Genomic DNA, 56,441 nt, shown 5'->3' on the forward strand with positions numbered 1-56,441 from the left:
GGCCGTGCTGTCCAACCTGAAGTCCCTCATCGAGACCGGCGGTCCGCTCCCGCAGGAGCCCTGGCTGGTGCCCGGCCGGTGAACACGCGGCGGGGGGGGGGGGGCGGTCCCCCCCCCCCCCCCCCCCCCCCCCCCCCCCCCAAACCCCCCCCCCCCCCCCCCCCCCCCCCCGCCGACGGGAGTGTCACGTCACGCGGTCAGCGGCCGACCGGGCGCGGCCGGGGCGGGCGCTTCCCTCGCGGGGGCTGCGGCGGAGGCACCGGGCGCCGCCGCGGAGGCCGGGGGACCGGAACTCGCATGCGCACGTTTTCCATGAGAACTCCTTCGCTGATGTGGACGGCTGTTTCTCCGTCCGTCACGGATATGTGTACGGGCGGACGGCTGCCATTGTTCAGCGCTTCGGAAAATTCATTCGTGCGGCATCGGACCGCATATCGCGATAAGAAATTCGCAGGACTGACCTGTGTCAGTTCTTTGAATTCCTTTCCGTGAGGATCCGCGGTCCCGCCTCGGTGATCGCCACCGTGTGCTCCACGTGCGCCGCGCGGGAGCCGTCGTTCGTGCGCAGGGTCCAGCCGTCGGGAGCCTCGTGGTAGCCGTCCCGGCCGCTGCCGATCAGCATGGGCTCGATCGCGAGGGCCATGCCGTGCCGGAGCGGGAGACCGCGGCCGGGGCGGCCCTCGTTCGGCACCTCCGGGTCCTCGTGCATACGGCGGCCCACGCCGTGCCCGCCGAAGCCCTGCGGGATGCCGTAGCCGGCCTCCCGGCACACGCTGCCGACGGCGTGCGCGATGTCGCCGATGCGGTTGCCGACGACCGCCGCCGCGATGCCCGCCGCCAGGGCCCGCTCGGCCGTCTCCACGAGCCGTACGTCCGCCGGGCGCGGCCTGCCGACCGTGAAGCTGATCGCCGAGTCGCCGACCCAGCCGTCGAGTTCGGCGCCGCAGTCGATGGAGACCAGGTCGCCGTCGCGCAGCCGGTAGGAGGTCGGGATGCCGTGCACGATCGCGTCGTTGACGGAGGCGCAGATGACGGCGGGGAACGGGGTGGCCGCGAAGGAGGGCCGGTAGCCGAGGAAGGGGGAGGAGGCCCCGGCCGCCCTCAGCACCTCCCGCGCCACCTCGTCCAGCTCAAGGAGGGAGACGCCGACGGCGGCGGCCTCCCGTACGGCCGTCAGGGCCTGGCCGAGGACCTGGCCGGCCCCGTACATCGCGTCGATCGATACGTCTGTCTTCAGTTCCACCATGCCAATTACTATACCGGTTTTCTAGACCGGATTAGAATGACGGCTTAGGATGGCTGCATGGTACGCACCCCCCTCACCCCGGAAGAGCGTGAACGCGGCGAGCGGCTCGGGCAGATGCTGCGCGAGGCGCGCGGCGGCCGGAGCATGACCGAGGTGGCGGCCGAGGCCGGCATCTCGGCCGAGACGCTCCGCAAGATCGAGACCGGCCGGGCGCCGACCCCCGCCTTCTTCACCGTCGCCGCGCTGGCCCGCGCGCTCGGCCTGTCGATGGACGAACTGGTGGCCCGCTGTGCCCTGGCCCCGGTGTGACGCGCATCGGTCAAGATCCCGTAATGAGGGCTCTGTGCGCACCCGCTGAAAACTCCCCGTAGCAGCCCCGTAACACAACTGGTGTTGCCTACGGAGCCGGAGTGTTCCGGTCGGGCGGGAGTCGAGCGATGACTGTGGATCAGCTCCCGGGCCGGGTGCGGGAGTTCGCGAACTACCTCAACGGCCTGCTGGCGCGCCTGGACCAGGGTGCCGGCTGGTGCGCGGTGTTCTGGCAGCGCGACCCCGACGGTATGCAGGCCTGCCTCGGCGGGCGGGAGGTCCCGCCCTGGGACGTCGTGGAGGCGCTGCTCCAGGACCTCGCGACCGCCTACGGTCCCGAGGCCGCCGCCGGTGCGGCCGGGCAGGCCCGGCAGCTGCACGCCGGCGCCCTCGCCGCGTACGACGCCCGGCCGGGCGCCCGGGAGGACCTGAGCGACCGCCTCGACGTCATGCTCCGCGAACAGCGCTACGCCGCTGAACGGCTGGCCCAGCTCGGCCGCGCGTACAGCTCCGCGCGCTCCCGCGAGGAGGCCGAGTCCCTCGACATCGACCTCGCCTGGGCCCGCGACGACCATGAACGGGCCTCCGCCCGGTGCGCCGAACTCCGTACCCGGATGGGACGACTGGAGCAGCGGGCCGAGCCGGGGCCGCCGTCTCCCGGCCCGGCCGCCGAACCGACCGCGGCCGCGCGGGCGTCCGCGACCGGTACGGCGATGCGCGGCCGCTCGGGCGGGGTCACACCCGACGGCGGCGCGGCCCCAGCGCCTGCCGTGCCCGAAACGCCCGAGGCCCCGGCGCCGGCTCCCGCCCCCGCCAAGCAGCGCAAGCGGCGACGGGGGAGTGCCCGTTTCGCCGGGATGGCCGAGGACGAGGCCGCGCCCGCCGTCGTACCGCAGGCAGCGGAGGCGACCGTGCCCACGGCCCCCGGTGCCCGTCGCACCCCGCGCGGGGCCCGGTTCGCCGGCGCCGCCGAGGCGCCGGCGCGGCCGGAGCCGGTGGTGGAGCAGGCCGACGAGGAGGCGGGCCAGGCCGTGGCGGAGGCCGTGACGCGACTCGAACGGCTGCGTGCCGAGGGCCGTACCGGCGAGGCGCACGCGCTGCTGGCCGAGGCCGCGCAGTGGCCCGCCGCCCGGTTCCCCCTGCTCGCGGACGCCCTTCAGCGGGCCGGGCTCGGCGCCGACTGGGCCACGCTGCTGTGGGAGACGGCCTCGCTGCCGCCCGCCCGGCTGGTGGCGGCCGCCGACGCCCTGACCGCCGCGGGCCGGAGCGCCGACGGCCGCCAGATCCTCCGCCAGGGCGTCGTCCGCCCCGCCGCCGAGATCGGCGAGGCCGTCCTCGCCCTGGACACGGCAGGCCGCCACCGCGAGGTCCGGGCCCTGCTGGACACCTACGTCCAGGTCCGCACCCCGGAGGAGGCGGCGCACAGCGCGGAACCCGACCCGCACCGACTGGTTCCGCTGCTCCTCCGCGCGGCCCAGGCGATCTCGGACCAGCGCCACTGGGACCTGCTGCACGCGCTCAGGGTGGCGGGCCTCACGTCCTGACGGACGTGCGCGTCGGCCCGTGCATCCGCCAGCCAGGTTAGAAACGAGATCGACTCGGCGGCTTAACGACGATGGTCTTGGCAAGGACTCCGAGGAGGCTTACTTTCGACCCTCTACGGGCGTAGAAGGAGCAGCTCATGGCCAACGTCGTACGCGCCGCTCTGGTCCAGGCCACCTGGACCGGCGACACCGAGTCCATGGTGGCGAAACACGAGGTGTTCGCCCGCGAGGCGGCCCGCCGGGGTGCGAAGATCATCGGATTTCAGGAAGTCTTCAACGCCCCCTACTTCTGCCAGGTCCAGGAACCCGAGCACTACCGCTGGGCCGAGCCGGTCCCGGACGGACCCACGGTCCGCCGTATGCAGGAGCTGGCCCGCGAGACGGGCATGGTCGTCGTCGTCCCGGTCTTCGAGGTCGAGCAGTCCGGGTTCTACTACAACACCGCCGTCGTGATCGACGCCGACGGCACCGTCCTCGGCAAGTACCGCAAGCACCACATCCCGCAGGTCAAGGGCTTCTGGGAGAAGTACTACTTCAAGCCCGGGAACGTCGGCTGGCCGGTCTTCGACACCGCCGTCGGCAAGATCGGCGTGTACATCTGCTACGACCGCCACTTCCCGGAGGGGTGGCGGCAACTCGGCCTCAACGGCGCCCAGTTGGTCTACAACCCGTCGGCCACCTCGCGCGGCCTGTCGGCCTACCTCTGGCAGCTGGAGCAGCCGGCCGCCGCCGTCGCCAACGAGTACTTCATCGCCGCCATCAACCGGGTGGGCCAGGAGGAGTACGGCGACAACGACTTCTACGGCACGAGCTATTTCGTCGATCCACGTGGGCAGTTCGTGGGGGAGGTGGCGAGCGACAAGAGCGAGGAACTCGTCGTCCGTGACCTCGACTTCGACCTGATCGAAGAAGTACGGCAGCAGTGGGCCTTCTACCGCGACCGCCGTCCCGACGCCTACGAAGGGCTGGTACAGCCGTGAACGACCTCTTCGCCCGCCACCGCCAGGTCCTGCCCGACTGGCTGGCCCTCTACTACGACGAGCCGCTGGAGATCACGCACGGCGAGGGACGGCACGTCTGGGACGCCGACGGCAACCGCTACCTCGACTTCTTCGGCGGCATCCTCACCACGATGACCGCGCACGCGCTTCCCGAGGTGACGAAGGCGGTGAGCGAGCAGGCCGGCCGGATCATCCACTCCTCCACGCTCTACCTCAACCGCCCCATGGTCGAACTGGCCGAACGCGTCGCACACTTGAGCGGCATCCCGGACGCCCGGGTCTTCTTCACCACCTCCGGCACCGAGGCCAACGACACCGCCCTGCTGCTCGCGACCACCTACCGCCGGACCAACACCATCCTGGCGATGCGCAACAGCTACCACGGCCGCTCCTTCAGCGCCGTCGGCATCACCGGCAACAAGGGCTGGTCCCCGACCTCCCTCTCGCCGCTCCAGACGCTGTACATCCACGGCGGCGTCCGCACCCGCGGCCCGTTCGCCGAGCTGAACGACCGTGACTTCATCGCGGCCTGCGTCGACGACCTGCGTGACCTCCTCGGCCACACCCGCCCGCCGGCCGCGCTGATCGCCGAGCCCATCCAGGGCGTCGGCGGCTTCACCTCCCCGCCCGACGGGCTGTACGCGGCCTTCCGCAAGGTCCTCCAGGAGCAGGGCATCCTCTGGATCGCCGACGAGGTGCAGACCGGCTGGGGCCGCACCGGCGAGCACTTCTGGGGCTGGCAGGCGCACGGCCAGAGCGGGCCGCCGGACATCGTCACCTTCGCCAAGGGCATCGGCAACGGCATGTCCATCGGCGGGGTGATCGCCCGCTCCGAGATCATGAACTGCCTGGACTCCAACAGCATCTCGACGTTCGGCGGCACCCAGATCACCATGGCGGCGGGCCTCGCCAACCTGTCGTACCTCCTGGACCACGACCTCCAGGGCAACGCCCGCCGGGTGGGCGGCCTGCTCATCGAACGTCTCCGCGCCGTCGCCGCCCAGCTGCCCGGCGTACGGGAGGTCCGGGGCCGCGGCCTGATGATCGGCGTCGAACTGGTCAAGCCCGGCACGGACGAGGCCGATCCCAAGTCAGCGTCGGCGGTCCTGGAAGCGGCGCGCGAGGCCGGCCTCCTGATCGGCAAGGGCGGCGGCCACAACACGAGCGCGTTGCGCATCGCCCCGCCGTTGTCGCTGACGGTGGCGGAGGCGGAAGAGGGGGCAGCAATCCTGGAGCAGGCGCTGAGGAGCGCTTACTAGAGAGTGCGCTTACGGCAAGGGGTCCCTTGCGAACGCCCCGCACTGGAGCGCCCCTTCAGGGGCGCGGGGAACTGCGCGATCAACCCCCACCGGCCGCAGCCTCCGAACGCACCGAAACCCCAACCAAGGGACCTGCAAGATGACCGCCACTTGGGATCCCCCGAACACCACAGACACCCCCATACTGTCGGTCCGTCAGATCCTCTCCCTGGAACGGGTCCTGGCCGGCGACCCCGAGGTGGTCGCCGGTGCCACCCACCTCGACCGCCCCGTCCGCTGGGTGCACGTGGCCGAGGCCCCCGACGTCGGCGTCATGCTCACCGGCGGCGAGATGGTCCTCACCACCGGCGTCCTGCTCGCAGGCGACGACCACAAACAGGCCGAGTACATCCAGTCCCTGCACCGGTCCGAGGCCGCCGCGGTCGTCCTCGGCCTCGGCCGCGCCTTCCCGTCCCCACCCGACGCCATGCGCCGCGCAGCGGACCGCTGCGGCCTCCCCCTGGTGGTCCTGCACCGCCCCTTCCCCTTCGCCGAACTGACGGAGGAGGTCCAATCCCGGCTGGTGCGGCGCAAGTTCGCCGCCGTCAGCCTCTCCGAGTCGGTCCGTACCGCCCTCACCGGCCTCATCACCGCCGGCGCCCCTCTGCAACGCCTCCTCGACGAGGTCGCCGTGCACAGCGCCTGCCCGGTCGTCGTCACCAACCTCGCCCACCGGGTGCTGGCCACCGCGGGGGAACGGTCGGCCGTGGACGACGTGCTGCGCGACTGGGAGCGCATCGCCCGGCAGGCGGGCGGCGGCGAGGGCGACGGCTGGATCCGCGCCGAGCTCGGCGGCCGCGGGGAGCGCTGGGGCCAGATCATGCTCTGCGGCTACCGCGGCGACACCGCCACCGGGCGCCTTCTCGCCGACCGCGGCGCCGAGGCCCTCGTCCTGCACCGCATGCTCGGCGGCGGCTCCGCCCACAGTTGGGAGGAGCAGTCCGCGCAGAGCCTGCTGACCGACCTGGTCTCCGGGGTCGTACCGGCCCGGCAACTGCTGCCCAGGGCGCGGGCGGCCGGACTGCCGGTCAACCGGCGGACCTTCGTCCCCCTCGTGGTACGGGACGCCGAACCGCCCCAGTTGGAGAGGACCCTCCGCCTGCTGGGGCTGCCCGGACTCGTCGCCGAGCTCACCGAACGTGTCACCGCCGTCCTGCTCAGCCTCGCCCGCGACCAGGACGCCGACGCCCTCGCCACGCACTTCGCCGTCCGGCTGCACGGCGAGGCGGCGGACCCGCAGGCGGTGGTCGCCGCCGCCGGCCCCCGCACCGCCTGGGACGACGTGCCCGCCGGCCTGCGCGAGGCCCAGCACGTGGCCGACGCCGTAGCCGACTCCTCGGACGCCCTCGACCTGCCACCCGTCGTACGGCTCAAGGACGTACACCTGCGGGGCCTGATCCGGCTGCTCCGCGACGACCCGCACGTCCAGTCCTTCGCCGAGCGCGAGCTGGACGGGCTGCTGTGCGGAAAGGGCGTCGACCAGGACCTGCTTGGCGTCCTGCGGACGTATCTCGCCACCGGCCGCAACAAGTCCCGCACCGCCCAGCTGCACCATGTCTCGCGGCCCGCGCTCTACCGCCGTCTGGAGGCGATTCAGGTCCGGCTCGGCGTCGACCTCGACGACTTCGAACAGGCGGCCTCCGTGCACATCGCACTCCTCGCACATGACGCGCAACAGGGGTGAAACATGCGACGAACTGGGAAAACGACGGTGAAACATGAGTCGACGACCGCGTGACACGGTGACACGCGGAACGCCCGCAGACGTGACACGGTGGCACTCAAAGCCCGCTTCGGGACTTCCTAGGCTCCTCGCACATCGAGCGACACACGCCCGAGCGACCGGAGGTCCCGATGAGCCGAGTGATTCGTGCCGCCCTGTTCCAGACCGCCTGGACCGGCGACAAGGAGTCGATGATCCAGGTCCACGAGCAGGCGGTCCGCGACGCGGCCGCGCAGGGCGCCCAGGTCCTGTGCTTCCAGGAACTGTTCTACGGACCCTACTTCTGCCAGGTCCAGGACAAGGCGTTCTACGAGTACGCCGAGCAGGTACCGGACGGCCCGGTCGTCCAGCGTTTCCAGGCCCTCGCACGGGAGCTCGGCATCGTCCTGATCCTGCCGGTGTACGAGGAGGAGCAGCCCGGCGTCCTCTACAACACCGCGGCCGTGATCGACGCGGACGGCTCGTACCTCGGCAAGTACCGCAAGCACCACATCCCCCAGGTCCCCGGCTTCTGGGAGAAGTTCTACTTCCGCCCGGGGAACGTAGGCTGGCCGGTCTTCGAGACCGCCGTCGGGAAGATCGGCGTCTACATCTGCTACGACCGGCACTTCCCGGAGGGCTGGCGGGCGCTGGGCCTCGGCGGTGCCGAGATCGTCTTCAACCCGTCGGCGACCTCGCGCGGACTCTCCCGCTACCTCTGGCAGTTGGAGCAGCCGGCGGCGGCCGTCGCCAACGAGTACTTCGTCGGCGCCATCAACCGGGTCGGCGTGGAGGACCTGGGCGACAACGACTTCTACGGGACCTCGTACTTCGTGGACCCGGAGGGCCAGTTCGCCGGCGAGGTGGCCTCCGACAAGGAGACCGAACTCGTCGTCCGCGACCTGGACCTGGCCAAGCTGCGCGAGGTCCGCGACCGCTGGCAGTTCTTCCGGGACCGCCGGCCGGACGCGTACAACCCGCTGACGGCGCCGTAATAGCGCCCCGTCGTGAAAGCGCCCCGTGAGGGGCGCTGGGGGTACCCCCAGCCGAAGGCTGGGGGAGGAACTGCGCGACCAGCCACCGTCGGACCCGCACATGACCACGAAGGAGAGGACCCCATGACCGGCCGGACAGTAATCCGTGGCGGACTCGTCATCACCGCGTCCGACGAGATCCACGCCGACGTCCTGATCGAGGACGGCCGTATCGCCGCCCTCGCGGCGACCGGCACCCCCGCCGCCGAGGCCTTCACCGCCGAACGCACCCTCGACGCCACCGGCAAGTACGTCATCCCGGGCGGTGTCGACGCCCACACCCACATGGAGCTGCCGTTCGGCGGCACCTTCGCCTCCGACACCTTCGAGACCGGCACCCGCGCCGCCGCCTGGGGCGGTACGACCACCATCGTCGACTTCGCCGTGCAGAGCGTGGGCCACAGCCTGCGCGAGGGCCTCGACGCCTGGCACGCCAAGGCCGAGGGCAACTGCGCCATCGACTACGGCTTCCACATGATCGTCTCCGACGTGAACCAGGAGACGCTCAAGGAGATGGACCTGCTGGTCGAGGAGGGGGTGACCTCCTTCAAGCAGTTCATGGCCTACCCGGGCGTCTTCTACTCCGACGACGGCCAGATCCTGCGCGCCATGCAGCGCTCCGCCGAGAACGGCGGCCTGATCATGATGCACGCCGAGAACGGCATCGCCATCGACGTGCTGGTGGAGCAGGCGCTGGCCCGCGGCGAGACCGACCCCCGCTACCACGGCGAGGTGCGCAAGGCGCTGCTGGAAGCCGAGGCCACGCACCGGGCCATCAAGCTCGCCCAGGTGGCCGGTGCCCCGCTGTACGTCGTGCACGTCTCGGCGATGGAGGCGGTGGCCGAGCTGGCGCGGGCCCGCGACGAGGGACTCCCCGTCTTCGGCGAGACCTGCCCGCAGTACCTGTTCCTGTCGACCGACAACCTCGCCGAGCCGGACTTCGAGGGCTCGAAGTACGTGTGCAGCACGCCCCTTCGCCCGAAGGAACACCAGGCCAAGCTCTGGCAGGGCCTGCGGACCAATGACCTCCAGGTGGTCTCCACCGACCACTGCCCCTTCTGCTTCGTGGGCCAGAAGGAGCTGGGGCGAGGCGACTTCTCCAAGATCCCCAACGGCCTGCCCGGCGTCGAGAACCGCATGGACCTGCTCCACCAGGCCGTCGTCGACGGGCACATCTCGCGCCGCCGCTGGATCGAGATCGCCTGCGCCGCCCCGGCCCGGATGTTCGGGATGTACCCGAAGAAGGGCACCATCACCCCGGGTGCCGACGCCGACGTCGTCATCTACGACCCGCACGCCGAGCAGGTCGTCTCCGCCGAGACCCACCACATGAACGTCGACTACTCGGCGTACGAGGGCAAACGGCTCACCGGCCGGGTCGAGACGGTCCTCTCGCGCGGCGAACTCGTCATCACCGAGCGGGAGTACACCGGACACGCCGGGCACGGCGTCTACACCCCGCGCTCCACCTGTCAGTACCTCAACTAGGAGTGGCGCCCATGGACTTCGGACTTGTCCTGCAGACCGACCCGCCGGCCTCCCGTGTCATCAGCCTGATGAAGCGGGCCGAACGCAACGGCTTCTCCTACGGCTGGACCTTCGACTCCGCCGTGCTCTGGCAGGAACCGTTCGTGATCTACAGCCAGATCCTCGCCAACACCACGAAACTGACGGTCGGGCCGATGGTCACCAACCCCGGCACCCGCACCTGGGAGGTCACCGCCTCCACCTTCGCCACCCTCAACGACATGTTCGGCAACCGCACGGTCTGCGGCATCGGCCGCGGCGACTCCGCGATGCGGGTGGCCGGGCGCAAGCCCAACACCCTCGCCCGGATCAGCGAGGCCATGAAGGTCATCCGGGCCCTGGGCCGGGGCGACGAGGCGGACCTGGGCGGCACGGTGATCCGCTTCCCGTGGATCAAGCCCGGTGCCGAACTCCCCGTCTGGATGGCCGCGTACGGCCCGAAGGCGCTCAAGATGACCGGTGAGGAGGCCGACGGCTTCATCCTCCAGCTCTCCGACCTCTACCTCACCGAGTACATGGTGAAGGCGGTGAAGGACGCGGCGGTGGCCGCCGGACGTGACCCGTCCGAGGTCAGGATCTGTGTCGCCGCCCCGGCGTACGTCACCGAGGACGACTCGCCCGAGGCCCTGGCGCACGCCCGCGAGCAGTGCCGCTGGTTCGGCGGGATGGTCGGCAACCACGTCGCCGACCTCGTCGCCAAGTATGGCGAGCACTCCGCCGCCGTACCCGACGAACTCACCGACTACATCAAGTCCCGCCAGGCCTACGACTACGCGCACCACGGGCGCAGCGGCAACCCCGACACCGAGTTCGTACCCGACGAGATCGTCGACCGGTTCTGCGTCATCGGACCGGCCGAGAAGCACATCGAGAAGCTGAACGCGCTGCGTGACCTGGGCGTCGACCAGTTCGCCGTCTACGACATGCACGACGCGCAGGAAGCCACCATCGACGCGTACGGGAGCAAGGTCATCCCGGCCGTCAACGGCTGATCCGCACCCACTGGTTGATCTCCCCCTTCCCGCCGTCCCGGGAAGGGGGTCCCCCACACCCCCGCCTCACCACCCCCCTCGACGCCACCCGCACGGCCTTTCTCCCGTCCCCTCTCCTCCCGATTGGCCTGCCCATGACCGACACCGCTCCCACGGCCATACCGCCGTCCGGCCAAGTCACCACCTCCGACGGGCGCGTCGAGCTCGCCCCGGGCTCCCCGCCGCCGACCGGTCCCTACGCCAACGAGGACCTGCTGCCGGTCCCCGTCGAAAAGCGCACGTGGACCACGTACAACTTCTCCGCGCTCTGGGTCGGCATGGCCCACAACACGGCCTCCTGGACCCTGGCCTCCGGGCTGATCGCGGTCGGCATGGACTGGAAACAGGCCGTGTTCACCATCGCCCTGGCCAACCTGATCGTCCTCGTCCCGATGCTGCTCACCGGGCACGCCGGACCGAAGTACGGCATCCCCTTCCCGGTCTTCGCCCGCGCCAGCTTCGGCGTACGCGGCGCCAACCTCCCCGCCGTCGTACGGGCGCTGGTGGCCTGCGGCTGGTTCGGCATCCAGACCTGGATCGGCGGCGAGGCCATCTACTTCCTCGCCGGCAAACTGATCGGCGACAGCTGGGCGAACGCCTCGCACGTCGGCGGCTACGCCTGGACCATGTGGCTGTCGTTCGCGCTCTTCTGGGTGCTCCAGGTCGCCATCATCTACCGGGGCATGGAGACCATCCGGCGCTTCGAGAACTGGGCCGCGCCCTTCGTGATCGTCGGCGCGATCGTGATGCTGGTCTGGATGAGCAACAAGGCCGGCGGTCTCGGCCCGCTCTTCGACCAGCCCTCCAAGCTCGGCTGGGGCGGCGACTTCTGGAAGCTGTTCTGGCCGTCGCTGATGGGCATGATCGGCTTCTGGTCCACCCTGAGCCTGAACATCCCGGACTTCACCCGGTACGGCAAGAGCCAGAAGGCGCAGACCTGGGGCCAGGCCCTCGGCCTTCCGACCACGATGACCCTGTTCGCGTTCCTGTCGGTCCTGGTGACCTCCGGTTCGCAGGCCGTGTACGGAGCGCCGATCTGGGACCCGGTCCAGCTGGCCGCCAAGACGGACAACGTGGTCGGGCTGCTCTACGCCCTGGTCACCGTCCTCGTCGCGACCCTGTCCGTGAACATCGCGGCCAACCTGGTGTCGCCGTCGTTCGACTTCTCCAACATCGCGCCCCGGAAGATCAGTTTCCGCACCGGCGCCCTGATCACCTGCGTGCTCGGTGTGGTGATCTTCCCGTGGAAGCTGTACTCCGACCCGCAGGGCTACATCTTCACCTGGCTCGGCCTGGTCGGCGGTCTGCTCGGCACGGTCGCCGGCATCCTCATCGCCGACTACTGGCTGCTGCGCCGCACCCGCCTCGACCTGACCGACCTGTACCGCACGGGCGGCCGTTACTGGTACGACGGCGGCTGGAACTGGCGGGCGGTCGTGGCCTTCCTCGTCGGCGGTGTCCTCGCCGTCGGCGGCGCCAGCTTCAAGCCGCTGTTCGACGGCCGCCCGATCCCGGCCCTGTCCTCGCTCGCCGACTACGGCTGGGCGGTCGGCCTCGGCACGTCCCTGGTGCTGTACGTGGGGCTGACCCTGCTGACCGGGCGCACCACCGAAGAGGCGTGAGCGCGAAGGGCGGCCAGTACGGTCACTGGCTGCCCTTCAGCGCGGTCACCGCGCTCTTCGCCGCCTTGATGGCGCCCTTGTTGATCACGTCGGTGTCCGGCGCCTTCTTGCTCTCGAAGTCGCTGCCGTTGTAGGTGACGACCACCAGCGCGTTGGAGACCTGGGCCATCACCACGCCCTCACGGGTCTGCTGCTTGTCCTCGGTGGTGAGGTTGACCACCGAGTAGCCGCTGTCGCCGAGCCCCGGCACGGCCCCGCCGCCGCTCTTCTCCGCGACCCGCTGCTTGTACTCCTTCACCGCCGCCGCGTCCGTGTCCATGATCTCGAAGGAGACGTCGAGCCAGCGGTAGTCGTACCCCTTGAGCGCGTTCCAGGAGCAGGTGCGGCGCAGCTTGGTGTCCGTGGAGGGGATCTCCTTGCCGGCCGTCTTCGCGCCCGGCACCAGCGACTTGATGGTGGCCACGGGGATGCTGCCGCAGGGCGCGGGCGCGGCGGCGTACGTCTTGGTGGCCGCCGTCGACGTCGTGGACGAGGACGGGCCGTCGCTCACCGACTGGCCGGCCGTCTGCTGGGTCGAGGTGTCACCGGAGGCGGTGGTGGACGTCTTGTCCGGACCCGACGCCATCGCCCAGCCCGCACAGGCGAGCACGGCGACCGGCGTCAGGCGCGCGGTGAGGGCGAGTGGCAGTGGTAGAGAACGCAAGTCGCACTTCTCGTGGGGGACGGTGTGCCGAGGTGTCCACGCTGCGGACGGGACGCCAGTGTCACACGAGTCCCTGTGGGGTGGAAGTGGAATCGGCGTCTTGCCTGCGCGGCAGGCACTTACGCCCTGTTGACAAGGTCCGCGGGCCCGTCCCCGTACATCCGGAATGTCGTGTGGCCACGGTCCCCGTACTTCCGGAATGTCGTGACTGGGCCCGCCTCTGGAAGGTGACCGGAGTCACCGCCGCGCGCGGTCGCGCGAGTTGCCGAACAACAGCCGGTAGCCGACGAGGAGGACCAGGGAGCCGGCTATCGCGGCGCCCCAGGTGTAGAGGTCGAAGAACTGCTTCTCCACCGGGCGGTCGAGGAAGCGGGCCGAGAGCCAGCCGCCCACGAAGGCGCCCGCGATGCCGATCAGGGTGGTGCCGATCAGGCCGCCCGGGTCACGGCCGGGCAGCAGGACCTTGGCGATGGCTCCGGCGAGGAGGCCGAGGATGATCCAGCTGATGATGCCCACGTTCGTTGTCCTCCCGGTACGGGGTGATGCCTTGCTCAGTTGCCTTGTTGCGCAAGCTTATGAACGGGGGAGACCACCCGGGGTGCCTGACGCCGAGCCGTCGATGATCTGTCACCCGCTCATGACAATGCGGAGAACACGTGGAGGACATTGCGGGGAGGCCCTGCGGGGGGCAGTGATCGAACGCCTACACTGAGTGCACTTCTGTGCGACGACTGTGAGGGAGGGAGCGGGCTGTGGGGGACGACATCGGTGGAGCCACGGACCCCTCCGGCGGGGTGCTGACGGAGGCGGCCGCGGTGTTCGGGCTGCTCGCCTCGCCGGCCCGGCTGCACCTCATGTGGGCGCTGTCCCAGGGCGAGAGCGACGTGACCTGCCTCGCCGACCGGGTCGGCGGCGCCCTGCCCGCGGTCAGTCAGCACCTGGCCAAGCTCAAGCTCGCCGGTCTGGTGCGGTCCCGCCGGGAGGGGCGCCGGCAGATCTACTATGTGGACGATCCGGACATCGTGACCGTGGTGCGGGTGACCGTCGGCCAGCTCACCGCCCGCTCGCACCAAGTTCCTGCGCCGGTGCGCCGGTTGCGCGAGGCCGGGGTCTGAGCGCGCCGGAGCGGACCTGACGGCACGGGCACTCCTGCGGTTCCACGGGGGTGCCCGGGCGTTTCCATGAGATCACTCACCTGTGAAATCGAGCGGGGTCCGTGCTGCTCGGGCTGTGGGTTTGTTAGATTGCGCAATCACGCAACCCAAGTGGGCCCATCTCACGCCTGCCCGTACACCGCCGCGTACGGGACGACCGTACTGTCCCTGGGCCCGACCCGTTCATGGGAGTGGAAGATGACCGACCCGTGGGACGGCCCGGGGGGGCAGGCCACGCGGAGCCGCACCGACCGGGTGCCCGGACAGCGTGGCCCCCTGCCCGACGGGGCGCGCCCGACCGGTGGCCGCGCCGCGGCCCGGCAGGCGGCCAGATCCCGCGGCGGCAGAGGGTCCCGACGGGCCAAGCCGCCGGGCCGCGGCAGGCGGGCGCTGAAGATCGTCGGCCTGGTCACCGCCGTCCTGGTCCTGGTCACGGCGGGCGCGGGCTGGTGGTTCTACCAGCACCTGAACGGCAACATCAACAGCGTCTCCCTCGACGGCAAGGGCGGCACCGAGAAGGCCGACGCGTTCGGCCGGACCCCGATCAACATCCTGGTGATCGGCTCGGACGGCCGTACCAGCACCGCGGACTGCAAGCTCGGCGGCGGCTGCAAGGAGACCGGCGTACAGACCGGCAACGGCAACGCGGACGTGGAGATGGTCGTCCACATATCCGCCGACCGCTCCAACGCCACGGTCATGAGCATCCCCCGCGACACCATGGTCAACGTGCCGGCCTGCAAGGACAGCGCGAGCGGCCAGTCCACGGCCGGCTACTACGGCCAGGTCAACAGCGCCCTCGAGTACGGGCCCGCCTGCCAGGTCGACACCATCCACCAGCTCACCGGCATCACCATCGACCACTTCGTCAAACTGGACTTCTCAGGCGTGGTCAAGATGTCCGACGCGGTCGGCGGTGTCTCCGTCTGCGTCAACTCCAACGTGTACGACACCTACTCGCACCTCAAGCTGTCCAAGGGCGCCCACACCCTCAAGGGCGAGGCCGCGCTGGAGTTCGTCCGCTCCCGGCACGGCTTCGGCGACGGCAGCGACCTCGGCCGTACCGTCTCCCAGCACATCTTCCTCAGCGCGATGATCCGCAAGTTCAAGAGCGCGGGCACCCTCACCGACCCCACCGCGGTCTACAAGCTCGCCGACGCCGCCACCAAGGCGCTCACCGTGGACGACGAACTCGGCAGCGTCAACAAGCTGATATCGCTGGCGGCGGACGTCAACAAGGTCCCCACCAAGCGGATGACCTTCACCACCATGCAGACCGCCCCGGACCCGGCCAACAGCAACCGCGTGGTGGTGGGCGACGGCGCCAAGGACCTGTTCGCCACCATGGCCAACGACCAGTCGCTGACCACCAGTTCCGGCAAGAAGTCGTCGGCCGCCGCGGCCACCGCGAAGCCGAAGGCCACCACCTCGACCGTGCCCGCCGCCCAGATCGCCGTGACCGTCGAGAACGGCACCGACATCACGGGCCGCGCCTCCGCGATCGCGAACTCGCTGATCTCGCAGGGCTTCAGCAGCGGTACGAGCACGGCCAACGCGCCCAGCTCCGCGACCACGACCACCGTGACCTACGGGAGCGGTGACAAGGCCGAGGCGCAGACCGTCGCCAAGGCCCTGGACGTGCCCAGCTCGCACATCAAGCAGGGCACCGGCACCGGCGTGACCCTCGTCATCGGCAGCGACTGGACGACCGGCACCAGCTACCCGGCCAGCTCCGGCGACACCAAGGCCGCCGTCTCCAACGCCAACGCCTCGACCGCCGACGACTCCAAGACCTGCGCCAAGGTCAGCCCCTACAAGACCGTCAGCCTCAACGGGGTCGCGATGACACCGGCCCAGGCGTACGCGGCGGCGAGCGGCAAGCCCGACTCGGACGAGGGATAGGGCAACAGGGACAGGACAAGGGGAGGGACGCGGTTCACCACCCGTCCCGCTCTCCGGGGCACCGCTGCTTCCCGCGCGGGGAAGGTCCCGGGAACTGAACGGCGCCCGCATCCGACTCGTAAGGAGAAGGCAGGTTGACCAGGTAGGACGCGGGCGGTGGTGACATGCGGGCGCAGGGCGGGAGGTCCTCGGACCGCGTGGCGGCATCGGCGGGCATGAGCGTGTCCCTCCCGGTGCGGAGCCTGCGCGCGGCGGTGTTCGCCGTGCTGTGCGTACTGCTCGCCGTCGGAGCCCATGTGCTGGCCATGGGCGCGGCACCGCCGGTGTGGACGCAGGTCGCCGGCGGTGTGCCGGTCTTCGTGACCGGCTGTCTGCTGGGCGGCCGGGAGCGGTCGCTGGCCGGCATCGGAGGCGGGACGCTGGCCGCGCAGGGCGGGCTGCACCTCGTGTTCGACGCGGTACGGCCGCACCTCGGGACGACCATGCACGGCATGCAGGGCATGCGTATGGCGCCGTACGCCCATACCCACGTCCATGCCCACGCCCACGCGCTCACCCCGCACTCGACCGCCGCTCACCTCGGAGCGGCCCTGCTGCTGACCTGGTGGCTGCGGCGCGGGGAGGCCGCGCTGTGGTCGCTGCTGCGGCGTGCGGTCGTCTTCGTGCCGGGGCTCGTCGCCTGGTGGCAGGGGGAACGCGGGCTGTGGGGCGGACAGCCGGCTCCGGTTCCGGTGACGGTCCGGGCCGCCCCCGACAGGACGCGGCCGACGCGGCTGCGGTACGCCGTGCACCGGCGCGGGCCGCCGACGGGGATGTCGTACGCCGTCCGACCCCGACATCCCTTCCTCAGCACGGAGATCACTCACTCATGTCCACGACACGCACCACCCTGCGCCGTGCCGGCGCCGTCACCGCCCTGACCGCCGCCGGGTTCCTTGCCGCCGCCGGTGTCGCCTCCGCGCATGTCACCGTCCATCCCGAGAGCTATGCCAAGGGGGCCACGGACGGTGTGCTGACCTTCCGGGTGCCCAACGAGGAGGATGCGGCCTCCACCACGAAGGTGCAGGTGTTCCTGCCCACCGACCATCCGGTTCTGGGTGTTCTGGTGTCCCCGCGGGACGGCTGGACCGCCAAGGTGACCACGACCAAGCTGAAGACGCCGGTGAAGACGGACGACGGGACCATCACCGAGGCCGCCTCCGAGATCACCTGGACGGGCGGGAAGATCGGGGCGGGTCAGTTCGAGGACTTCGACGTCGCCTTCGGGCAGCTTCCCGAGGACGCCGGTGAGCTGACGTTCAAGACGCTGCAGACGTACTCCGACGGCAAGGTCGTGCGCTGGATCGAGGAGGCCGGGAGCGGGGGCGAGGAGCCGGAGAACCCGGCCCCGACGATCAAGCTCACCGCGAAGGGCGCCGACGACGACAGCGCCACGGCCGCCGCGGCCGCGGCCCCGAAGACCACCGGCACCTCCACCCCGACCGCGGCCGGCAGTGACTCGACGGCCCGGAGCCTCGGCAGCGCCGGGCTGATCGTGGGCGTGCTGGGACTGGCCGCGGGGGGATACGCCGTCGTGCGCGGCCGGCCGGGCGCCGGGCCCCGCGGGGAGTGAGCGTCCACCCTGCCGGCGGGGGTTCCGGCCGGCAGGGCGACGCCCGCCCCGTCGACACGGCCCGGCACCCATGGGGTGCCCGTCACCCGCTTGCCCCGGAACCCGGGCGCCGTCCGCTCCGACTACTGAGGCGGCACGGCCCGATCCGGCCGGGCCGTACGACGCGATCTGGAGACCCGTGATGGACGAGTCCCTGCCTTCCTCCGCCGGCGCGGGCACGCCGGCACCGCGCACGCCGGCCCCGCCGCCCGCGCTCTGTGGCTTCCTTCTGTTGCTGGCCCTGATCTGCACGGTGTCGTACGCCGTCGGAGCCGCCACCGGGCCCGTCGCCCCCGGCATACACGGCACCGATGCCGACCCGGGCACGAACTCGGTCGGGGGCGGGTCGGGCGGTATGAGCGATATGGGTGACATGGGAAACCTGCACGGGGGTGGCAACTGATGGGCACCGACCCGGTGGTGGCCCTCGTGACCACCGACCTGACCGTCGAGGGCATGACCTGTGCGGCCTGCGTGACCCGCGTCGAGAAGCGACTCGGCAAGCTGGACGGGGTCACGGCGAGCGTCAATCTGGCCACCGGGCGGGCCCGGGTGAGCCATCCGTCGCACATCGGCCCCGGCGAACTCGTCGCCACCGTCGAGAAGGCCGGGTACACGGCCGCCCTCCCCGAGCCGCCGCAGGAGAACGAGCGGCGCGGGGAGGCGGCGCACGAGGAACCCGGGGCCGCCCGGCAGGAGCGTGAGCGGCTGGTGTTCACCGCCCTGCTCGCGCTGCCCGTCCTCGTCCTGTCGATGGTGCCCGCGCTGCAGTTCCGCGACTGGCAGTGGCTGTGCTTCGTGCTCGCGGCGCCGGTCGCCGCGTGGAGTGCCTGGCCGTTCCACACCAGGGCCGTACGGGGCCTCAGGCACTCCGCGGCCACCATGGACACGCTGGTCTCGCTGGGCGTGGTCGCGTCCTTCTCCTGGTCGGCGTACGCGCTCTTCCTCGGCGGCGCCGGTGATCCCGGGATGCGGATGCCGTTCGGCCCGGTGCCCTCCGCTTCGGACGGCGTGGCCCACATCTACCTCGAAGCGGCGGTCGGCGTACCGCTGTTCGTGCTCGCCGGACGGTACCTGGAGGGGCGCGCCCGGCGGGGGACCGGGGCGGCGCTGCGGTCGCTCGCCCGGCTCGCGGCCAAGGAGGTCGCCGTGCGGGACGGGGACGACGAACGGCTGGTCCCCATCGAGTACTTGACCACAGGACAGATCTTCGTCGTACGGCCCGGCGAGCGGATCGCCACCGACGGCGAGGTGGCACAGGGGAGTTCGGCGGTGGACCTGTCCCTGGTCACCGGGGAGACCGAACCCGTCGAGGTGGGGCCCGGCTCGGCGGTGGTCGGCGGGGCCGTCAACGCCGGTGGGCTGCTGCTCGTACGCGCCACCGCGGTGGGCGCGGAGACCCGGCTCGCCCGGATCACCCGCCTGGTGACCGAGGCGCAGGCCGGCAAGGCGACAGCGCAGCGGCTGGCCGACTCGGTCGCCGGCGTCTTCGTGCCCGTCGTCCTGGCGCTGGCCGTCACGGTGCTCGGGTTCTGGCTCGGCGCCGGGGCCGATCCGCAGGCGGCGGTCACCGCGTGCGTCGCCGTCCTGGTCGTGGCCTGCCCCTGCGCGCTGGGCCTCGCCACCCCGACCGCGCTGATGGCCGCCACCGGGCGCGGCGCCCAACTGGGCGTTCTCGTCACCGGTCCGCAGGCCCTGGAGGGGCTCCAGCACCTCGACGTCGTCGTCCTGGACAAGACCGGCACCCTCACCACGGGCCAGATGAGCGTCGCCCGGATCACCGTCGTACCGGACGGACTCGGCCGGGCGGCGGCGCTGCGGCTGGCGGGGGCCGTCGAGCAGGGTTCGGAGCATCCGCTGGGCCGTGCCGTCGCCGCGTACGCCCGGCGGGAACTGGGCGAACCGCTCCCCGGGGTGGCGGAGTTCCGCGCGCTGCCGGGACGGGGCGTGCGCGGCCGGGTCGAGGGCCGGCTGGTCGAAGTCCTGGCCCCGGAGGACGAGTTGCCCACCGGTCTGACGGTGGACGAGGCCGCCGCGCACACGCCGGTGCTGGTGTGGGTGGACGGGGTGGCCGAGGCCCTGGTCGAGGTCGGAGACGCCGTACGGCCCGGCGGCTACCGGGCCGTCGACCGGCTGCGGCGGCTCGGTGTCCGGCCCGTGCTCGCCACCGGCGACCGGGAGGCACCCGCCCGGGCCGTCGCGAAATCCCTCGGCATCGACGAGGCGCACGCCCGCTGCACCCCCGAGGACAAGGCCGGCCTCGTACGAGACCTCCAGGAGCAGGGCTACCGGGTCGCGTTCGTCGGCGACGGCGTGAACGACGCCGCCGCACTCGCCTCCGCCGACCTCGGCATCGCCATGGGCAGCGGCACCGACGTGGCCATCGGCGCCGCCGACGTGACCCTCGTCCGCGGTGACATCGAGGCCCTCGCGGACGCGGTACGGCTGGCCCGGCGCACCCTGGGCACGATCCGCGCCAACCTCGTCTGGGCCTTCGGCTACAACGTCGTCACCGTGCCGCTCGCCATGGTCGGCCTGCTCAACCCGATGGTGGCGGCCGCCGCGATGTCGGGCAGCTCGCTGCTGGTCGTCACCAACAGCCTGCGGCTGCGCGGCCGGCCGTCCTCGCCCGCTCCCGTCGCCCGGAGGCGTCCGCGATGACCACACCGCCCGCACCACCCCCACCGTCCCTCTGGCGGCCGACCCGCCGCCGGCTCGCCGACACCCTGTCGGCCGCCATCGCGCCGGTAGCCGCGGTCGGCCTCGCCCTCGGGGGCCTGACGGCATGGGTCACGGCCGGGAAGGCGGGCAGCCCGCCCCGGATCGCCGTGTCGAACGGGCGGGTCTTCCTGCCGTACGGGAACAACAGGAACACCGCCGCGTTCTTCGACGTCACCAATGGCGGCGGGGCCGACGACCGGCTGGTGAAGGCGACTTCCTCCGCCGCGAGCGGGGAACTCGCCCTCGGCCGCCCCCGCATGGTCGGCGGCTCCGCCGCTTCCAGGGCCGACGTGCCCTCGACGACCGTCCCCGCGGGCGGCACACTGGCCATGTCTCCCGGCGGCCTCGATGTCACGCTCACGGCCAAGGACCCCCTGCGGGCGGGCGACCTGGTGTCGTTCACACTGCACTTCGAGCACAGCGGAGCGGTCAGGACCCTCGCGGTGGTGGTCCGGCCGACGTCGTGACCGGCCGGGTCCGGGCGCCGACGTGGTCCAGATCACACTCCGTGGGGTGAGTGGGGTCCCCGTCGGACATCCGTACCCCCACATGACGACCCGAGGCCGGATGCGAGGATGAGGCGCCATGACAGCAGGGTGGTGTTCTCGCACGCTACGGACCGCGGTTTTCGCGGCCGTGTGCGTGCTGCTCGCCGCCCTGGGCCACGTCCTGATGTCCGGCAGCCACGTGCCCGCCTGGGCGCTGGCCGCCGGCCTGGCCGGAACGGGTGCCGCCGGCTGGTGTCTGGCGGGCCGGGAACGCGGGTCGCCCCTGATCGTGACGGTCGTGGTCGTCGCCCAGGCCGTACTGCACGAGGCGTTCTCCCTCGCACAGGCGTCATCGGGCGGGACCGCGTCCAAGGGCATGGCGTCCATGGGCATGGCGTCCGTGGGCATGGGCTCCATGGGCATGGGGTCGATGCGGATGGACGCCATGGACGGCATGGGCCACATGAGCATGAGCCGCATGGTGCACATGGATCACATGGGGCACATGGGGCCTTCGACGGGTGGCGCAGGCTCGTCGTACGGCATGCTCGCTGCCCACCTGCTCGCCGCGCTCCTGACCGGTCTGTGGCTCGCGTACGGCGAGAAGGCCGCCTTCCGCATCCTGCGGGCCGTGGCCGGACGGCTGGCCGCGCCGCTACGGCTGCTGCTGGCGCTGCCTCCCGCGCCCGACCGGCGGCGGGTCCGCCCGCGCCGCCCTCGCTCGGACCGGACGCCGAGCCTTCGTCCTCTCGTCCACGCGATCACCTCCCGGGGGCCTCCGGCGGGGACGGCTGTCGTCTAGAGACAGCTGGATTCCCGAGGCCGCACCAGTGCGCCTCGGGCCCCGGCCGTACGCCCGCGCAGGCGTCGTAGCGGCATCATCCACGCCGTAGCGCCGACGCGCCGTAGGGCCGCCTCCCCCTCACCGGACCGCTCGCGCCGTCGCGCGCGCCGGTCCGGATCACGGATCCCGAGAAGGACACCAGGTGATCACCTCTGCCCTGCTTGATGCGCACCGCGATACGGACGGACCGGCATCCGCCGACGAGTCGACAACCGCCTGTGCGCTGGCCGCCCGAGGCGGTGACCCCGGCGCCGTCGAGGACTTCGTCAGCGCTCTGCATCGCGATGTCCTGCGGTACGTCGCCCACTTGTGCGGCGACCCCCAGGCCGTCGAGGACCTCGCCCAGGACACCTTCCTGCGCGCGCTCGGCAGCCTGCATCGTTTCGAGGGCCGTTCCTCGGCACGGGCATGGCTGCTGTCCATCGCCCGCCGGGCGGTTGTCGACAGCTACCGTCACGCGGCCGCCCGGCCCCGGCCGTCCGGCGAACCGGACTGGCAACTGGCCGTCGAACGGGCCCAGCCCCGTGGCCTGCCCGGCTTCGACGACGGCATCGCGCTGCAGGATCTGCTCGCCGCGCTGCCCGACGAGCGCCGGGAGGCGTTCGTCCTCACCCAGTTGCTCGGCCTCCCGTACGCCGAGGCGGCCGAGGTCAGCGGCTGCCCGGTCGGTACGGTCCGCTCCCGCGTGGCCCGCGCCCGGGCGACCCTGACGGACCTGCTGGAGGAGGCCGAGGGAGCCGCGGTGCCGACGGCGGCCTGAGCCCCGTTTCGCCCCGGCCCCCGACCAGGGGGTTGGGGCGACCAGGAGCCATGACATCCCGGGGCCCGTGCGTGGAGTCGCGTCACGGGCCGGTGAGGCAACGGCCGTAGGGCACGTGCCCGAAGTGGCCTACGGCCGCGGACCGGTGGCTCTCGGGGCGGGAGCGGGACGTTCCGCCGGCCGCGGTGCGGTCATGTCGAGCAGGAGCAGGGCGTCGTGGTCGGGGCTGCCGGGTTCGGCGGTGTAGACGCCGATGCGCTGACCGGGGGTGCCTTCGACGTGCAGGGACTGCGTGGTCAGGGTGACCGCCCCGACCTGGGGGTGCAGGAACGTCTTGTGCGCGGGCTTGCGTCCGGCCACCTCGTAGCGTTCCCACAGGCCCGCGAAGTCGGGGCTCTTGAGGAGGAGTTCGCCGACGAGGTGGGTGAGGTCGGGGGCGTCCGGGGCGGTGCCGGCGATGGCGCGCAGGCGGCCGACGCAGGCCGTGATCCGCCGGTCCCAGTCGGGGAGGAGGCCGCGGGCCGCCGGGTGCAGAAACAGGTAGCGGGCCAGGTTGCGCTGGGTGGCGGGCCAGTCGTCCAGGCCCGCGTAGAGGGCGAGGCCGCCGGGGTTCCAGGCGAGTATGTCCATGCTGCGACTGATGACGTAGGCCGGGTTCGGGCGCAGGGATTCGAGCAGCAGCCTGAGGTGGGGGCGCACGGTACGGCCGGGCGCGGGCGGCGGCTCCGGGGCGTAGCGGGCGGCGCGCGCGGCGAGTTCGCGCAGGTGCTGGTGTTCCTGGTCGTCCATGTGCAGGGCGCGGGCGAGCGAGTCGAGGACGGCGGGACTGGGCCGGGTCTCCTTGCCGCGTTCCAGGCGGACGTAGTAATCGATGCTGATGCCGGCGAGGGTGGCCAGCTCCTCGCGGCGCAGACCGGGGGTGCGGCGGATGCCGGCGCCGACGGTGAGGCCGACGTGTCCGGGGCTGGTCTGGGTGCGGCGGGCGCGCAGGTAGCGGCCCAGCTCGGCGCCTTCGCTGCGCGCGCTCTCGGATGGCATGCCCCCAGTCTCACCCGCTCAGCACCGGTCGCGCAGGGCAGGAGGGGGGCCCTGCCGTTACCCCTGAAGAGCCCGCCCTGCCACACCGGAGCGATCCGGGTGAAGCTGAAGGAGCAGGACGCCGGCACCCCGGAACACCGCCGGATCCGCCACAGGCATGACGTGGCCGGCCGGGCGGGAGCGAGGGTGCCTGGTGCGCCGTGGACGGGAATAGACGGGAATGGACGGGAGAGGACGAGATGCAGTACATCAAACTTCGTGACCTGGAGGTTTCCCGGATCGGCCTCGGCGCGATGGGGATGTCCCACGGCTACACCGGTTCCGGCACCGACGAGGCGGAGTCGATCAGGACCGTGCACCGGGCGCTGGAGCTGGGCGTCACGCTCGTCGACACCGCCGAGATCTACGGCCCCTACACCAATGAGGAGCTGCTGGGGCGGGCGCTGAAGGGGCGCCGGGACCAGGTGGTGCTGGCCACGAAGTTCGGCCTGGTCTCCCACGGTGGCGGCGGCGCCTGGAACCTGGATTCCGGCCCGGCCAACATCCGTGCCGCCGTGGAGGGGTCCCTGAAGCGGCTCGGCACCGATCACATCGACCTGTACTACCAGCACCGGGTGGATCCGGGCACGCCGATCGAGGAGACCGCCGGCGCCGTCCGCGAGCTGATCGCCGAGGGCAAGGTGCGGGCGTTCGGTCTCTCGGAGGCCGGCCCGGACACGATCCGGCGCGCCCATGCCATCCAGCCGGTCACCGCGGTCCAGTCGGAATACTCGCTGTGGACGCGCGGGATCGAGGAGCGCGTCCTGCCCGTCCTCCGGGAGCTGAACATCGGCCTGGTGCCGTTCTCGCCGCTCGGCCGTGGCTTCCTGACGGGCACCGTCCGCTCCACCGACCAGTTCGACGAGGGCGACTTCCGGCGCGACAACCCCCGCTTCACCGGCGAGAACTTCCAGCGCAACCTGGCGATCGCCGACGAGGTGCAGGGCGTCGCCGCGGAAGTCGGTGCCACGCCCGCGCAGGTGGCCCTGGCCTGGCTGCTCGCCCAGGGCGACGACATCACCCCGATTCCCGGCACCAAGCGGGTCAGCAGGGTCGAGGAGAACACCGCCGCCGACACGGTCACGCTGACCGGCCCGCAGCTCGACAAGCTCAGCAGCCTGCCGCCTGCCGCGGGTGACACGCACTCCGAGGCGCAGGCGCGGATGCTCGAACGCTGAATCCGCCCCGTCGTGACAGCCCACCTCCCCGTTTGGAGCAACACCCTTCATGCGTGCAGCAGTGATGTACGGAGCCGGCGACGTCCGTGTCGAGGACCGGCCCGACCCGAAGATCGTGCGGCCCACCGACGCCGTGGTCCGTACCGTCGCCTCGTGCGTGTGCGGCAGCGACCTGTGGCCCTACCGGTCGATGCCCGCCACCGGCACCGGCCGTCCCATGGGGCACGAGTTCCTGGGGGTCGTCGAGGAGACCGGCGTCGACGTGACCGGCCTGAAGGCGGGTGACCTGGTCGTCGCCCCGTTCACCTACAGCGACAACACCTGCGTCTACTGTGCCAGGGGTCTGCACATCTCGTGCCGCAACGGCGGCCGGTACGGCTTCGACGGCGTCGACGGCGGACAGGGCGAGGCCGTCCGCGTCCCGTACGCCGACGGCACGTTGGTGAAGCTGCCGGTGGCGGCCGACTCCGCGCTGCTCCCGTCCCTGCTGGCACTGTCGGACGTGATGACCACCGGTCACCACGGAGCGGTCACCGCCGGCGTGGCCCACGGGGACGCGGTGCTGGTCGTCGGTGACGGCGCGGTGGGCCTGTGCGCGGTGATCGCCGCGAAGCGGCTCGGTGCCGAGCGGATCGTCCTCGCGGGCCGCCATGAAGCGCGCACCGAACTGGGCCGGGAGTTCGGCGCCACCGACGTCGTCGCCGAGCGCGGTGCGGAGGGCATCGCCCGCATCCGCGAGCTGACCGGCGGCGTGTCCAAGGTGATCGAGGCGGTCGGAACCCGCCAGGCCCTCGACACCGCCCTGGGCGCGGTCCTCGACGGCGGCACCGTCAGCCGGCTCGGTGCACCGCAGTACGAGCAGGGGCCGATCGGGCCGGCTTCCTTCATGCGCAACATCACGTTGACCGGCGGCATCAGCCCCGCCCGCGCCTACATCGAGAAACTGCTGCCCGACGTCCTGGACGGCACGATCGCTCCCGGCCGCGTCTTCGACCGGACGTTCGCCCTCGACCGGACGCCGGACGCCTACCGGGCCATGGCCGACCGTCACGTCCTCAAGGCCCTCGTCACCCCCTGACAGGCGGGGCCCAGGGGCAGGATGCTCGGGCAGCTGTCGAGGCAGAACCTCGTGCGGAGCCGGTCAGGCGGTGGCGGGGGCGTGGAAGTAGTGGCCCTCGGCGAGGTCCTCGAGCAGGCCGGGGTGGGTGGGCTGCCAGTCGAGCAGTTCGCGGGTCAGGGTGTTCGACACCGGGACGTCGAGGCTCATGAAGGGGCTCAGCCAGGCGAAGTGCTCCTCCGCCGTTTCGGGGGCCACGGAGGTCACCGGTACGTCGAGGTGGCGGCCGATCGCCGTGGCGATGTCGCGGAGCGCCACGCCCTCCTCCGCGACGCCGTGCAGCGCCGATCCGGCGGGCGCCTTCTCGACGGCCAGGCGGAACAGCCGGGCGATGTCGAGACGGTGGACCGCCGGCCAGCGGTTGGCGCCGTCGCCGAGGTAGGCCGAGACGTTCTTGGCACGGGCGGTGGCGACCAGGTGCGGCACCCAGCCGTAGTCCCCCTCGCCGTGGACGGTCGGAGAGACCCGCACCGCCGATGAGCGGACGCCGCGCGAGGCGAACGCGAGCGCGGCCTGGGCGGTGGCCGACCGGATCACGTACGGCGAGCCGTCGACGGCGGGCGCGTCCTGCTCGGTCACCGTGCGCCCCGTCGGGAAGCCGATGAAGCCGGTGGCGAGGACAAGGGGGCGATCGGTGCCGGCGAGCGCATCGCCGAAGGTGTCGACGACGCGGCGATCGGCGTCGGCGGCGCCCTGGTAATCGCCGGTGAACGCGCGCTCGCCGTGGAAGGCGAGGTGGATCACCCCGTCCGACGCGGCGGCCGTGTCCCGCAGCACCTCAAGGTCGTCGAGGGTGCCGCGGACGACCTCCACGCCCGCGGTGGTGAGCGCGGCGGCGGAGGCGTCGGAGCGGGCGAGCCCGACGACCTGGTGCCCCGCGCCGATGAGCTCGGGAACGACAGCGGAGCCGATGAAACCGGACGCGCCGGTCACAAAGATGCGCATGGGAAACCCCAACCATTGATTTCAGTGACTGCAATCGACCTTAACACCCGATTGCAGTCACTGAAATCACGTAGGATCCGCCCATGGGTAGATGGCAGCCGAACGCACGCGGGCGCCTGGCGGCAGCGGCGCTGGAGCTCTACAGCGAGCGCGGCTACGAGCAGACCACCGTGGCGGAGATCGCCAGGCACGCCGGGCTCACGGAGCGGACCTTCTTCAACCACTACGCCGACAAGCGCGAGGTGCTGTTCGCCACCGCCGGCGAGTTCCAGGACCGGTTCGTGGGGGCGGTCTCCGGCGCCCTGGCGTCCATGGCCCCGATCGACGCCCTGGCCGTGGGTCTGGACGAGATCGCCGAGATGCTCGCCGGCCAACGCGACTTCGTCCGCACCCGGCAGGCTGTGATCATGTCGAACCCCGAGCTCCAGGAGCGCGACCTGATCAAGCTCGCCGCGACCTCGGCCGCGCTCGCCGACGCCCTGCGCCGGCACGGCGTCGCGGAACCGGACGCCAGCCTGGCCGCCGAAGCCGGGGTCGCCCTCTTCAAGGTCGGCTTCCACCGCTGGGTCGCGGCGGACGAGGAACACGAGCTGTCGCAGTTGATGCGGGAGGCACTGGACGCGCTCAAGGCCGTGACCGCGGGCGGTCAGCGCGCGGCCGGACCCCTCCAGCCGGCCGGAGCGTGGGAAGGAGCCCAGGACGATCGATAGTGTCCGGAGCGTAGATCCGACCGGCCGATGTGCGTAACAGCGAGGTGAGAGCCCACATGTTCACCACCCGACCCACCCTCCAGGGCACCTTCGGCATGGTGTCCTCCACGCACTGGCTGGCCTCCCAGTCGGCGATGGCGGTCCTGGAGAACGGCGGCAACGCCTACGACGCGGCCGTAGCGGGCGCGTTCGTCCTGCACGTGGTCGAGCCGCACCTCAACGGGCCCGCCGGCGAGGTACCGATCCTGCTCGCCCCGGCCGGTGGCGAGGTACGCGTGCTGTGCGGGCAGGGCGTGGCCCCGGCCGGCGCCACGGTCGCCCACTACCGGGGGCTCGGCCTGGATCTGGTCCCCGGCACCGGCCCGCTGGCCGCGGCCGTCCCCGGCGCCTTCGACGCCTGGCTGCTCCTGCTCCGCGACCACGGCACCAAGCCGCTGGAGGAGATCCTGGCGTACGCCATCGGGTACGCCGAGCACGGGCACCCGCCCGTGGAGAACGTCGGCGCGACGGTGGCGAGCGTACGGGAGCTGTTCGAGACCGAGTGGACCTCGTCGGCGGAGCTCTACCTGCCCGGCGGCCGTCCGCCCCGGCCCGGCGAGTTGTTCCGCAACCCCGCCCTCGCCGCCACCTGGAAGCGGCTGCTCGCCGAGACCGCGGGCGCCGGGGACCGGGAGGCGCGGATCGACGCGGCCCGCGAGGTGTGGCGCACCGGCTTCGTCGCCGAGGCCCTGGTCCGGCAGGCCGCCCGCCCCACCATGGACACCAGCGGCGAGCGGCACGCCGGCACCCTCACCGCCGCCGACCTGGCCGGCTGGTCCGCGAGCTACGAGACCCCGGTGTCCTACGACTGGAACGGCTGGACCGTGTGCAAGGCGGGTCCCTGGAGCCAGGGCCCTGCCCTCCTTCAGCAGCTCGCCCTGCTGCCGCCCGAGCTGTCCGATCTGCCCGGGTACGGCTCCGCCGACTACATGCACCTCCTGATCGAGGGCTGCAAGCTCGCCATGGCCGACCGCGAGGCCTGGTACGGGGACGCGACCGAGGTGCCACTGGCCGAACTGCTCTCGGACGCGTACAACGCCGGGCGGCGCGGCCTGGTGGGCGCGAAGGCCTCCGAGGAGCTGCGGCCCGGCAGCCCCGGCGGACGCGTGCCCCGGCTGCCCGGGCACGCGCGCGTGGAGGCCGCGCGGAGCGGCGCCTTCGACGCGCTGGGCGCGGGCGAGCCGACGGTCGCGCAGGTCGCCGCCGACGGCACCACCCGGGGCGACACCTGCCATCTGGACGTCGTCGACCGCTGGGGCAACATGATCGCGGCCACCCCCAGCGGCGGCTGGCTCCAGTCCAACCCCGTCGTCCCCGAGCTGGGCTTCCCGCTGGGCACCCGGCTCCAGATGGCCTGGCTGGAGGAGGGCCTGCCGAACTCCCTCACCCCCGGCCGCCGTCCCCGGACCACGCTCACCCCGTCGATCGCCCTGCGCGACGGCGTCCCGGTGCTGGCCTTCGGCACGCCCGGCGGCGACCAGCAGGACCAGTGGCAGCTGCACTTCTTCCTGGCCGTCGCGCTGCGCGGCGAGGTGCGCGGCGGTCTCGATCTCCAGGGCGCGATCGACGCCCCGAACTGGCACAACGACAGCTTCCCCAGCTCCTTCTACCCGCGCGGACGGCGCCCCGGAAGCGTGACCGTCGAGTCGCGGACGGACCCCGGGGCGGTGGCGGAGCTGCGGCGGCGCGGCCACGACGTGACGGTCGGACCGGGCTGGTCGGAGGGGCGGCTGTGCGCGGTGGCCCGGGACCCGAGGACCGGGGTGCTGTCGGCGGGGGCGAATCCGCGCGGGATGCAGGGGTACGCGGTGGGGCGTTGACGCCGGCGTCCTGTTGCCGGGGCGCTGACCTGGTACGTCCCTTGACCGCCCACTGATCGTCGGCACCGGTTGTTCGCCCGGATTCCATGCACCGTACATCTGAGCGGCGGGGATTGTCAGTGACGCGTGCTCTCATGGAGGCATGATCGAAGCAACGGAGACCATCGACGAGTTTCTCCTTCAGCATGCCGGTGACGTCGAGGACGCCATCCGCAAGGCCGCCCGGACCGAGATCCTGCCCCGCTGGCGCAGGCTCGCCGACCACGAGGTCGACCAGAAGAGCGGGCCGCACGACCTGGTGACGGACGCCGACCGGCTCGCCGAGAGGTACCTCACCGGGGCGCTGGGCGCCCTGCTGCCGGGTTCCGTCGTGGTCGGCGAAGAGGCGGTGCACGCGGACCCGGAGACGTACGAGGCGCTCCAGGGCGACGCGCCGGTGTGGATCGTCGACCCGGTCGACGGCACCCGCCAGTTCGTGCGCGGCGAGGACGGCTTCTGCACCCTGGTCGCGCTGGCCCACCGGGGAGCCCTGCTCGCCTCCTGGACCTTCGCCCCGGCCCGCGGCCAACTCGCCACGGCGGTACGGGGGAAGGGCGCCTTCCTGGACGGCGTACGGCTGCACGCCGGGCCGCCCGCGGAGGGCCGGGACCTGCGGATAGCCACCTCCCACCCGGACTACACGACCGACGCGCAGAAGCGCGCGCTGTTCGCCCTGTGGGTCGACGGCGTCGCCCCGCGCGCCTGCGGCTCTGCGGGCCTGGAGTATCTCGCCGTCGCCCGGGGGGAGTTGGACGCGACCGCGTTCTCCTGGGAGGCCGCCTGGGACCACGCGGCCGGGCTGCTGCTGGTCGAGGAGGCGGGCGGCGCCCACCTCACCCTGGCCGGCGAGCCGTTCCGGATCACGGGCGGCAACACCCTGCCGTTCACCGCGGCCCGCGACGCGGCCACCGCCCACCGGGTGGTGGACCTGCTGCAGAACCCCCACTGGTAACCCCGGACGAGGGCGGTGTCAGTCCTCCGGCATATCCTGAACCCGAGTGGCCAATCGGCTGACGAAGGGGTGCGAAGGTGCCGTCGATGCTCGATGCGGTCGTGGTGGGGGCGGGGCCGAACGGCCTGACGGCCGCCGTGGAGCTGGCCCGGCGCGGCTTCTCCGTCGCCGTCTTCGAGGCGCGCGACACCGTGGGCGGCGGCGCCCGCACCGAGGAGCTCACGCTGCCCGGCTTCCGGCACGACCCGTGCTCCGCGGCGCACCCGCTCGGCATCAACTCGCCCGCGTTCCGCGCCCTGCCCCTGGAGCGCTACGGCCTGGAGTGGCTGCACCCCGAGCTGCCGATGGCCCACCCCTTCCCGGACGGCCGGGCCGCCGTACTGGCCCGCTCGGTCGCCGAGACGGCGGCCTCCTTCGGACCGCGCGACGCGGGCACCTACCGCAGGCTGGTCGAGCCGTTCCTGCCCAAGTGGGACACCCTGGTACGGGACTTCATGTCCCTGCCGCTGACCGCGCTGCCCCGCGACCCGGTCACCCTCGCCCGCTTCGGCCTGGTCGGGCTGCCGCCCGCCGGCCTGCTCCTGCACCGCTTCCGCGAGGAGCGGGCCAGAACCCTCTTCGCCGGCCTCGTCGCCCATGTCATGGCCCCGCTCAGCGGCATCGCGACCGGCGCCGTCGGCCTGGTCTTCGCGCTCGCCGCACACGCCCGCGGCTGGCCGGTGGCCCGGGGCGGCTCGCAGGCCATCTCCGACGCGCTCGCCGCCTATCTCAAGGACCTCGGCGGCGCGATCCACACCGACTACGAGGTCAAGCGCCTCGACGACCTGCCGCCCGCCCGGTCGTACATCTTCGACACCTCGCCGACCGCGCTCGCCCGTATCGCCGGCCTCGGCAACTACTACGAGGACTACCGGTACGGCCCGGGCGTCTTCAAGATCGACTACGCGCTCGACGGGCCGGTTCCGTGGACGGCGCCGGAGGCCCGTCGGGCCGGGACCGTGCAGATCGGCGCGGACAGCGCGGAGATCGGCAGCGCCCTGCGCGCCGCCTCCCGCGAGGGCCGCGCCCCCGACCGGCCGTTCATGATCACCGTGCAGCCCGGGGTCGTGGACCCCTCCCGCGCCCCCGAGGGCAAGCAGGTCTTCTGGGCGTACGCCCATGTGCCCAGCGGCTGGACCGGTGACCTCACCGATGTGATGGAACGTCAACTGGAGCGCTTCGCCCCGGGATTCCGCGACCGCGTCCTGGCCCGCGCCACCGCCGGACCCGCCGAACTCGCCGCCCGCAACGCCAACTACGTCGGCGGCGACATCGGCACCGGTGCGGTCTCCGGCCTGCAGATCCTGCTGCGCCCCAAGCTCTCCCTGTTCCCGTACGGCACCCCGCATCCGGCCGTCTTCATCTGCTCGTCGGCCACCCCGCCCGGACCTGGGGTACACGGCATGTCGGGGCACAACGCGGCCAAGGCCGTGTGGAGGAGGCTGAGACAGTCATGACCCGCATCACGCTCGTCCAGGGCGACATCACGCAGCAGACCGCCGACGCGATCGTCAACGCGGCCAACTCCTCCCTGCTCGGCGGCGGAGGCGTCGACGGCGCCATCCACCGGCGCGGCGGCCCGGCGATCCTGGAGGACTGCCGCAAGCTCCGCGCCGGGCACTACGGCAAGGGCCTGCCCACCGGCCAGGCGGTCGCCACCACCGCCGGCGAGCTCGACGCCCAGTGGGTCATCCACACCGTCGGACCCGTCCACTCCCCGAGCGAGGACCGCTCCGAGCTGCTGGCCTCCTGCTACCGCGAGTCCCTGAAGCGCGCCGACGAACTCGGCGCCCGCACGGTCGCGTTCCCCGCCGTCTCCACCGGGATCTACGGCTGGCCGCTGGACGACGGCGCCCGGATCGCCGTGGCGACCGTCCGGGAGGCGGACACGGCCGTCGAGGAGGTCCGGTTCGTGCTCTTCGACGAGCGGGCCTACGAGGCGTTCGCCGCGCAGCTGACCTGAGCGCGGGTCCGTACACCGACTCCGGTGCTCAGGTCGGCTGCGTGGGTGTTGACGTCTGCTCCGGCGCTCAGGACGGCTGCGCGGGCGTTCACCGCAGCCGCCGCTCTCGGGACGGCTGCGGGGGAGCGCACGCGCACACCGTCTCCGGCGCCCCGGTCCGCTGCGCGGCTGCGCTCACACCGACTCCCGCACGATGATCCGCGCCGGGACCGGTACCAGGCCCGCCGAGTCCAGCCCCAGCGCGGTGCGCGCCGCGAGCCGGCCATGGGCCTCCGCGTCGATGTGCACGGTGGTCAGGGCGGGGGTGCTCAACTCGCCGTACTCGGTGTCGTCGTAGCCGATCACCGCGATGTCGCCGGGGACGGCCAGGCCCAGGTCGTGCAGGGCGGTCAGGGTGCGCAGGGCGAGGTCGTCGTCGAAGGCGGCGACCGCCGTGACGTCCGGGTGGGCCGCGCGCAGCCCGGCGACCGCGCCGGTGCCCGCCCGCCTCGGACGCGGCACCGTGACCGGGACCAGGGGCGGCAGGCCGAGGCTGTGCGCGGTGTGCTCGGCGAACCGGCGCCGGGCCCGGGCCGGCGCCGAGTCCTCCTCAGGGAGGGCCAGCGCGATCCGGGTGTGCCCGTGCTCGGCCAGATGCCGGATCTGCAGGGCCGCGTGCGCGGCGAGGCCGTCCTTCCAGCCGCCGCCCCGGTCCTCCAGGTCGTGACCGGTCAGATACGGCTCGGCGAACCGGATCATGGCACGCGGGGTGATCGCGTCGAGCACCTGCCGGGTCGCCTCCGCCGAGTGCCGACCGTGCCGCACCAGCAGGACATGTCCGTGGGCGGCGAGTTCATCGTCCAGGCCGCGCACATAGCTGCGCGAGTAGTTGCCCTCCAGCCCCCGGTCCAGGTCGAGGACGACCACCCGGGAACTGCCCTCGCGCAGCGCGCGGGCCACCCCGTGCGGGACATAGCCGAGGTCGCGCGCCGCCTGCCGTACCCGGTCGCGGGTGGCGGCCGAGATGGACTGGCGCGGGTCGTCGTTCAGGACGAAGCTGACCGTGGCACGCGAGACACCACTGGCGGCGGCCACGTCGTTCAGCGTGACCCTGCCCGACCCACTCATCACCCGGCCCCGATCCTCGGTTCCGGCCCTTCGGTCCAGGCAGGGTCGACCGGGACCAGATGGGCCTCGGCCGCGCGCCGGAACGCCGGCAGCAGGGGATGCCGGTCGCCGGCCCGGGTGGCCAGGACGACCTGGACGGGATCCGCGTCCACGACCGGTACGACGACGATGTCCGGCCGCAGGTTGCCCCGGAAGCCGGCCGGCGCCAGCGACACCACCTCACCGCTCGCCACCAGCTCCAGCTTGTCCTCCAGCGTGTCCACCAGGGCGCCCAGGTTGGTGTGACCGGCGGGATTCGCGCCGATCCGGTCGGCGCCGGTGAAACGGGGCAGCGGCTCGTCGGCGAAGTCGGCGAGCGTGACCGACTCCTTGCCCGCCAGCCGGTGGCCGAGCGGGACCAGCAGCACGCGCGGCTCGTCGTACAGCAGCGTGATGTCCAAGTCGTCCGCGGTGAACAGGAACCGGGTCACCACCACGTCGACCCGGTGGTCGAGCAGCGCGTCGCGCGGTTCGTTCCAGTCCACGTGCAGGGTGCGGACGTCGGCCTCCGGGTGGCGGTGGCGGAGGTCCCGGACGGCCGGGGTGACGATCTGGTGGGTGGTGTACCCGACCGTGAACGGGCCGTGCGCGGCGGCCGAGCGCGCGCTCGCGGCAGCCCGGGCGGCGCTGCGCAGCAGCTCCCTGGCCTGCGGCAGAAAGGTCTCGCCGGCCTCGGTGAGCCGGGTGCCGCGAGGGGTGCGGTCCAGCAGCCGGACGCCCAGCTCCCGCTCCAGACGCCGGATCTGCCGGCTCAGCGACGGCTGGGCCAGATGCAGCGCGTCGGCGGCCCGGCCGAAGTGCAACTCCTCGGCGACCACGGTGAAGTAGCGCACCAGGCGCAGCTCCAGGTCCACCTGCGGTACGAAGGAATCGGGCACGCCTCGACTCTACTCCGGCCGCCGTGAGCTGCGGTCATGACCGGACGGTCATCACCGGGTGCGGAACGGGTCTTGGACCCCGGCCCCAGGCCGGACGCAGGCTGGAGTCATCCCAGCACATTCACTCTCCGTGAGGTGATTTCTCATGCGTGTGTTCGTCACCGGCGCCACCGGGTTCATCGGCAGCGCGGTCGTCCGCGAACTGCTCGGCGCCGGGCACCAGGTGCTCGGCCTGGCCCGCTCGGACGTGGCCGAGGCGGCCCTGAAGGAGGCGGGTGCGGAGGTGCACCGGGGCGACCTCGACGACGTCGACGGGCTGCGGGTCGCGGCGAGGGCGGCGGACGGGGTGGTTCACACGGGCTTCAACCACGACTTCTCCGACCTGCCGGGCGCCCTGCGCACCGAACTCGCGGCCCTGGCGGCCTTCGGCGACGCCCTCGCCGACTCCGGCCGCCCCCTGGTCATCAGCTCCGTGACCGGCCTGCTCACCCCGGGCCGCCTCGGCACCGAGACGGACGGACCCGACCCCGCGGCGCCCGGCGCACACCGCGGGGAGTCGGAGCGGGCCGCCCTCGCCCTGGCCGGCCGCGGCGTACGGGTCTCCGCGATCCGGCTCTCGGCCTCCGTGCACGGCGCCGGCGACCACGCCTTCGTCCCGCACCTGATCGACCTCGCCCGGGACAAGGGCGTCGCCGGCTACCCGGGCGACGGCGCCAACCGCTGGCCGGCCGTGCACCGTCTGGACGCGGCCGTCCTCTTCCGCAAGGCCCTGGAGACCGCCCCGGCCGGTGCCGTGCTGCACGCGGCCGCGGAGGAGGGCGTACCGCTCCGCGACATCACGGCGGTCATCGGCCGCCGCCTGGGCCTGCCGGTGGTGTCCCTCGGGGCGGAGGAGGCGGCCGCCCACTTCGGGTGGATGATCCGTTTCGCCGGCAACGACAACCCGACGTCGAGCACCGTGACCCGGGAGCGTTACGACTGGCGGCCCGACCGGCCGGGACTCCTGGCCGACCTCGACCAGGACCACTACTTCGGCGGCTGAGCCCCGAACCCGCCCCACCCGAGGGCGCCGACGGCCCACTGGCCAACCGGCGCCCCCGGTCCCCCCCGTCCCCCACCGGGCCCCCGCCCTCGCGGCGCCCCGGTCAGCCGTTGGTCCCGGCGGTGCCGGCAGCTCCGGCGGTCTGGGCAGTCCCGGCAGTCCCGGCAGGGCGGGCAGTGTGGGCAGCTCCGGCAGTCCCGGCAGTCCCGGCAGTCCTGGCACTCCGGGCAGTCCCGGAGGCCCCCGCAGCCCCGGCTGTCCGGGGCGTCCCGGCGGCCCCGGCTTTGCGAACCCTCCCCGCGGCCTCCGGTGGTCGTGGTGCCAAGCTCCACGACACCCCCGCCAGCGCCGCCAACACCCCGGCGACCAGCAGGGGATGGCTGACCAGCCACGTCTGGAGGCTCTCGAACGGGTCGGCCGGGGTCAGTGCCGCCCGTTCCAGCATCCAGGACCCCGAGAACACCAGGCCGACCACGGCGATCCCGATCCGGAACGCCGGGTAGACGCTGGTGCGGGCCAGCACCAGCAGCGACGGCATCAGCAGGGCGACGACCAGCAGCTGGGTCAGCTCGATGCCCAGGTTGAAGCCGAGCAGCGTGGTCACCAGGGAACCCCGGTCGAGCCCCAGCTCGCCGATGAGGGAGGCGAACGCCAGCCCGTGCACCAGCCCGAATCCGCTCGCGATCAGCACCTCGCCGCGCGCCACCAGGGGTCGTACGGCATGCAGCGCGGACACCGCGATCGACAGGGCGATGAGCGTCTCGACCGGCCGGGACGGCACATGGACGACCCCGGTGGCGGCCAGCGCCAGCGTGAGGGAGTGACCCACCGCGAACGCCGACACCACGTGCACGACCCGCACCACACTGCGCCGCGCCGAAGGTGCGGCCGTGCGCCAGCTGCCCCCGGCGGCCAGCAGGGGGGCCGGAATGAGCAGCATCAGCAGGAACAGCAGGTGGTCGGCGCCCTCGCCGACGTGCTTGATGCCCAGCCCGGCGGCGCTCAGAAAGCCGCGCAGCCAGGACCGCCGGCCCGAGGGGACCTCCAGGGACTTGGTGTCCCAGTCGAAGACGCCCAGGGTGCGGGCGTCCGCGGACGTGGCGACGCCCTGCCGCAGGTCGTAGCCGACCGTGACGATGACCTGGTGGGTGAGGAGTTCCTCGACGATGACGTCGTAGCGCAGTCGGAAGCCGGTGACACGGGCGTCCGGCGGGCGGATCGTCAGGGGGTAGACGAGATGGAGGATTCCGTCGATCGTGCGGACCGTCCCCGCGCCGAGGGTGACCGTCCAGGCCCTCCCGTCGTCACCGGTGGCACCGATGTGCCGGGCGGCGTACCCGTGCAGGAACGCCCGGTCGGTCCCGAGGACGGCGGCCGGGGTGAGATCGCGGTGTACGGCCACCGAGAGCCGGTCGAGGGGCAGTTCGACCTCGCCGGTGACCCGGTCGTCGTGGACGTCCAGCAGGACGGCCGAGGTCGCCATGGGGTGGGCGCCGGCCGCCGGCACGGGACCGGCGACCAGCGCTACGGCGGCGACCAGCAGCGCGAGCAGCAGTCGGCGCACGCGTCACTCCCAGCCGTAGTCGGCGGTCTCGTCCCGGAAGATCGTGTGCTGGTGGACTCCCGAGGTGGACGCGCCCGGCTGGTTGGAGAACTCGACCCAGGCCGACGGACCGTCGATGCGCACGTAGGTCTGGTTGTTGTCGAGGGTGGTGCCCCCGCTCCAGCCGAGGTACGTCTCGTCGTACTCGGAGACGTACTTGGCCAGCAGCCGCCGGGCCGCCTTCTCGTTGAGGTCGTCCACCCAGGTGGCGAGCATCTTCGTCACCGCGCGCCGCTGCTTCCTTGACAGGTCGCTGACCCGTACGCCCTGGGGCGTGGGGAAGGGGCCGTCGTGGCCCGGACCGAGATACAGGTCGTCGAAGCTGCCGTCGATCTCGGCGGCGGCCAACTGGTCGGCGGTGAGCGACTGGACGGCGGCGATGCTCGCGGCCCGCTTGTCCGCGAGCGGGGCGTAGTGCACGCCGTCCTGGTCGAACTCCATCGGCTCGACACCGGTCAGCGTCGGGGACATCGTCACGTTCCGGCCGGCGTACGTGATGTTGTACGCCGCGTGGTGGCCGCCGTACTGGACCATGAACTCGCCCCTGGTGCTGGGCTTTCCGAAGAAGGAGATGTAGTACCACTCCGAGCCGAAGCTCGCGCCGCCACCACCGGGACGACCCGTCGGACCGCCCGTCGGTGTGCCGGTGGGGGGAGTGCCCGTGGGTGTACCCGTGGGACCGCCACCGCCACCGGGGCCGGTGTTCGGGAGTGAGGCGAGATAGTCGTCGGACGTGCGGATGTCGACGAGTTCCTGGTACCCCTGCTTGCTGAGCGCCGCCCTCATGACCTTGAGGGCGGCCGCCTGCTGTTCGTCGGTGAGGTCGCCCAGCTTGAGGCCGTTGCGCTGTACGACCGGAATCGGGAAGTTGGACCAGCCGGTCTTCTTGACCGGGTCGTCGAAGCTGTAGAGCGCGGCGTCGCGCTGCTCGTCGGAGAGGGTCGCCAGGAAGGCGTTGGCGGCCTTGACCACCTGCGCGGTGTTGGCGCCACCGGCCCCGAAGTGCCTCGCGGAGGCCGGGATCGCCTTGGTGGCGGCCAACTCCGCACCGGACGAAGCCGAGTTGAGCGCGGCGCAGCCGGTGACACCGAGGCTCAGGCAGGCGGTGACGGCCACGGCGGGGCGCACGAGTCTGACGGAGTTCATGGGACTCCCAGGTGTGGGGGGACAACGGCACTCATGGTGGGCGTCCGGTCTCAGAGGGTTGCGGGAGGGGATCGGGAGTCGGGTAAGAAATGAGTTCCGCGTTGCGTGAGAGCCCGGAGGGTTACCTGTGAACGGATTGCGAACTACGCCTGGATCGACTGGAGTTGGCCATGCGGCGGACCGGGTCCTGGTCGCCGACGACGATCGCGCGGTGCGTGAGTCCCTGGCGCGCGCCCTGGAGTTGGAGGGGTACGACGTCGTCACCGCGACGGACGGAGTGCAGGCCCTGGCCCGCACCCGCCGGGACGTCTTCAGCGCGCTGATCGTCGACGTGATGATGCCGCACGTCGACGGCGTCGCCGTGTGCCGCGTGCTGCGCGCGGACGACGACCGCACCCCGCTTCTCCTGCTCACCGCCAGAGCGGGCACTAGGGAGCGGGTGGCCGGCCTGGACGCAGGGGCCGACGACTACCTGTGCAAGCCGTTCGAGGTACCCGAACTGCTCGCCCGTTTACGCGCGTTGCTCAGGAGATCTCCGGTACCGGACCCCGCGCCCTGCTCCTCCGCGTTACGGGTCGCCGCCCTGCGGATCGCCCCCGCCGAACGCCGGGCCTGGTGGGCCGAGTGCGAACTTGCCCTGACCAGGACCGAGTTCGACCTGCTGGAACTGCTGGTACGCAACGAGGGCCTGGTCCTCGACCACGCCACCCTCTACCACCGGGTCTGGGGGGAGAGCGCCGGAGTCGACGCCAGGAACCTCGCCGGTTACGTCGGTTACCTGCGGCGCAAGCTCGCCGGTGCCGGGGCGCCCGAGCTGATCCACACCGTGCGCGGGGTGGGCTACGCGGTACGCCGCCCATGAGCCTGCGCGCACGCCTCGCCCTCTCCTTCGCCGCGGTCGGCGCCGTGGTGGCCGCCCTGGTCGGGCTGCTCAGCTACCGTGCCGCCTCCGACCGCGTCCTCGCGGAGACCGACCGCACCCTGAAATCCGCCACGGTGGCCGTGGTGCGGGACCGGGCGGGGGCACTCGCCGTCGCCGACGCGATGACCCGGGGCCCCGCGCTCTACCCCGGGCCGGACCTGCCGGGCCCCGGCGACGAGAAGGAACGGCAGCTCGTCGTGCGGTCCGTGGCGCCGGACGGCACGCCCAGCCACCTCGGGGGACCGCCCGTCGAGCTTCCGGTGTCCGGTGCCGTACGCGGCCTCGCCGCCTCCGGCGCGCCCGGCCGGACCGACACCGCCGAGTCCGCCGTGGGCGGCCACACCTACCGGGGCCTGACGACCGCCCTGGGCGGCGGCCGTGGCGCCCTCCAGGTCGCCGTGCGGATCGACCAGACGCACTATGTGCTCGGCGGCATGGCCCGGGAGATGGCCGGCGCGTCCCTCACCGTAACCCTCCTGGCGGCCGGTGCGGGCTGGCTGCTCGCCCGGCGCCTCGCGCGGCGCCTGGAACGGCTGGCCCGGACCGCCGAGCAGGTCAGCGCGGAGAGCCTGGGCGGCCTCGACGGGACGGGTCTCGCGGGGGAAGTCGACACCGCCGGCCCGGGAAGCGGGATCGCCGGTGCCGGCGGTCGGGACGAAGTGGGCCGGCTGTCGGCGTCGTTCGGCCGTATGCTCGCCCGGCTCACCGCCGCACGGGAGGCGCAGGAACGGCTCGTCGAGGATGCCGCCCACGAGCTCCGCACCCCCCTCACCAGCCTGCTCACCAACGCCACCGTGCTGCGCAGGGCGGCCGAACTCGCCCCGGACGCCCACGCCCGGCTCCTCGCCGACGTCGAGGGCGAGACCCGCGAACTCGGACTCCTCGTCGACGAACTCGTCCAACTGGCCCTCGCCCGGGGCCGGGACGAGCCCGATGAGCCCGTGGACCTGGCCGAGCTGGCCGGACGCGCGGCACGGCGTGTGTACCGTCGCACCGGACGGCTGGTGCACATCGACTCCGACGGTTCGGTGGTCCGGGGCCTGCGGTACGCCCTCGAACGGGCCGTCGGGAACCTCCTGGAGAACGCCGCCAAGTTCGATCCCGACGGCCGCGAGCCGATCGAGGTGCGCATCCGGGCGGGCGCGGTCGTCGTCTCCGACCGGGGGCCCGGGATCGACACCGCCGACCTCCCCCGTGTCTTCGACCGCTTCTACCGCGCCGACACGGCCCGGGGCCTGCCCGGTTCGGGGCTCGGCCTGGCCATCGTGCGGGAGGTGGCGCGGGTCCACGGGGGAACCGTGTCCGCGGCCCGGCGAGCCGGGGGCGGGGCGATGGTCGGATTCGTCGTGGCGGCGGAGCGGGTGCGGTCGGTGCGGGGCGCCGAGCGGGACAGGACGGAGTGAGCCCGGCCTGCGGCCGCGCCTTCGCCGAGGGGCGGCCACGCAGCCGCAGGCCCGCGCACCTACGTGTCGGATTTCCGCCAGCACCGGCCCCGCCCGGTGGCCGATGCTGGACCCATGCAGAAAGGGACGAACCTCGACCGAGAGCACTGTGTACGGGCCGTGCAGTCGAAGGACGCACGGTTCGACGGCTGGTTCTTCACGGCCGTCCTGACCACTCGCATCTACTGCCGGCCCAGCTGCCCGGTGGTTCCGCCCAAGCCCGAGAACATGACGTTCTATCCGAGCGCCGCCGCCTGCCAGCAGGCCGGATTCCGGGCCTGCAAGCGCTGCCGCCCCGACACCAGCCCCGGCTCCCCGGAGTGGAACCAGCGCGCCGACCTGGTCGCCCGCGCCATGCGGCTGATCGCCGACGGGGTCGTGGACCGCGAGGGCGTGCCCGGCCTCGCCGTCCGCCTCGGCTACAGCCCCCGGCAGGTCGAACGCCAGCTCCTCGCCGAGCTCGGCGCCGGCCCGCTGGCCCTCGCCCGGGCCCAGCGCGCCCAGACCGCGCGCCTGCTGATCGAGACGACCGCCCTGCCGATGGCGGAGATCGCCTTCGCGGCCGGCTTCTCCTCGATCCGCACCTTCAACGACACCGTCCGCGAGGTGTTCGCGCTGTCCCCGAGCGAGCTGCGCGTGAGGGTCCCGAAGAGCGCGTCGAGCGCCCCGGGAGCGCTGTCCCTCCGGCTGCCCTTCCGCGTCCCCCTCAACCCCGACAACCTCTTCGGCCACCTCGCGGCCACCGCCGTACCCGGCGTCGAGGAGTGGCGGGACGGCGCCTACCGGCGGACCCTGCGGCTGCCGTACGGCCATGGCATCGCGGCCCTCACCCCGAAGCCCGATCACATCGCCTGCCGGCTCACCCTCAGCGATCTGCGGGACCTGCCCGTCGCCATCAGCCGCTGCCGGCGGATGCTCGACCTGGACGCCGACCCGGTCGCGGTCGACGACCAGCTGCGCACCGACCCCGTCCTGGCTCCGCTGGTGGACAAGGCGCCCGGCCGCCGGGTGCCCCGCACGGTCGACGAGGCGGAGTTCGCGGTCCGGGCCGTACTGGGCCAGCAGGTGTCCACGGCCGCCGCCCGCACCCACGCGGCCCGCCTGGTGACCGCCCACGGCACCCCGGTCGACGACCCGGAGGGCGGCCTCACCCACCTCTTCCCGACCCCCGAGGCGCTGGCCGAACTGCCCCCCGAATCCCTGGCGATGCCCCGCACCCGCCGTACCACCTTCACCACCCTGGTCGGCCGACTCGCCGACGGCACCCTCCACCTGGGCGTGGAGAGCGACTGGGCGGAGGCCCGCGCCAAGCTCCTCGAACTCCCCGGCTTCGGCCCCTGGACCGTCGATGTCATCGCCATGCGCGCCCTCGGCGACCCCGACGCCTTCCTCCCCACCGACCTCGGAATCCGCCGCGCCGCCCAGGAACTGGGCCTGCCCGGCACCCCGGCCGCCCTCACCGGCCGCGCGGCCGCCTGGCGGCCCTGGCGGGCCTACGCGGTCCAGTACCTGTGGGCGACCGACAGCCACCCGATCAACTTCCTTCCCGTGTAAGGACCTTGCCGTGAAGAACCACACCGTCACCGACAGTCCCTACGGCCCCCTCACCCTGGTCGCCGAGGACGGCACCCTCTGCGGCCTCTACATGGAGGACCAACGCCACCGGCCGCCCGAGGAGACCTTCGGCGCCCGTGACGACGAGCTGTTCGCCGAGACCGAGGAACAGCTCACCGCCTACTTCGCGGGCGAGTTGAAGGAGTTCACCCTCGAACTGCGCCTGACCGGCACCCCGTTCCAGCGCAGCGTCTGGGACCAGCTGAGCAGGATCCCGTACGGCGAGACCCGCACCTACGGCGAACTCGCCGACGCCCTCGGCAATCCGCAGGCCTCCCGCGCGGTCGGCCTGGCCAACGGGAAGAACCCCGTCGGCATCATCGTCCCCTGCCACCGCGTGATCGGCGCGAACGGCGGCCTCACCGGCTACGGCGGCGGCCTGCCCCGCAAGCAGCGCCTGCTGGACTTCGAGCGGGGCGCGGGCCTCTTCTGAACTCCGGGTCCGGGTAGGGTCACGGACGGAACGGGTCTTCGACCACAGGGGTGAGATGGCGGCCAGCGACGTGCAGGTCTGGACCGGAATCGTCGGTACCTTCGCCACCGTCGGCGTCAGTGTGCTCGGAGTCGTCAACTTCCAGCGCAAACGCGATCGGTCGGCAGCGGTCGGCACGGCGTTCAGGGACGTCATGGAGGCCCTGGCGTCGGACAACTCGACCCAGCAGATGGCCGCGGCGATCCTGATGCGCCGGTTCTTCGACACCAACTCGGAACAGGGCGCCGGCCGCACGCCCTACGCCAACGAGGCGGTAGCCGTGATCACCGGACTGCTCAGAGAGTCCGAGACGGGCAACATCCAGAAGGTGCTCGCCGACGGTCTGTGGTACGCGCCCAGCCTCGCCCGGGCCGATCTGCAGGGCTGCAACCTGACGCGGGCCTACCTGGGCCGCAAGGAGGGGGACAGGAAGAAGGTCGACCTCACCCACGCCGACCTCTTCGAGGCCGACCTCACGGGCGCGTCGTTGAAAGGGGTCGTCGCCAGCGGGGCGGTCTTCTACCGGGCCACGCTGGTGGACGCCGTGCTGGCCGACGCCGTCCTGACCGGCGCGGACTTCAGACGAGCGCGTCTGACAGGCGCGAACTTCTCCCGGGCGCGGCTCGGCGGCGCGCAGTTCTCCGGGGCCGTCGACGTACCGGCGGACATAATGGGTCTATTGGACTCGAACGGCAGAGTAGTCAGCGAAGAACCCGTATGAACATCAGCGTCACCGACCGCCCTCGCGTCTTCCTGGGGGCGCCGTCCATCCTCACCCCGCAACAGCAGCCCGATCTGGAACGCTGGGTGGCCTGGCTGGAGCACCGGTCGTGCGAGGTCGTCCGCGTGACCCGGGACAGTTACGGCGCGGATCCCTGGCGTCTGCTGACCGGACTGTTCTCCCACAGCGACGGCGTGCTCCTCCTCGGCTTCAGGCAGCTCGACGCGCGGTCCGCCGTCTGGCGACCGGACACCAAGGAGGAAGCCCGGTCGGCCGATTGGTGGACGTCTCCCTGGCTGCAACTGGAGGCGGGCATGGCCGTGGCCCTGCGCGTGCCGGTCCTGGTCGCACCCGAGACCGAGGTGGAGGACGGAGTGTTCCACCCCGACGTCTGGGGCACCCATGTGCAGGGCACGGCACTGACCGACCCCGGCGCCACGGCTGATCACTGGCTGACCGCCGTCCGCGAGCACCGCGACCGCCGTACGTCCGCCGGACCGGGGTGACCGTTACGAGCCTGCCTCCCCGAGCCGCCGCAGCAGCGCGGGCAGCGCCGTCCCGATCGGTTCCCGGACGATCTCGTCGGCCCGGTCGTCGTACGGCGTCGGCTCGGCGTTGACGACGACCAGGCGGGCGCCGTGGTCGGCGGCCACCCCCGCGAGGCCGGCGGCGGGCTGCACCTGGAGGCTGCTGCCGACGGCGATGAACACGGTGCAGGCCCTGCTGATGGCGACGGCCTCACCCAGGACGACCGGGTCGAGCTCCTCACCGAACATGACCGTCGCCGACTTGAGGATGCCCCCGCACTCCAGGCACAGCGGATCCTCCTCACCGGCCTCGACCCGGGCGATCGCGTCCACCATCGGCCCCCGCGCACCGCACTTGGTGCACACCACACCGCGCGCCGAACCGTGCAGTTCGAGCACCTTGCGGGCGGGCATCCCGGCGAGCTGGTGCAGCCCGTCCACGTTCTGCGTGATGACCCGCACCGGGACCCCGGACCTGTCCAGCTCGGCGACGGCGAGATGGGCCGCGTTCGGCTCGGCCTTGAGCGTCCGGTTCGTGCGCCGCATCTGCCAGGACCGGCGCCGGATCTCCGGGTCGCCCATGTAGTAGTCGTAGGTCACGAGCTTCTCGGCCTCGGGATCCCGGCGCCACAGACCGTTGGGGCCGCGGTAGTCGGGGATTCCGGAGTCGGTCGAGATGCCGGCGCCGCTGAGGATGGCGACGAGGGGCTTGGTCATGCGTTCGAGGGTAGGGCGGGCCCGGTACGGGCGGCGAACGGTTATCGCCCGCCCCCGGGATCATCCCGCGCGGTGGCCGTTCTCCAGTTCCGCGGTGCCCGCACCCTCGTCCAGCACGTCCAGCGCGGTCAGGACGCGGCGGCCCAGGGAGCCCGCCAGATACGTGGTGAGTTCCGCGCGGGGGACCAGCCGCCAGGACAGCAGTTCCTCCTCCTGGAGGCGGATCGCCCCGAGGTCGGCGTCGGTGACGACACCGCCGTCGTAGAGGTAGGCGACGATCGGCGGCCGGTCCGTGCCGTGCACCCAGTCCACCGTGAGCAGCCGGCCCATCTCCCGGTCCAGGCCGATCTCCTCCAGGGTCTCCCGGCGGGCGCCCTGGCGCGGGGTCTCCCCGTCGTCGGACTCGACGGTCCCGCCGGGCAGCGCCCAGCCCTCCCGGTAGTTGGGCTCGACCAGCAGCACCCGTCCCTCGGCGTCCCGGAAGAGCGCGGCCGCCCCGGCGAGGATCCGGGGGAGGCTCGCGATGTACGCGGCGTAGTCGTCAGTCGTGGTCACCCAGGAAGGGTAACCAGCGCGGGCGAGGGGCCCGTCCGGGCGAGCCGCACGGTGCGCTCCGCCAGGTCGCTGATGCGGGCCCCGTCGAAGCCGAAGACCGCGCTGCGGACCGTGTCCTCCAGAGGGTCCTTCCACTGGTCCGGGATGGCCGCCGCGCCGGTCAGCACCCCGGCCACCGAGCCCGCCGTGGCACCGTTGGAGTCGGTGTCCAGGCCGCCGCGCACGGTGAGGGTGATGGTCCGGGTGAAGTCGCCGTCGCCGTAGAGCAGCCCGGCGGTGAGCACGGCCACGTTGGGGACGGTGTGGATCCAGCCGAGCCCCGCGGTCTCGGTGGAGACGGTGGTGAGGGTGTCCTCCCAGCTCATCCGGGTCTCGTGCAGGGAGACCACCCGGCGCACGGTCCGGGCCAGCCGGCAGCCCGCGGGTACGACGGTGAGCGCGCTGTCGATCGCCTGCCGTACGGTCGGCGCGGTGAACGCCGCCGAGATCAGCGCGGCGGCCCACATCGCGCCGTACACACCGTTGCCCGCATGGGAGAGCACCGCGTCCCGGCGGGCCAGGGCGGCGGCCCGGTGCGGGTCGGCCGGGCAGGTCCAGCCGTAGATGTCGGCGCGGATCAGGGCGCCGATCCACTCCTGGTAGGGGTTGTCGTAGGTGGCGGTGAGGGGCGGCCTCAGTCCGTTCGCGAGGTTGCGGTAGGCGGCCCGCTCCGCCGTGAACGTCTGGAGGTACGGCAGCCGCAGCAGCCACAGCTCGCCGACCTGCTCGGTGCTGAATCCGAAGCCGTGGGTCTCCAGGAGGTGCAGGCCGAGAATCGCGTAGTCGACGTCGTCGTCACGGCAGCTGCCGTGGATACGGCCGCGCACGCAACTCCGCCACTCCGGGCGCAGCTCGCCGCCGTCGCTCTCGTCGGCGGGCTCGGGGAGGTAGTCGGTGAGCGGCAGCGCGGCGGCCCGTCGCAGGTAGCGGTCGATGCGTGCCCTGGTCCACACGTCACCCCGCTCGACCGGCTTGCCGAGCATGTTGCCCGCGATCCGGCCGATCCAGCCGCCGAGCACCCGGTCGGCGAGGTCCGGGCCGGCGGTGCCGTCGTTGCCCATGGCTGTGGTCTACCCGATTTCCCAGGTGGCTCCCAGGCCTTTCCCAGGCTTCGGTCGGGGAATGACGGCGAGGGTGTCCTCCGGTTAAGGTCACAGCGGCGCGACTGGCCTTGACAAGTGCGAGGCCCGGAGAGCAAGGGGATACAGGTGACACAGCGCGTGCTCATCGCCGCGGACAAGTTCAAGGGCTCGCTGACCGCCGTGGAGGTCGCCGAACGGGTCACTGCGGGGCTCCGGCGGGTCGTGCCCGGCCTGGAGGTCGAGGCGTTGCCCGTCGCGGACGGCGGGGACGGCACCGTGGCCGCCGCGGTCGCCGCCGGCTTCGACCGGCACGAGCGGCTGGTCGCCGGGCCACTGGGGCAGGAGGTCACCGCCGCGTTCGCGCTGCGCGGTGACACCGCGGTCGTGGAGATGGCCGAGGCGAGCGGTCTCCAGCGGCTTCCGCGCGGTGTCTTCGCGCCCCTGACGGCCTCCACGTACGGGTCCGGGGAGCTGCTGCGGGCCGCGCTGGACGCGGGTGCGCGCACGATCGTCTTCGGTGTCGGGGGGAGCGCCACGACCGACGGCGGCGCCGGGATGCTGTCGGCGCTCGGGGCGCGGTTCCTGGACGAGGACGGCGAACCGGTACCGCCGGGCGGCGGCGGTCTCGCCGACCTGGCCCGCGTGGACCTGTCCGGGCTGGACCCGCGCTTCTCCTCGGTCGACCTGATCCTTGCCAGCGACGTCGACAACCCGCTGACCGGCCCCAAGGGCGCACCGGCCGTCTACGGCCCGCAGAAGGGCGCCTCGCCGGACGACGTGGAGGTCCTGGACGCCGCCCTCGCCCACTTCGCGAAGGTCCTGGAGGCCGAGGTCGGCTCGCGTGCGGTGGAGTACGCCGTGGCGCCGGGCGCCGGGGCCGCCGGGGGCATCGGATACGGCGCCCTGCTGCTCGGCGCCCGCTTCCGGCCCGGTATCGAGGTCATGCTCGACGTCCTGGGCTTCGCGCCCGCGCTGGAGCGGGCCTCGCTGGTGATCACGGGCGAGGGGTCGCTGGACGAGCAGACCCTGCACGGGAAGGCGCCGGCCGGAGTGGCGGCCGCGGCGCGCGCCGCCGACAAGGAGGTCGTGGCGGTGTGCGGCCGCCTCGCCCTGCCGCCGGCGGCGCTCGGCCGGGCCGGCATCCGCCGTGCCTACCCGCTGACCGAGGTGGAGCCGGACGTGGTCAGGTGCATCGCGGACGCCGGGCCGATTCTGGAGCGGGTGGCGGAGCAGATCGCGCGTGACTTTCTCTGCTGAGCGCGGCTTAGATCGGCGTCAGGACGCCCGTCGAGTCACGGTAGTAGCTGCCACTCGTGAGGCCCCACACCTTGTGCTTGTTGTGGAGCCACTGGAACGCGATGTCGTGCACGATCTCGGCGGGGCGCTCCCAGACCACGGAGTGTCCCGCACCCTCCAGCTCGAACATCAGCTTCTCGGGCCCGCCGATGGCCTTGTACAGGGCCGGCACGGAGAAGCGCAGGGGCGGGGGAACCGGGACGTTCGGCTGGGTGTTGGCCGTCTTGTCCAGTTCTCCGTAGACGATGGCGACCGGAACCCGGTCACCGAGGATGTAGTTACCCAACGCGTCCTGGTAGGGCACCGTCTCGTTGGTCCAGCCCCAGGAGTAGAGGTTCCGGAACCGGTGGATGCCCTCGTACACGCCGGGTGACAGCTCCCGGCCCCATGTGCTGCCGACGGGGTCGTTCGCCATCATGGCGGCCCATGCCGCGTCCTCCATGCCGGGTTCCCGTTGGGGTGGGTCGCCCTGTTCCTTGGCCCATGCGGCCCCGAAGCCCTTCTTGTCGCTGACGAACATGGGGAAGCCGTACAGCGTGGGCGGGTCGGAGACCGGCAGCGAGGTGCCCGCCGGAAGGGCGAAGGGGTCCGCGGGGTCGCCCGACCACCGTCCCGCAGGCGGGAAGATGGGGGCGAGCAGGAACAGGCTCTTGACCATCTCGGGGTGCTGGAGGGTGTACGGCCCCATGGACGGCGCCGCGGCGGACCAGCCGATGAAGTCCATCGGCTTGTTCCTGCCGGGCAGCGACCTGATGAAGTCGACCACGGTGGCCAGCTCCGCACATTCGCTGTCGGTGTTGCTCAGCTGGTGCGGGTACAGCGGCGGCCCGGTGTACGGGGGCGACAGCGGATTGGGAGACAGGATGCCGCGCTGCGTCGGGTTGGCGTTGCGGGGCTCGTCCATCTTCGGGCGTGGCGACCGTCCGTTGCCCTGCAGGTCCATCATGAAGACGTCGAAGTGGTGCTTGGCCAGGTCCTGTGCCCAGTTGTAGTCGATGGCCGACCCGGGGACCGTCAGGTCGTACCCGGCGAGGACCGGCACGCTCCTGCCGTGGAGCATCAGCACCGGTTCGCGGGGCTGGTTGCCCTGGGTGCCGTCGTACTCCCGGACGAAGAGGTTCACGGTGTCGCCCTCGTTCGCCGGAAGCTTCGAGACGTGCGGGACCGAGTAGTCCTTGTGCGTGAACGCGGCCATGGCTGTCCTCCGATCCGTAGGAGGGGAGTAATCCCCATCCCCGAATAGGGACAAATCCCCGTAAAGTTCAGTCCAATTCCACCGTCCTCCCCTGTCTCGTCCTGCGCAACTCGGCCCCGGCCAGGGGTGGTTGACCGGTCAAAGGCCAACGCCGTGTGCCCTTGAACCCGAAACGGGTGTGGCCCGAGCCTCGCAGGCTCGGGCCACACCCGTTTCGCGTCGTCACAAGGCTCAGGGCAGCTGCGCCGCCCGTGCCTCGCGCCTGTTGTCGCGGATGTTGTTCACCCGGCGGGCCGTGGCGAACAGGGGGATCACCGCGCCCATCACCAGCTGCAGCGCACAGCCGGTCTGGAGGAGGAGCTGGCCGCCGGGGGCGTCGAAGGCCCAGGCCGCCAGGAGCCCCATCGACAGGACGATCCAGGCCAGCATCGCCCCGGCGAGGCGGCCGCGCGGCTTCGGGTACTCGACCCGGCTCACCATCAGCCAGGCCGTACCGAGGATCGCGAGGAGCGTCGCGAAGAAGGGCAGCTCAAGCAGCACGATCGAGACGACCGTGAGCGCACCGAACGGCGACGGCATGCCTTGGAACATGCCGTTCGGCGGCGTCACGCAACTGAAGCGCGCCAGCCGCAGCACCACCGCGAGCAGCACGACCACCGCTCCGACCGCGGCCACCTTCTGGTACGCGTCGTCGGCGACCATGCCGTAGACGAGCACGAAGTACGCGGGGGCCAGACCGAAGCTGATCAGGTCCGAGAGGTTGTCCAGCTCGGCGCCCATGGGGGAGGAGCGCAGCTTGCGCGCGACGAGGCCGTCGAACAGGTCGAAGACCGCCGCGCAGAGCATGAGGATGACCGCGGTGGCGGCGCTGTGCCGCGCCATGCCCGCCGACTGGTCGTCCCCGGTGAGGTGCGGGATCAGGATGCCGGTGGTGGTGAAGTACACCGCCATGAAGCCGCACGTGGCGTTGCCCAGCGTGAGTGTGTCCGCTATCGAGAGGCGGAGAGAGAGCGGCATTTCCTCCTCGTCGTCGCCGACGTCGTCGGCCTCGGGCACCCAGCCCGCCTGGGTCTCCGGATCAATCACGGTCAATGCGAGTCACCCCAGCCACGGTCTTCTGCCCGACCTCGACCGCGACCTCCACGCCCTCGGGCAGGTAGATGTCGACGCGCGAGCCGAAGCGGATCAGACCGATGCGGTCGCCCTGCTCGACCTTCGTGCCCTGCGGGACGTAGGGCACGATGCGACGGGCCACCGCGCCGGCGATCTGGATCATCTCGATGTCGCCGAGTTCGGTGTCGAAATGCCAGACTACGCGCTCGTTGTTCTCGCTCTCCTTGTTGAAGGCGGGAACGAAGCCACCGGGGATGTGCTCCACCGACGTCACCTCACCGGACAGCGGCGCCCGGTTGACGTGGACGTTGAGCGGGCTCATGAAGATCGCGACGCGGGTGCGGCCGTCCTTCCACGGCATGATGCTCTGCACCACACCGTCGGCGGGGGAGATGACACGGCCCTGGGCGATCTCACGCTCGGGGTCGCGGAAGAACCACAGCATGCCCGCCGCGAGCGCGGTGGCGGGCAGGGCGACGGCCTTCGCGGCGCCGGAGCGACGGGCGCGGAGGAGGCTGACGGCTGCGGTGGCGACGGTCGGGAGAAGCCACGGCGATGCTCCGCGCGCGAGGCGTACGCCGGCCAGGCTGTCTCGATGTGCAGAGGTTTGGCTGTGGGGCATGGATGACCTTCGTAGCGGATGATGCCGCGCGGGAAATGGGGACGGCGGCTTTCCGGGATCGTACCGGTCGGGGGCTGCAACTGGGCAAGCCAGGAAGCCGAGTCGGCGGCCGAAGACCGCTGACGGGGTGTGATCTTCTTCTCGAAGAAAACACCCCGTACCCGGACAATCAGCCCTGGAATCGATACTCTTCGAGCAACCTTCGCCCGATGATCATTTTCTGGATCTCGGCGGTACCTTCGCCGATCAGCAACATCGGCGCCTCACGGTAGAGACGTTCGATCTCGTACTCCTTGGAGAAGCCGTAGCCGCCGTGGATCCGGAAGGAGTCCTCCACGACCTCCTTGCAGTACTCGGAGGCGAGGTACTTCGCCATCCCGGCCTCAAGGTCGTTTCGTTCCCCGGAGTCCTTTTTGCGTGCAGCGTTGACCATCATGGCATGCGCGGCCTCGACCTTGGTGGCCATCTCGGCGAGCTTGAACTGGATGGCCTGGTGCTGGGCGATCGGCTTGCCGAAAGTGTGACGCTGCTGGGCGTACCGGACGCCCAGTTCGAACGCACGCTGCGCGACACCGCAGCCACGGGCCGCCACGTTGACGCGGCCGACCTCGACTCCGTCCATCATTTGGTAAAAACCTCGGCCGGTGACCCCGCCGAGCACCCGATTGGCCGGAATTCTGAGCCCGTCCATGATCAGCTCGGTGGTGTCGACGCCCTTGTAGCCCATCTTGTCGATCTTGCCCGGGATGGTGAGGCCGGCGCGGACCTCTCCGAAGCCGGGCTCCTTCTCGACGAGGAACGTCGTCATCGACTTGTGGGGGGCCGTGCCCTCGGGGTGGCCTTCGTCACTCCGGACGAGGACGGCGACGAGGGACGACGTGCCGCCGTTCGTCAGCCACATCTTCTGGCCGTTCAGGACGTACTCCTCGCCGTCCTTCACCGCCTTCGAGGTGATCGCCGACACGTCCGAGCCCAGGCCCGGCTCCGACATCGAGAACGCGCCCCGGATGTCGCCGGCCGCCATGCGCGGCAGGAAGTGGTCCTTCTGCTCCTGCGTGCCGTGCTGCTTCAGCATGTACGCCACGATGAAGTGCGTGTTGATGATCCCGGACACGGACATCCAGCCCCGGGCGATCTCCTCGACGCAGAGCGCGTACGTCAGGAGGGACTCGCCCAGGCCGCCGTACTCCTCGGGGATCATCAGGCCGAACAGGCCGAGCTCCTTGAGGCCGTCGACGATCGCTTGCGGGTACTCGTCGCGGTGCTCCAGCTCGGTGGCGACCGGGAGGATCTCCTTGTCCACGAAGTCGCGGACGGTGGAGAGGATCTCCTGCTGGACGTCGGTCAGACCGGCGGTCTGGGCGAGACGGGCCATCGCTTACTTCCCCTGTTCCTTGAGCTCGGGGCGGCCCGGCTGCTCGCCGCCGCGCTCCTTGATGTACGTCTCGGTCGGCACCATCACCTTGCGGCGGAAGACGCACACCAGCGTGCCGTCCTGCTTGTAGCCCTTGGTCTCGACGTAGACGATCCCGCGGTCGTTCTTCGACTTCGAGGGCCACTTGTCGAGCACAGTCGTCTGGCCGTAGATCGTGTCGCCGTGGAAGGTCGGCGCGACGTGCTTGAGCGACTCGATCTCCAGGTTGGCGATCGCCTTGCCGGAGATGTCCGGCACGCTCATGCCGAGCAGCAGCGAGTAGATGTAGTTCCCGACCACCACGTTCCTGCCGAAGTCCGTCGTCTTCTCGGCGTAGTTCGTGTCCATGTGGAGCGGGTGGTGGTTCATGGTGAGGAGACAGAACAGGTGGTCGTCGTACTCCGTGACCGTCTTTCCCGGCCAGTGCTTGTACGTCGCCCCGACCTCGAACTCCTCGTACGTGCGTCCGAACTGCATCGCCTAGGCCTCCGGGATCTCGAACTTCGACGTGCGCTGCATGCCGGCGGCCCGGCCCTTGCCGGAGATGACCAGGGCCATCTTGCGGCTGGCCTCGTCGATCATCTCGTCGCCGAGCATCGCGGAGCCCTTCTTGCCGCCCGCCTCGGACGTGTAGTAGTCGTACGCGTCCAGGATCAGCTCGGCGTGGTCGTAGTCCTCCTGGGACGGCGAGAAGATCTCGTTGGACGCCTCGACCTGGCCCGGGTGCAGCACCCACTTGCCGTCGAAGCCGAGCGCGGCGGCGCGCTGGGCGACCTCGCGGTAGCCGTCGATGTTGCGGATCTGCAGGTAGGGGCCGTCGATCGCCTGGAGGTTGTTGGCGCGGGCGGCCATCAGGATCTTCATCAGGATGTAGTGGTAGGCGTCCGCCGGGTAGCCGGGCGGCTGCTCGCCCACCACCAGCGACTTCATGTTGATGGACGCCATGAAGTCGGCCGGGCCGAAGATGATGGTCTCGACACGCTGGGACGCGGTGGCGATCTCGTTGACGTTGTTGAGGCCCTGCGCGTTCTCGATCTGCGCCTCGATGCCGATCTTGCCGACCTCGAAGCCCATGGTCTTCTCGATCTGGGTCAGCAGCAGGTCCAGTGCGACGACCTGCTGGGCCGTCTGGACCTTCGGCAGCATGATGCAGTCGAGGTTCTGCCCGGCGCCCTCGACCACGGTCACGACGTCACGGTACGTCCACTCGGTCGTCCAGTCGTTGACCCGCACCACGCGCGTCTTGCCGGTCCAGTCGCCCTCGTTGAGGAACTTGACGATGGTGTGCCGCGCCCCGGGCTTGGCGAGCGGCGCGCACGCGTCCTCCAGGTCGAGGAAGACCTGGTCCGCCGGGAGACCCTGGGCCTTCTCCAGGAAGCGGGGGTTCGAGCCGGGCACGGCCAGGCAGGAGCGCCGCGGGCGGAGCCGGTTGACGGGCGTGGTCATGCGGGGACCTCCAGGGGGTCGAGCTTGTTCGCTTTCCGGATCTCGTCGACGATGCGGCCGATGATTCCGGTGATGTCGAAGTCCTTCGGGGTGAAGACCGCGGCCACTCCGGCTTCCCTGAGCTGCTCGGCGTCACCATTCGGGATGATGCCACCGGCGATGACGGGTATATCTGTGGCACCGGCCACACGGAGTCGTTCCAGGACGTCCGGGACCAGCTGGGCGTGCGAGCCGGACAGGATCGACAGGCCGACCGCGTGCACGTCCTCGGCGAGGGCCGCGTCCACGATCTGTTCGGGCGTCAGCCGGATGCCCTGGTACACCACTTCGAAGCCGGCGTCCCTGGCCCGTACGGCGATCTGCTCGGCGCCGTTGGAGTGCCCGTCGAGACCCGGCTTGCCCACGAGGAACCTCAGCTTGCCGCTGCCCAGGTCACGGGCGGTGGCGTCCACCTTCGCCCGCACCTCGGCCAGCGCCGAGCCCGCCTCGACGGGGACCGCGACGGGAGCCGAGGAGACCCCGGTCGGCGCCCGGAACTCGCCGAACACCTCCCGCAGCGCGCCCGCCCACTCGCCGGTCGTGACGCCGGCGCGGGCGCACTCCAGGGTGGCCTCCATGAGGTTGCCGGTGCCCTTGGCGGCCTCCTTCAGCCGGTCCAGCGCCTTGCAGGGCCGCGGGTGGTTGAACGGCGGCTGGTAGCGCGTGTCGCGCCAGCGGCCGATCGCCGCCACCACCCGGGCCTCGACCGCCGGATCGACCGTCTGGATCGCGGTGTCCAGGTCGGCGGTGAGCGGGTTGGGCTCGGTCGTCTCGAAGATGTTGACGCCGACGATCTTCTCCCGCCCGGACTCGATCCGGCCCCGGCGCTCCGCGTGCGAGGAGACCAGCTGGGACTTGAGATAGCCGGACTCGACGGCGGCCATCGCGCCGCCCATCTCCTGGATCCGGTCCATCTCGGCGAGGGACTCCTCGACCAGCTGCGCGACCTTCGCCTCGATGACGTGCGAGCCCTCGAAGATGTCCTCGTACTCCAGCAGGTCGCTCTCATGGGCGAGCACCTGCTGGATGCGCAGCGACCACTGCTGGTCCCAGGGCCGGGGCAGGCCGAGCGCCTCGTTCCAGGCGGGCAGCTGCACGGCACGCGCGCGGGCGTCCTTCGACAGCGTCACGGCGAGCATCTCGAGGACGATCCGCTGGACGTTGTTCTCCGGCTGCGCCTCGGTCAGGCCCAGCGAGTTGACCTGGACGCCGTACCGGAAGCGCCGCTGCTTGGGGTTCTCGATGCCGTACCGCTCGCGGGTGACCTTGTCCCAGATGCGGCCGAACGCCCGCATCTTGCACATCTCCTCGACGAACCGGACGCCCGCGTTCACGAAGAACGAGATGCGGGCGACGACATCGCCCATGCGCTCCTGCGGCACCTGGCCGGAGTCACGGACGGCGTCGAGGACGGCGACGGCCGTGGACATCGCGTACGCGATCTCCTGGACCGGGGTGGCGCCCGCCTCCTGCAGGTGGTAGCTGCAGATGTTGATCGGGTTCCACTTCGGCATGTGGGAGACCGTGTACGCGATCATGTCCGTCGTCAGCCGGAGCGAGGGTCCCGGCGGGAAGACATGCGTCCCCCGGGACAGGTACTCCTTGACGATGTCGTTCTGGGTCGTGCCCTGGAGCTGGGTGATGTCCGCGCCCTGCTCCTCGGCGACCACCTGGTAGAGCGCCAGCAGCCACATGGCGGTGGCGTTGATCGTCATCGAGGTGTTCATCTGCTCCAGGGGGATGTCCTGGAAGAGCCGGCGCATGTCACCGAGGTGCGAGACGGGTACGCCCACCCGACCGACCTCGCCGCGGGCGAGGATGTGGTCGGGGTCGTAGCCGGTCTGCGTCGGCAGGTCGAACGCCACCGACAGGCCGGTCTGGCCCTTGTCGAGGTTGCGCCGGTACAGCTCGTTGGACGCCTCGGCCGTGGAGTGCCCGGCGTACGTGCGCATGAGCCACGGCCGGTCCTTCTCCCTCGGCGCCTGCGGCACGGAATCCCGCCCGCCGTCGGCGATCTGACGCTCAGTCATCTATGACCTCGGGTGTCTCAGATGTTGCGGAAGCGGTTGATGGCGTCGAGGTGCTTGGCGCGCATCTCCTCGTCGCGCACGCCCAGGCCCTCCTCGGGGGCGAGGCAGAGGACGCCGACCTTGCCCTGGTGGAGGTTGCGGTGCACGTCGTAGGCGGCCTGGCCGGTCTCCTCCAGGGAGTAGACCTTCGACAGCGTGGGGTGGATCTTGCCCTTCGCGATCAGCCGGTTGGCCTCCCAGGCCTCGCGGTAGTTGGCGAAGTGCGAGCCGATGATCCGCTTCAGTGACATCCACAGGTAGCGGTTGTCGTATTCGTGGTTGTAGCCCGAGGTCGAGGCGCAGGTGACGATCGTGCCGCCCTTGCGGGTGACGTAGACGGAGGCGCCGAAGGTCTCGCGGCCCGGGTGCTCGAAGACGATGTCGACGTCCTCGCCACCGGTCAGCTCACGGATGCGCTTGCCGAAGCGCTTCCACTCCTTCGGGTCCTGCTCGTGCTCGTTCTTCCAGAACTTGTAGTCCTCGGCGTTGCGGTCGATGATCGCCTCGGCGCCCATGGACCGGCAGATCTCCGCCTTCTGGGGGCTGCTCACCACACAGATCGGGTTGGCCCCGCCGGCCAGCGCGAACTGGGTGGCGTAGGAGCCGAGTCCGCCACTCGCGCCCCAGATCAGCACGTTGTCGCCCTGCTTCATGCCGGCGCCGTTGCGGGAGACCAGCTGCCGGTAGGCGGTGGAGTTGACCAGCCCCGGGGCGGCGGCCTCCTCCCAGCTCAGGTGGTTCGGCTTCGGCATCAGCTGGTTGGACTTGACCAGGGCGATCTCGGCGAGGCCGCCGAAGTTGGTCTCGAAGCCCCAGATGCGCTGCTCGGGGTCGAGCATGGTGTCGTTGTGGCCGTCGGACGACTCCAGCTCCACGCTCAGGCAGTGCGCGACGACCTCGTCACCGGGCTTCCAGGCGTTGACGC

At 71.7% G+C, this 56,441-nt stretch carries 53 protein-coding genes (1 of these 53 running past the window's edge); 33 read left to right on the forward strand and 20 right to left on the reverse strand.

Translation table 11 applies throughout. The features are described 5' to 3' along the window. Positions 1-466 precede the first annotated feature (466 nt). The gene (map, locus tag ACZ5K7_RS24600; protein WP_351698855.1) at positions 467-1,246 is read right to left on the reverse strand and encodes a type I methionyl aminopeptidase; all 780 of its coding nucleotides are present in this window, start codon (positions 1,244-1,246) and stop codon (positions 467-469) included. 57 nt (positions 1,247-1,303) lie between these two features. Between map and ACZ5K7_RS24605 the strand changes: the two genes are divergently transcribed. The 9 genes from ACZ5K7_RS24605 to ACZ5K7_RS24645 all read left to right on the forward strand — a co-directional run bounded on the left by ACZ5K7_RS24605 (position 1,304) and on the right by ACZ5K7_RS24645 (position 12,314). Next, positions 1,304-1,555, forward strand: a complete 252-nt coding sequence (locus ACZ5K7_RS24605) for a helix-turn-helix domain-containing protein (RefSeq protein WP_351730127.1) — start codon at positions 1,304-1,306, stop codon at positions 1,553-1,555. A gap of 128 nt (positions 1,556-1,683) precedes the next feature. Further along, on the forward strand, positions 1,684-3,099 hold the full coding sequence (locus ACZ5K7_RS24610) for a hypothetical protein (RefSeq protein WP_468916127.1): 1,416 nt from the start codon (positions 1,684-1,686) through the stop codon (positions 3,097-3,099). A 137-nt stretch (positions 3,100-3,236) separates the two neighbouring features. Beyond that, on the forward strand, positions 3,237-4,079 hold the full coding sequence (locus tag ACZ5K7_RS24615) for a nitrilase-related carbon-nitrogen hydrolase (protein WP_351698861.1): 843 nt from the start codon (positions 3,237-3,239) through the stop codon (positions 4,077-4,079). Next, the gene (locus ACZ5K7_RS24620; RefSeq protein WP_468916131.1) at positions 4,076-5,359 is read left to right on the forward strand and encodes an aspartate aminotransferase family protein; all 1,284 of its coding nucleotides are present in this window, start codon (positions 4,076-4,078) and stop codon (positions 5,357-5,359) included. The genes ACZ5K7_RS24615 and ACZ5K7_RS24620 overlap by 4 nt, the downstream gene beginning before the upstream one ends. A 139-nt stretch (positions 5,360-5,498) precedes the next feature. Next, positions 5,499-7,082, forward strand: coding sequence for a PucR family transcriptional regulator (locus ACZ5K7_RS24625; protein WP_351698864.1), 1,584 nt, complete (start codon positions 5,499-5,501; stop codon positions 7,080-7,082). A 170-nt stretch (positions 7,083-7,252) separates the two neighbouring features. Then, positions 7,253-8,095 (forward strand): nitrilase-related carbon-nitrogen hydrolase, encoded by an 843-nt coding sequence (locus ACZ5K7_RS24630; RefSeq protein WP_468916135.1) that lies wholly within the window; start codon positions 7,253-7,255, stop codon positions 8,093-8,095. 123 nt (positions 8,096-8,218) lie between these two features. Then, positions 8,219-9,622: a dihydropyrimidinase gene (hydA, locus tag ACZ5K7_RS24635; RefSeq protein WP_468916138.1), complete on the forward strand. Its 1,404-nt coding sequence runs from the start codon at positions 8,219-8,221 to the stop codon at positions 9,620-9,622. An 11-nt stretch (positions 9,623-9,633) separates the two neighbouring features. After that, positions 9,634-10,653, forward strand: a complete 1,020-nt coding sequence (locus ACZ5K7_RS24640) for a TIGR03842 family LLM class F420-dependent oxidoreductase (RefSeq protein WP_351698870.1) — start codon at positions 9,634-9,636, stop codon at positions 10,651-10,653. 134 nt (positions 10,654-10,787) lie between these two features. Next, the gene (locus ACZ5K7_RS24645) at positions 10,788-12,314 is read left to right on the forward strand and encodes an NCS1 family nucleobase:cation symporter-1 (protein ID WP_468916141.1); all 1,527 of its coding nucleotides are present in this window, start codon (positions 10,788-10,790) and stop codon (positions 12,312-12,314) included. Between the two features lie 22 nt (positions 12,315-12,336). Here ACZ5K7_RS24645 and ACZ5K7_RS24650 read toward each other — a convergent pair whose 3' ends face one another. Together ACZ5K7_RS24650 and ACZ5K7_RS24655 are read right to left on the reverse strand one after the other, a co-directional pair. After that, the gene (locus tag ACZ5K7_RS24650; RefSeq protein WP_351698874.1) at positions 12,337-13,017 is read right to left on the reverse strand and encodes a hypothetical protein; all 681 of its coding nucleotides are present in this window, start codon (positions 13,015-13,017) and stop codon (positions 12,337-12,339) included. 237 nt (positions 13,018-13,254) lie between these two features. Beyond that, entirely contained in the window at positions 13,255-13,533 is a 279-nt protein-coding gene (locus ACZ5K7_RS24655) for a GlsB/YeaQ/YmgE family stress response membrane protein (RefSeq protein ID WP_351698876.1), read from the reverse strand. Positions 13,534-13,769: 236 nt separating this feature from the next. On the opposite strand from ACZ5K7_RS24655, the gene ACZ5K7_RS24660 reads away from it, so the two are divergent. From ACZ5K7_RS24660 to ACZ5K7_RS24700, 9 genes are all read left to right on the forward strand, one after another. Next, entirely contained in the window at positions 13,770-14,132 is a 363-nt protein-coding gene (locus ACZ5K7_RS24660) for an ArsR/SmtB family transcription factor (protein ID WP_468916144.1), read from the forward strand. A 237-nt stretch (positions 14,133-14,369) separates the two neighbouring features. Continuing rightward, complete coding sequence (locus ACZ5K7_RS24665) at positions 14,370-16,073, forward strand: LCP family protein (protein WP_468916147.1); 1,704 nt, start codon at positions 14,370-14,372, stop codon at positions 16,071-16,073. 215 nt (positions 16,074-16,288) lie between these two features. Further along, positions 16,289-16,993 (forward strand): hypothetical protein, encoded by a 705-nt coding sequence (locus ACZ5K7_RS24670; protein ID WP_468916150.1) that lies wholly within the window; start codon positions 16,289-16,291, stop codon positions 16,991-16,993. Then, entirely contained in the window at positions 16,942-17,685 is a 744-nt protein-coding gene (locus ACZ5K7_RS24675; RefSeq protein WP_351698884.1) for a YcnI family copper-binding membrane protein, read from the forward strand. Before ACZ5K7_RS24670 ends, ACZ5K7_RS24675 begins: the two co-directional genes overlap by 52 nt. 181 nt (positions 17,686-17,866) lie before the next feature. Next, on the forward strand, positions 17,867-18,127 hold the full coding sequence (locus ACZ5K7_RS24680) for a hypothetical protein (RefSeq protein WP_468916153.1): 261 nt from the start codon (positions 17,867-17,869) through the stop codon (positions 18,125-18,127). Next, a complete protein-coding gene (locus ACZ5K7_RS24685; protein ID WP_468916156.1) occupies positions 18,127-20,385 on the forward strand; it encodes a heavy metal translocating P-type ATPase in 2,259 nt (752 codons plus the stop codon). The genes ACZ5K7_RS24680 and ACZ5K7_RS24685 overlap by 1 nt, the downstream gene beginning before the upstream one ends. Continuing rightward, positions 20,382-20,912 carry a copper chaperone PCu(A)C gene (locus ACZ5K7_RS24690; RefSeq protein WP_468916159.1) on the forward strand — a complete coding sequence of 177 codons (531 nt, stop codon included), beginning with the start codon at positions 20,382-20,384 and terminating at the stop codon, positions 20,910-20,912. Before ACZ5K7_RS24685 ends, ACZ5K7_RS24690 begins: the two co-directional genes overlap by 4 nt. A 118-nt stretch (positions 20,913-21,030) precedes the next feature. Then, complete coding sequence (locus ACZ5K7_RS24695; protein ID WP_468916161.1) at positions 21,031-21,735, forward strand: hypothetical protein; 705 nt, start codon at positions 21,031-21,033, stop codon at positions 21,733-21,735. Positions 21,736-21,919: 184 nt separating this feature from the next. Beyond that, entirely contained in the window at positions 21,920-22,537 is a 618-nt protein-coding gene (locus ACZ5K7_RS24700; RefSeq protein ID WP_351698894.1) for a sigma-70 family RNA polymerase sigma factor, read from the forward strand. 129 nt (positions 22,538-22,666) lie between these two features. On the opposite strand, the gene ACZ5K7_RS24705 is transcribed toward ACZ5K7_RS24700, so the two are convergent. After that, a complete protein-coding gene (locus ACZ5K7_RS24705) occupies positions 22,667-23,575 on the reverse strand; it encodes a helix-turn-helix transcriptional regulator (protein ID WP_351698896.1) in 909 nt (302 codons plus the stop codon). Between the two features lie 239 nt (positions 23,576-23,814). Between ACZ5K7_RS24705 and ACZ5K7_RS24710 the strand changes: the two genes are divergently transcribed. Continuing rightward, entirely contained in the window at positions 23,815-24,792 is a 978-nt protein-coding gene (locus ACZ5K7_RS24710) for an aldo/keto reductase (RefSeq protein ID WP_468916166.1), read from the forward strand. 49 nt (positions 24,793-24,841) lie between these two features. Beyond that, positions 24,842-25,870 carry a zinc-binding dehydrogenase gene (locus tag ACZ5K7_RS24715; RefSeq protein WP_468916169.1) on the forward strand — a complete coding sequence of 343 codons (1,029 nt, stop codon included), beginning with the start codon at positions 24,842-24,844 and terminating at the stop codon, positions 25,868-25,870. Between the two features lie 63 nt (positions 25,871-25,933). Here the strand turns inward: ACZ5K7_RS24715 and ACZ5K7_RS24720 are convergent, their stop codons facing one another. Next, the gene (locus ACZ5K7_RS24720) at positions 25,934-26,854 is read right to left on the reverse strand and encodes an SDR family oxidoreductase (protein ID WP_468916171.1); all 921 of its coding nucleotides are present in this window, start codon (positions 26,852-26,854) and stop codon (positions 25,934-25,936) included. Between the two features lie 83 nt (positions 26,855-26,937). Here ACZ5K7_RS24720 and ACZ5K7_RS24725 point away from each other — a divergent pair, with 83 nt between their 5' ends. The 5 genes from ACZ5K7_RS24725 to ACZ5K7_RS24745 all read left to right on the forward strand — a co-directional run bounded on the left by ACZ5K7_RS24725 (position 26,938) and on the right by ACZ5K7_RS24745 (position 32,416). Next, positions 26,938-27,564 carry a TetR/AcrR family transcriptional regulator gene (locus ACZ5K7_RS24725; RefSeq protein ID WP_468916174.1) on the forward strand — a complete coding sequence of 209 codons (627 nt, stop codon included), beginning with the start codon at positions 26,938-26,940 and terminating at the stop codon, positions 27,562-27,564. 56 nt (positions 27,565-27,620) lie between these two features. Beyond that, positions 27,621-29,423, forward strand: a complete 1,803-nt coding sequence (locus ACZ5K7_RS24730) for a gamma-glutamyltransferase family protein (RefSeq protein ID WP_468916177.1) — start codon at positions 27,621-27,623, stop codon at positions 29,421-29,423. Between the two features lie 142 nt (positions 29,424-29,565). After that, a complete protein-coding gene (locus tag ACZ5K7_RS24735; protein WP_468916179.1) occupies positions 29,566-30,414 on the forward strand; it encodes an inositol monophosphatase family protein in 849 nt (282 codons plus the stop codon). Between the two features lie 86 nt (positions 30,415-30,500). After that, positions 30,501-31,910: a phytoene desaturase family protein gene (locus tag ACZ5K7_RS24740; protein WP_450973404.1), complete on the forward strand. Its 1,410-nt coding sequence runs from the start codon at positions 30,501-30,503 to the stop codon at positions 31,908-31,910. Continuing rightward, entirely contained in the window at positions 31,907-32,416 is a 510-nt protein-coding gene (locus tag ACZ5K7_RS24745) for an O-acetyl-ADP-ribose deacetylase (protein ID WP_351698914.1), read from the forward strand. Before ACZ5K7_RS24740 ends, ACZ5K7_RS24745 begins: the two co-directional genes overlap by 4 nt. Before the next feature lie 174 nt (positions 32,417-32,590). Here ACZ5K7_RS24745 and ACZ5K7_RS24750 read toward each other — a convergent pair whose 3' ends face one another. Both ACZ5K7_RS24750 and ACZ5K7_RS24755 read right to left on the reverse strand, forming a co-directional pair. Next, positions 32,591-33,490, reverse strand: a complete 900-nt coding sequence (locus tag ACZ5K7_RS24750; protein WP_450973403.1) for a LacI family DNA-binding transcriptional regulator — start codon at positions 33,488-33,490, stop codon at positions 32,591-32,593. Between the two features lie 32 nt (positions 33,491-33,522). Beyond that, a complete protein-coding gene (locus ACZ5K7_RS24755) occupies positions 33,523-34,440 on the reverse strand; it encodes a LysR family transcriptional regulator (protein WP_468916184.1) in 918 nt (305 codons plus the stop codon). A 145-nt stretch (positions 34,441-34,585) separates the two neighbouring features. Here ACZ5K7_RS24755 and ACZ5K7_RS24760 point away from each other — a divergent pair, with 145 nt between their 5' ends. Then, positions 34,586-35,482 (forward strand): SDR family oxidoreductase, encoded by an 897-nt coding sequence (locus tag ACZ5K7_RS24760; RefSeq protein ID WP_468916186.1) that lies wholly within the window; start codon positions 34,586-34,588, stop codon positions 35,480-35,482. Positions 35,483-35,585: 103 nt separating this feature from the next. Here ACZ5K7_RS24760 and ACZ5K7_RS24765 read toward each other — a convergent pair whose 3' ends face one another. Together ACZ5K7_RS24765 and ACZ5K7_RS24770 are read right to left on the reverse strand one after the other, a co-directional pair. Then, the gene (locus tag ACZ5K7_RS24765; RefSeq protein ID WP_468916188.1) at positions 35,586-37,046 is read right to left on the reverse strand and encodes a HupE/UreJ family protein; all 1,461 of its coding nucleotides are present in this window, start codon (positions 37,044-37,046) and stop codon (positions 35,586-35,588) included. A gap of 3 nt (positions 37,047-37,049) precedes the next feature. After that, positions 37,050-38,231 carry a DUF3500 domain-containing protein gene (locus tag ACZ5K7_RS24770; protein ID WP_468916190.1) on the reverse strand — a complete coding sequence of 394 codons (1,182 nt, stop codon included), beginning with the start codon at positions 38,229-38,231 and terminating at the stop codon, positions 37,050-37,052. Positions 38,232-38,367: 136 nt separating this feature from the next. Here ACZ5K7_RS24770 and ACZ5K7_RS24775 point away from each other — a divergent pair, with 136 nt between their 5' ends. From ACZ5K7_RS24775 to ACZ5K7_RS24800, 6 genes are all read left to right on the forward strand, one after another. Further along, entirely contained in the window at positions 38,368-39,093 is a 726-nt protein-coding gene (locus tag ACZ5K7_RS24775) for a response regulator transcription factor (RefSeq protein ID WP_468916558.1), read from the forward strand. Beyond that, positions 39,090-40,556 carry a sensor histidine kinase gene (locus tag ACZ5K7_RS24780; RefSeq protein WP_468916192.1) on the forward strand — a complete coding sequence of 489 codons (1,467 nt, stop codon included), beginning with the start codon at positions 39,090-39,092 and terminating at the stop codon, positions 40,554-40,556. Before ACZ5K7_RS24775 ends, ACZ5K7_RS24780 begins: the two co-directional genes overlap by 4 nt. Positions 40,557-40,670: 114 nt before the next feature. Next, the gene (locus ACZ5K7_RS24785; protein ID WP_468916195.1) at positions 40,671-42,149 is read left to right on the forward strand and encodes an AlkA N-terminal domain-containing protein; all 1,479 of its coding nucleotides are present in this window, start codon (positions 40,671-40,673) and stop codon (positions 42,147-42,149) included. Positions 42,150-42,159: 10 nt separating this feature from the next. Next, complete coding sequence (locus ACZ5K7_RS24790; protein ID WP_351698930.1) at positions 42,160-42,642, forward strand: methylated-DNA--[protein]-cysteine S-methyltransferase; 483 nt, start codon at positions 42,160-42,162, stop codon at positions 42,640-42,642. Positions 42,643-42,697: 55 nt separating this feature from the next. Beyond that, positions 42,698-43,402: a pentapeptide repeat-containing protein gene (locus tag ACZ5K7_RS24795; RefSeq protein ID WP_351698932.1), complete on the forward strand. Its 705-nt coding sequence runs from the start codon at positions 42,698-42,700 to the stop codon at positions 43,400-43,402. Beyond that, on the forward strand, positions 43,399-43,908 hold the full coding sequence (locus ACZ5K7_RS24800) for a hypothetical protein (protein WP_468916199.1): 510 nt from the start codon (positions 43,399-43,401) through the stop codon (positions 43,906-43,908). The genes ACZ5K7_RS24795 and ACZ5K7_RS24800 overlap by 4 nt, the downstream gene beginning before the upstream one ends. A 3-nt stretch (positions 43,909-43,911) precedes the next feature. On the opposite strand, the gene ACZ5K7_RS24805 is transcribed toward ACZ5K7_RS24800, so the two are convergent. The 3 genes from ACZ5K7_RS24805 to ACZ5K7_RS24815 are packed head-to-tail and all read right to left on the reverse strand — an operon-like array spanning position 43,912 to position 46,301. Continuing rightward, positions 43,912-44,646 (reverse strand): SIR2 family NAD-dependent protein deacylase, encoded by a 735-nt coding sequence (locus ACZ5K7_RS24805; protein ID WP_351698936.1) that lies wholly within the window; start codon positions 44,644-44,646, stop codon positions 43,912-43,914. A 60-nt stretch (positions 44,647-44,706) separates the two neighbouring features. Beyond that, on the reverse strand, positions 44,707-45,201 hold the full coding sequence (locus ACZ5K7_RS24810) for an NUDIX hydrolase (protein WP_351698938.1): 495 nt from the start codon (positions 45,199-45,201) through the stop codon (positions 44,707-44,709). Further along, a complete protein-coding gene (locus tag ACZ5K7_RS24815; protein WP_468916204.1) occupies positions 45,198-46,301 on the reverse strand; it encodes an ADP-ribosylglycohydrolase family protein in 1,104 nt (367 codons plus the stop codon). Before ACZ5K7_RS24815 ends, ACZ5K7_RS24810 begins: the two co-directional genes overlap by 4 nt. 159 nt (positions 46,302-46,460) lie before the next feature. Here ACZ5K7_RS24815 and ACZ5K7_RS24820 point away from each other — a divergent pair, with 159 nt between their 5' ends. Further along, positions 46,461-47,579 carry a glycerate kinase gene (locus ACZ5K7_RS24820; RefSeq protein WP_468916561.1) on the forward strand — a complete coding sequence of 373 codons (1,119 nt, stop codon included), beginning with the start codon at positions 46,461-46,463 and terminating at the stop codon, positions 47,577-47,579. A gap of 7 nt (positions 47,580-47,586) precedes the next feature. Here the strand turns inward: ACZ5K7_RS24820 and ACZ5K7_RS24825 are convergent, their stop codons facing one another. The 8 genes from ACZ5K7_RS24825 to ccrA form a co-directional block, all read right to left on the reverse strand. Continuing rightward, a complete protein-coding gene (locus tag ACZ5K7_RS24825) occupies positions 47,587-48,813 on the reverse strand; it encodes an alpha/beta fold hydrolase (RefSeq protein ID WP_468916207.1) in 1,227 nt (408 codons plus the stop codon). A gap of 231 nt (positions 48,814-49,044) precedes the next feature. Continuing rightward, positions 49,045-49,869, reverse strand: coding sequence for a CDP-diacylglycerol--serine O-phosphatidyltransferase (gene pssA, locus ACZ5K7_RS24830; RefSeq protein ID WP_351699429.1), 825 nt, complete (start codon positions 49,867-49,869; stop codon positions 49,045-49,047). Between the two features lie 22 nt (positions 49,870-49,891). Next, positions 49,892-50,548, reverse strand: coding sequence for a phosphatidylserine decarboxylase (locus tag ACZ5K7_RS24835; RefSeq protein ID WP_351698945.1), 657 nt, complete (start codon positions 50,546-50,548; stop codon positions 49,892-49,894). Positions 50,549-50,717: 169 nt separating this feature from the next. Then, positions 50,718-51,923, reverse strand: a complete 1,206-nt coding sequence (locus ACZ5K7_RS24840) for an acyl-CoA dehydrogenase family protein (protein ID WP_468916210.1) — start codon at positions 51,921-51,923, stop codon at positions 50,718-50,720. 3 nt (positions 51,924-51,926) lie between these two features. Continuing rightward, positions 51,927-52,439, reverse strand: a complete 513-nt coding sequence (locus tag ACZ5K7_RS24845; protein ID WP_468916212.1) for a MaoC family dehydratase — start codon at positions 52,437-52,439, stop codon at positions 51,927-51,929. 3 nt (positions 52,440-52,442) lie between these two features. After that, positions 52,443-53,408: an HpcH/HpaI aldolase/citrate lyase family protein gene (locus ACZ5K7_RS24850; protein WP_301646633.1), complete on the reverse strand. Its 966-nt coding sequence runs from the start codon at positions 53,406-53,408 to the stop codon at positions 52,443-52,445. Then, on the reverse strand, positions 53,405-55,477 hold the full coding sequence (locus ACZ5K7_RS24855; RefSeq protein WP_351698951.1) for a protein meaA: 2,073 nt from the start codon (positions 55,475-55,477) through the stop codon (positions 53,405-53,407). Before ACZ5K7_RS24855 ends, ACZ5K7_RS24850 begins: the two co-directional genes overlap by 4 nt. Before the next feature lie 17 nt (positions 55,478-55,494). After that, on the reverse strand, positions 55,495-56,441 hold the 3' portion of the coding sequence (gene ccrA, locus ACZ5K7_RS24860; RefSeq protein ID WP_351698953.1) for a crotonyl-CoA carboxylase/reductase. It continues 397 nt past the right edge of the window; the window shows 947 of its 1,344 coding nt (coding positions 398-1,344); its start codon lies beyond the right edge, outside the window; it ends in the stop codon at positions 55,495-55,497.

The sequence above is a fragment of the Streptomyces sp. NPDC031497 genome, from assembly GCF_055580905.1.

Bases quoted from the DNA above. Each gene is read 5' to 3' on its own strand.
- map (WP_351698855.1), bottom strand. From the start codon at position 1,246: ATGGTGGAACTGAAGACAGACGTATCGATCGACGCGATGTACGGGGCC.
- ACZ5K7_RS24605 (WP_351730127.1), top strand. From the start codon at position 1,304: ATGGTACGCACCCCCCTCACCCCGGAAGAGCGTGAACGCGGCGAGCGG.
- ACZ5K7_RS24610 (WP_468916127.1), top strand. From the start codon at position 1,684: ATGACTGTGGATCAGCTCCCGGGCCGGGTGCGGGAGTTCGCGAACTAC.
- ACZ5K7_RS24615 (WP_351698861.1), top strand. From the start codon at position 3,237: ATGGCCAACGTCGTACGCGCCGCTCTGGTCCAGGCCACCTGGACCGGC.
- ACZ5K7_RS24625 (WP_351698864.1), top strand. From the start codon at position 5,499: ATGACCGCCACTTGGGATCCCCCGAACACCACAGACACCCCCATACTG.
- ACZ5K7_RS24630 (WP_468916135.1), top strand. From the start codon at position 7,253: ATGAGCCGAGTGATTCGTGCCGCCCTGTTCCAGACCGCCTGGACCGGC.
- hydA (WP_468916138.1), top strand. From the start codon at position 8,219: ATGACCGGCCGGACAGTAATCCGTGGCGGACTCGTCATCACCGCGTCC.
- ACZ5K7_RS24640 (WP_351698870.1), top strand. From the start codon at position 9,634: ATGGACTTCGGACTTGTCCTGCAGACCGACCCGCCGGCCTCCCGTGTC.
- ACZ5K7_RS24645 (WP_468916141.1), top strand. From the start codon at position 10,788: ATGACCGACACCGCTCCCACGGCCATACCGCCGTCCGGCCAAGTCACC.
- ACZ5K7_RS24665 (WP_468916147.1), top strand. From the start codon at position 14,370: ATGACCGACCCGTGGGACGGCCCGGGGGGGCAGGCCACGCGGAGCCGC.
- ACZ5K7_RS24670 (WP_468916150.1), top strand. From the start codon at position 16,289: ATGAGCGTGTCCCTCCCGGTGCGGAGCCTGCGCGCGGCGGTGTTCGCC.
- ACZ5K7_RS24675 (WP_351698884.1), top strand. From the start codon at position 16,942: ATGTCCACGACACGCACCACCCTGCGCCGTGCCGGCGCCGTCACCGCC.
- ACZ5K7_RS24680 (WP_468916153.1), top strand. From the start codon at position 17,867: ATGGACGAGTCCCTGCCTTCCTCCGCCGGCGCGGGCACGCCGGCACCG.
- ACZ5K7_RS24685 (WP_468916156.1), top strand. From the start codon at position 18,127: ATGGGCACCGACCCGGTGGTGGCCCTCGTGACCACCGACCTGACCGTC.
- ACZ5K7_RS24690 (WP_468916159.1), top strand. From the start codon at position 20,382: ATGACCACACCGCCCGCACCACCCCCACCGTCCCTCTGGCGGCCGACC.
- ACZ5K7_RS24695 (WP_468916161.1), top strand. From the start codon at position 21,031: ATGACAGCAGGGTGGTGTTCTCGCACGCTACGGACCGCGGTTTTCGCG.
- ACZ5K7_RS24705 (WP_351698896.1), bottom strand. From the start codon at position 23,575: ATGCCATCCGAGAGCGCGCGCAGCGAAGGCGCCGAGCTGGGCCGCTAC.
- ACZ5K7_RS24710 (WP_468916166.1), top strand. From the start codon at position 23,815: ATGCAGTACATCAAACTTCGTGACCTGGAGGTTTCCCGGATCGGCCTC.
- ACZ5K7_RS24715 (WP_468916169.1), top strand. From the start codon at position 24,842: ATGCGTGCAGCAGTGATGTACGGAGCCGGCGACGTCCGTGTCGAGGAC.
- ACZ5K7_RS24720 (WP_468916171.1), bottom strand. From the start codon at position 26,854: ATGCGCATCTTTGTGACCGGCGCGTCCGGTTTCATCGGCTCCGCTGTC.
- ACZ5K7_RS24725 (WP_468916174.1), top strand. From the start codon at position 26,938: ATGGGTAGATGGCAGCCGAACGCACGCGGGCGCCTGGCGGCAGCGGCG.
- ACZ5K7_RS24730 (WP_468916177.1), top strand. From the start codon at position 27,621: ATGTTCACCACCCGACCCACCCTCCAGGGCACCTTCGGCATGGTGTCC.
- ACZ5K7_RS24735 (WP_468916179.1), top strand. From the start codon at position 29,566: ATGATCGAAGCAACGGAGACCATCGACGAGTTTCTCCTTCAGCATGCC.
- ACZ5K7_RS24740 (WP_450973404.1), top strand. From the start codon at position 30,501: ATGCTCGATGCGGTCGTGGTGGGGGCGGGGCCGAACGGCCTGACGGCC.
- ACZ5K7_RS24745 (WP_351698914.1), top strand. From the start codon at position 31,907: ATGACCCGCATCACGCTCGTCCAGGGCGACATCACGCAGCAGACCGCC.
- ACZ5K7_RS24760 (WP_468916186.1), top strand. From the start codon at position 34,586: ATGCGTGTGTTCGTCACCGGCGCCACCGGGTTCATCGGCAGCGCGGTC.
- ACZ5K7_RS24770 (WP_468916190.1), bottom strand. From the start codon at position 38,231: ATGAACTCCGTCAGACTCGTGCGCCCCGCCGTGGCCGTCACCGCCTGC.
- ACZ5K7_RS24780 (WP_468916192.1), top strand. From the start codon at position 39,090: ATGAGCCTGCGCGCACGCCTCGCCCTCTCCTTCGCCGCGGTCGGCGCC.
- ACZ5K7_RS24785 (WP_468916195.1), top strand. From the start codon at position 40,671: ATGCAGAAAGGGACGAACCTCGACCGAGAGCACTGTGTACGGGCCGTG.
- ACZ5K7_RS24795 (WP_351698932.1), top strand. From the start codon at position 42,698: ATGGCGGCCAGCGACGTGCAGGTCTGGACCGGAATCGTCGGTACCTTC.
- ACZ5K7_RS24800 (WP_468916199.1), top strand. From the start codon at position 43,399: ATGAACATCAGCGTCACCGACCGCCCTCGCGTCTTCCTGGGGGCGCCG.
- ACZ5K7_RS24805 (WP_351698936.1), bottom strand. From the start codon at position 44,646: ATGACCAAGCCCCTCGTCGCCATCCTCAGCGGCGCCGGCATCTCGACC.
- ACZ5K7_RS24815 (WP_468916204.1), bottom strand. From the start codon at position 46,301: ATGGGCAACGACGGCACCGCCGGCCCGGACCTCGCCGACCGGGTGCTC.
- ACZ5K7_RS24825 (WP_468916207.1), bottom strand. From the start codon at position 48,813: ATGGCCGCGTTCACGCACAAGGACTACTCGGTCCCGCACGTCTCGAAG.
- ACZ5K7_RS24835 (WP_351698945.1), bottom strand. From the start codon at position 50,548: ATGCCCCACAGCCAAACCTCTGCACATCGAGACAGCCTGGCCGGCGTA.
- ACZ5K7_RS24840 (WP_468916210.1), bottom strand. From the start codon at position 51,923: ATGGCCCGTCTCGCCCAGACCGCCGGTCTGACCGACGTCCAGCAGGAG.
- ACZ5K7_RS24845 (WP_468916212.1), bottom strand. From the start codon at position 52,439: ATGCAGTTCGGACGCACGTACGAGGAGTTCGAGGTCGGGGCGACGTAC.
- ACZ5K7_RS24850 (WP_301646633.1), bottom strand. From the start codon at position 53,408: ATGACCACGCCCGTCAACCGGCTCCGCCCGCGGCGCTCCTGCCTGGCC.
- ACZ5K7_RS24855 (WP_351698951.1), bottom strand. From the start codon at position 55,477: ATGACTGAGCGTCAGATCGCCGACGGCGGGCGGGATTCCGTGCCGCAG.